A 56301-nucleotide genomic window follows, 5' to 3' on the forward strand; every position below is an offset into this window, starting at 1 on the left:
CTCATCTGTGACCACAGATTGCAAGAGGCCTCCGCACTGACGATATGTAACGGCTCGGCAACCGCCACATCGGCCCAATCTATAGAATTTCCGCGACGTACCGTTTTATCGGGAGTTCATCATGAAACAGAAATTCGCTTCGATTCTGCTTGTGGGCGCATTGAGCGCCAGCGCGACCCTGGCCATGGCGCAACCTGGTCCTGGACGCGGCCCTGACGGCGGCTCCGGAAACCAAGGCCCGGGGCGCAGTCCCGAGGGCGGCCCGGAACGCCAGGGCCCCGGCTGAAGCCCCAATGCTGCCCCCAATGGCGGCGGGCGCCCGGACCACTCTGCCGGCCGGCCGAGTGCGACTCCCGGACAACAAGGACCGGGCCGGCCAGGAGGGCCAGGCGCCCATGCCGACCCTTCGCCTTCACGTTGGCAGAAGGGACAGCGCGTGCCCGCCCCCTATCGCGGTCAGCAGTACATCATCGAAGATTGGCGCGGCTACCAACTGCAACAGCCGCCGCGTGGTTACCAGTGGATCGGCGTTGGGGCGGATTATTTTCTCATCGGAGTGGCCACCGGCATCGTGCTGGAAAGTGTTTTCGGTCGTTAGCAAATCCGCAGGCGGGCGCCCAACCAGCGCCCACCAAAGACCAGAACGCCTGCTTGCACGCAAGCGGGAGCCTTGTTGTCGGCACCCACGGCAAGCAAGCTAGCGCGCCAACACCAGCGGGATGGAAGAAGCCAGCAACGCCACACCGGACGCTGTCAGCAAACCCAGCACAAGTTGACGAAACCGCACCTCGCTAATACCAATGTAGAGTTTTGTCCCGATCAAGGTCGGCACCAGCATGGCAGGCGCCACGATCGCGAACATCGGCAGCATATCGCTCGTGACCAGCCCCGCTGCCAGATAGCTCCCCATCGTCACAGTGAGCATGGACAAATTGAAGTTTTGGATCACAGTGCGTTGAGTATCCTTGGGATAGCCGCGCACCGTGCACCATAACGTCGGCAAAACGCCTGTAAATCCACCCAAACCTCCCATTACGCCACCGGCCATGCCCACCAATGCGTCGGCCAATCGCCCACCCGCCGACACCTGGGGCAAATGCCGAGCCATCAACATGGCCGGGCACCACAACACCAATAGGCAACCCAGGATCAGTTTGAACCAAGTCATGTCCAAACTGGGCAGCAACAAAGACCAGGAGAAACCGCGCCTGACTGTCACCGCCGCCACGACCTGCCCCATCATGGCACCGAAAACGGCCAGCACTGCGGCCAACCGCGGCTCGAGCACCCAGACCCAAACCGACATCGACACCATGCCAAATGCAAAGCCGGACAGCCCCTGCACAAAACCAGCCAAAACAGCCCCTAAGGCTACGACCACATACACCTACTCCATTGCTCTCCTCCTTGCCTCGCACCGGACGATTATGCGACACCCTTAGGCAGCGGCAATCGATAGTTCTGATCGACGCATAGCAACTGGCTTATGGCAAGGGCCGCGCATGACCCGGAATCGAGCGATATAAGGCTGCTAGCGCATCGAACCGCGCCTGAAACCTTGCCAAGGGCGCTCCGCACGATGCGGGTCGTACGGGCACGAGGTGCGCGAGATATGACCGAGCGCGTGACGAGTGCGATCGGCTCCGTACTCCGTTGTGCCGCTGGCACCGGCCGCATCACAGCCAACATCACGCCCTGCCTGCTCTGGCCCACATAAGGTGCGTCTGACCTGCTCCCCGTGATTAGTACGAAATCGATGTAGAGTCCGTTCCCAAAGGAATGGCAATGAAGAAACGATTTACGGAAGAGCAAATCATCGGCGTGCTCAAGGAAGCCGATGCAGGTGCCAAGCCCGCAGAGTTGTGCCGCAAGCACGGAATCTCCGAGGCAACGTACTACAACTGGAAGGCGAAGTTCGGTGGCATGACGGTGTCGGACGCTCAGAGGCTCAAGGAGCTGGAGCAGGAGAACAACAAGCTCAAGAAGCTGTTGGCCGAGTCGATGCTGGACAAGGCGGCGCTTCAGGATCTGCTAAGCCGAAAGTAGTCAGCCCGCAGGCCAAACGCGAGGCGGTCAGGACATTAATGACCGAGCGCAGCATGGGTGTTACCCGGGCCTGTGGGCTGGTAGGAATTTCGCGGTCGCTGTTTGCCTACGAGAGCACACGCTCAGGCGATGCTGCGCTGACCGAGCGCATGAAAGAGATGGCAGTGGCGAAACGACGCTACGGCTATCGGAGGATCCATGTGCTCTTACGTCGCGAAGGCTGGCAAGCAAATCACAAGCGAATCTGGCGGCTGTACAGTCTGGCAGGGTTAAGCGTGCGAAAACGAAAGCGTAAGCGAATCGCGGCGACCGAGCGCGTGGTTCGCCCAGCGGCAATCGCGCCGAATCAGAGTTGGTCAATGGACTTTGTGGCCGACGGCCATAGCCTATGGCCGCCGATTCCGCTGTTTGACTATCGTCGATGACTACACTCGCGAATGCCTGGCCATCGAGGTCGATACGTCGTTGCCGGGACTGCGTGTTGCCATGGTGCTGCAACGGCTGGCGGAGATGCGTGGCCTGCCGCGATCTATTACCGTGGACAACGGGCCAGAGTTCGCCGGAAGAGCCTTGGACGCCTGGGCCTACCAAGCAGGCGTAAAGCTGTCGTTTATTCGGCCGGGTAAGCCGGTGGAGAACGCTTATATCGAAAGTTTCAACGGCAAGTTCCGCGACGAATGCCTTAACGAGCACTGGTTCTTTGAATCGCCCCGGGTTTCCTAGACACCTAGTTGCCTCACAATTAAGGCGATATGGAGGTGTGTATGGAAGGCAAGACATCGCGGCAGCGATTCTCAGAAGAGTTCAAGGTACAGGCGGTAAAGCAAGTCACCGAAGGGGGACACAAGGTCGGCGATGTCGCGACACGATTAGGCGTGAGTCCCCACAGCCTTTATGCATGGCTCAAGCGGTATTCGGGCAGTCCTGAGCAGCGGACGCATCAAGATAGCCAGAGCGCGGAGGTCCGTCGGCTTAAGGCTGAGCTCAAGCGGGTGAGCGAGGAGCGCGACATCCTAAAAAAGGCCGCCGCGTACTTTGCCAAGCAGTCCGGGTGAAGTACGCGTTTATCAAGGCCCATGAGGAGCAATACGCTGTGCGTCGCCTATGCGCAGTTTTGGGGGTACATCCCAGCGGCTATTACGCTTGGAAGGTGCAGCCTGTGAGTGCGCGCGGGGCACAGGATAAGCGCGTCGGCGCGCTCATCGAGCAGTGCTGGGAAGACAGTGGCCGGATCTACGGTTATCGTAAGATCAGCAGTGACTTGAACGATATGGGAGAGCGGTGTGGCAAGCACCGCGTGGCCCGCTTGATGCGCCAAGCTGGCTTGCGATCACACACAGGATACGGCCGTCGTCCGGGAGGCCGAGGTACTCGTCCCAGCGTTGTTGCTCCGAACCATCTACAACGCCAGTTCCGGGTCGATGCCCCCAACCAGGTCTGGGTGACCGACATTACCTACATCCGAACACACGAAGGTTGGCTCTATCTTGCCGCGGTATTGGATCTGTTCTCGCGGCAGATCGTGGGCTGGTCCATGAGCGATCGGATGACCCGAGAACTTGCCATCAACGCATTGCTGGCTGCGGTCTGGCGTCGTAAACCAGAGGCCGAAGTACTCGTGCATTCAGACCAAGGGAGTCAGTTCAGCAGTCATGACTGGCAAGACTTCCTGAAAGCCCATCGGTTGCGCCCCAGCATGAGCAGACGAGGAAACTGCTATGACAACGCCGTTGCTGAGAGCTTCTTTCAGTTGCTCAAGCGTGAAAGAATCCGACGCAAGATCTATTCCACTCGCGACCAGGCACGCGCCGATGTGTTTGACTATATCGAGTTGTTCTACAACCCACGACGGCGCCACAGCTATATCGGCCAGGTTTCTCCGGTAGAGTTCGAACGGCGCTACTTTTTGATGAACGGGACTGTCTAAGAAACCCGGGGCGATTCACTTGTCCCTGCGACAGGCTAAAAGCTTGATCGAAAACTGGCGAGTCGAGTACAACACCGATCGGCCTCACAGCGCGCTCGGATATTTAACGCCGGCGCAATTCGTGCAGGCTCATCAGAAAGAAGGTCTTTTACCCCTGGGCTCTATGTCGGTGCCGTACTAAATCTGGGGGCAGGTCACGTCGGGCGAACATCCTTGCCGTATCTGGACGAGCGCCAGCAGCTGATGCAATGGTGGTCGGATTATCAAGATCGGTGCGCAGCCCATGTGGGCAAATGATGAGGCGGACCCAACCCTCATTCCTACCCTTAAAACCTCTTGGCGCTACTTGGCAGCATTTGGCTGCCAAGAAAACAAAAAAGCCGCGAAGTCGAAGACTCACGCGGCTTTTGCGGCAGTGCTTGGCACTACTTTGCAGGTATTTGGTAGGCGGTATTGGAATCGAACCAACGACCTCCACGATGTCAACGTGGCGCTCTAACCATCTGAGCTAACCGCCTAAATTCGGACTTAACTACGTTGCCAACTCACTTAAATTGGCGCTTCGCACTCGATCTGTAGCAACGTTTTTTGCGTTTCTGCGTTCGTGCAGCGAAGAAAAAGAATTATATAGATGTTTTTCTAGCCGTGCAAGTCATCGTCCACTTTTTTTATCGCCTGCAGAAACGCACTGACTTTGCTCGCGTCCTTCACGCCCGGGCTTTCTTCTACACCGCTGCTGACATCGACCGCCCAAGGCTGCACGAGCCTCAACACGTTGCCGATGTTCTCAGGCCTGAGGCCACCGGCCAATATGATGGGACGACTTTGCGCATCAGCCCGTACACCGCCAAGCAGCGTGTGATCGAAGGTCAGGCCGCTGCCACCAAAGCCGGCACTATAGCTATCGAACAACCAGCCGGCCGCGCTGCGGTAATGACTGCACGTTGCAGCGACGGCCGCGGGATCATCAAGGCCGGGGCCGCCGACGCGAAAGGCACGCAGATACCGATGCCCATAACGGGAGCAATCCTCTGGACTTTCGTCGCCATGAAATTGCAGCAGATCGGGTCCGACCTCATCGATGACCGAACGAACCTGATCAACGGTGGGGTTAACGAAAAGCGTGACCACGCTGACGAACGCCGGCACCTCACGGCGCAATTGCGCGGCACGTTTTACGTCGACATACCGTTTGCTACCTGCATAGCAAACGAAGCCGATCGCATCCGCGCCGGCATCGACGGCATGAGCAACGTCGGCTTCGCGGGTCAAACCGCAGATCTTCACGCGCGTTCGCATGGACGCAACCTGTATTGGAGAAGGACGATGGCTGAAGCTTACCTGATGAGGCTAACGCGAGCTCCGGGAGCTCATGGCGCCATCAAAACTTCCTTCGGCCAGACGTAACCAGGGGATCGTTAGTTCGCGAAAGGCAACCATGCTGTCGTAGAGCTGGCTGAACGCCGCATCCTGCGCCGCCAGGGTATTGCACAACTTGGCAGATTCGGCCTGGCAGACCTGAAGGACGGATGCCAGAAAAGCCTTGAGCGTAGCCCCTGCACCTACCAATCGCCGCAGTGCGGCAGGGTTGGCGGCGTCGTAGCGGGCGATCATTTCTTGCCCAGCCAAAGCGCTGGCCTGTGCAATAACGGCCTGGTAGTTGAGGGGCAAGGCTTCGTAGGCATCCAGGTTGACGTACAGGGACGTCTGCAGCGTGCCCTCCCACCAGCCCGGAAAATAGTAATTGGGCGCTGACGTGTGCAGCCCCAACGCCTCGTCCTCGCAGGGCCCTATCCATTTGGCCGCGTCAATGCGGCCCGTAGCGAGCGCAGCGCGCAGTTGGGCGCCATCAATCTGTTGAGGCTGCGCTCCAAGTCGCGCCAACACGGCAGCTGCGAAAGGGCTGGCGCGCAACCTCAAACCGTTGAAATCCCCCACGCTCTTGATTTCGTGGCGAAACCATCCGCCCATCTGCGCACCGGTATAACCGCAAGGGAAGTTGATGATGCGATGCTGACGAAACCGCCCACGTAGCAGATCGAGGCCCCCGCCCTGCCGCATCCAGGCGTTCATCTGGCGCGTATTGAGACCAAACGGCACGGCGCCGTCAAAGCAAAGCGAAGGGTCCAGATCGTAGTAATAGCACGAGGCGGTGTGGCCGCACTCGACGTTAGCATCGCCCACCGCGCTTAAAACATCCTGTTCCACAGGAACGATGTCGATGGAAAACCGGCCGTCCGTTGCCTGGTGGACGTATCGCGCAAAATCGCCTGCTGCGGCATAGATGATCGAACTCTGCGACGGGAAACTGGACGCCAGCCGCCATAGTAAAACCGGAGCATCCTGCGCGAACACCGGCGCAGCGACGACCGCGCCCCCTGCTCCCAAAGCAGCTTTCTTAAGGAAGGAACGGCGCTGCATGGCAGGTTCTCAGACTAAGGTTGAGAGGCAGAAGTGAACGGCGCTAGAAAGGTGCCTGCGCCATCGAGCTGCGGCAGATCGAATGCCCGCGGATAATCGACAGCAGATAGATACAGGCCATCTGGAGAAAATGTGGGCGCACCAAGGCGTCGGTCACGCACTGCGAGCAGGTGGCCCATCCACGCCACCGGCTCACGCCCCTGCCCTATCTGGAGCAGCGCCCCCATGATGTTACGTACCATATGATGCAAGAAAGCATTCGCCTGCAGCGTAAATACCAGGAAGTCACCGCACTCGGCGATGTCCAGCCGGCTCATGGTGCGCACCGGGTGTCTCGCTTGGCATTGTGAAGAACGAAAACTGGAGTAGTCGTGTTCGCCCAGCAGGGTTTGCGCGGCCTGACGCATGGCGGCAACATCCAGAGGTTGGAAGCACCACCCTGCACGGCCCGCCCATAACGCTGGACGAACCCTACCGCGCCACAGCAGATAGACGTAGCTGCGCGAACGAGCAGAAAACCGCGCATGAAAATCCTCGGGTACTTCCAGCGCCCAGTGCACGGATATGCTGGAAGGCAGAAAGGCATTTACCCCCCGAACCCAAGACTCGGCTCGCCGGTTCAGGTCGGTATCGAGGTGAATCACCTGCATGGCAGCATGTACACCGGTATCGGTGCGGCCCGCACAGACTGTGCGCAAGGCGGCTCCGATGCCGGAGAACCGGCCCAATGCCATCTCCAGGGTATCTTGCACGGTCTGGCCGTGCGGCTGGGTTTGCCAACCCTGCCAACTGGAGCCGTCATATGACAGCCCCAATGCAATGCGAGTCATGAAAAATCAGGTCCTGCTTGTAGGTGGAGGCTCGTCCGACGGAGGCGGGTCCAGATCCAGACTGATGGAGTCCAGGCGTTTGTTCAAAGCCTCCTGATCCAGCCGGGGGGCTTCCGAATAGGGGGTTTCCTCATTGTCCTCGTCACGGCGCGCGCCTGCCCGCCGCAGCGCCCAGGCGATGGCCAGCACGAGTAGGGCCAGAATGGCAGTCACGATAACCAACAGGTTGTTGGCCAACCAGGCAGGCAATCCGCTCTTAGCCGCATCGTTGCCGGCGACAGCCTTGCTTGCTGCGCCGTCAGGCGCGGCGGTGTTTTTCGTCTCTGGCGAGACGATGCCTGAAGCGCCCTGGCCTTTGGGGGCCACGCTGGAAGCCCCGGCGGCACCTGCAGCAGGGCTGGGCTCTGCAGCCGTAGATCCCAAGGCGGCCGGCGCCGACAGCCCCGCAGCTCCACCCTTGTCGGAAGCGCCAGCCGGGACCAAGGACGATGCAGACATATCCTCTGCCGCAGTGTCATTGGCCGATGGGCGCGCGCCCGCTAACGCGGCTGCCGCTGCACCAGCGGCCATGCCTGCCGCGCCCACGGTGCCGTCGCTGGCGCTATCGCGTCCTGCTCCAGCATGTTTGAGGGCATCGACGTTGGATTGCAAGGTATCGACCCGCTCACGCGCATCGGCCAGCGCACGCGCGTCAGAGCTGCTGCGATCCCCGCCGGCATCGGAGGTGCTGTTGGCCGTGGCCCCAGACAGCCGCAAACGATCCTGGCCCGATTCGGTACGGGCGCCCGCCGGCATGTCCGAACGGCTCACCACCCCTGAGCTGGCCGAGCCCGAACTCACGCGCGCGCCTGTTGCGGCCTTCCCCAAACCCGCACGGTAGCGGGCATAGCTATCAACCTGATCGACATAATGGCGCCGAGCCTCCTCAGGATCGATGCTGCGCACCGTCTGGGCGTCAGGCAGGCTTAGCGTCGCGCCTGCCTTGATGCGGTTCATGTTGCCATCGATAAAGGCATCGGGATTCGTACGCCACAAGGCCACCAGCATCTGGTGCAAGTTGGCACCTGAGACCTTGTTGCGCCGGGCAATGTTGTAGAGCGTATCGCCCTGGCGCACCTTGACGGAGCCGGCCTGCGGCGCTTGCGCTGCGGGCGACACCGAACCCAATTGCGCGGATTGAACGCGCAGAGCCCCCTTGGGCACCAACACTGTCACCTGCACCAGACGCTGCCCGGCACCAGTGCGCAGGTCCAGCAGAATATCAACGGCCTCGCCTTGCAGAGACTGTGGCGACGCAAGCAGCAAATCGCGGCGCGTACGGTCAGTGACCGGTTGCGTCTGCAGATGGAGGGTCGCCAGGGAGGCGGGCGGCGTCAGACCAGACTGCTCCCACGCGGCTGCATCGGCCAACGACACCTGAAGACTCTGCGCCTCTTCGGCGGAGAGGTCGACCAGCGGCACCGAGACGCGCAGCGGCTCACCCGGCGCAGAGATCACTCTCGCATGTCCCAAACGCGCGGCCTGAGCGCTGCCTCCCCACGTGACACCCAGGGTCATGGCCAAAGCCAGAGCCAGGCCATGCTTGCGGAAACTCTGCTGGAAACGGTGGTGCTGCGTGTGGCGCGAACTCATAGGGTATTTTTTCCGTGTTCTGGACCAGGGCAATGCAGGGGAAAAGTGTAATGGATCACACCGGATTCATAAACTGAACATATTCGTTCGGCCTCGAAGATAGCTAGCACCCGTCTCGTCAGTAAAACAAAGGGCACCTACCAGGTGCCCTTTGGATACGACATGCGCCCTTGCGCGCCGCGACGCTCAGGCTTCGGACAGTGCGATGCGCAGCATGCGACGCAGGGGCTCGGCAGCGCCCCACAGCAGCTGATCGCCGACCGTGAAGGCGCCCAGGTACTGCGGCCCCATGGAAAGCTTACGCAGACGGCCCACCGGAATATCCAGCGTGCCGGTGACGGCCACCGGCGTCAACTGCTCGACCGTCGCTTCCCTGGTGTTGGGCACAACCTTGGCCCATTGCGTACCCGCAGCAATCATGTCTTCGATCTCATCGAGGGGTACGTCGCGTTTGAGCTTGATGGTCAGTGCCTGGCTATGGCAGCGCATCGCGCCTATGCGCACACACAACCCGTCGATCGGCGTGGCCGGCGTACCGAAAGCTTCGCCGCGACCCAGAATCTTGTTGGTCTCCGCTTCGCCTTTCCATTCTTCGCGCGACATACCATTGCCCAGATCCTTGTCAATCCAGGGAATGAGGTTGCCACCCAGAGGAACACCGAAGTGCTCGCGAGGAAGGTTGGCGTCTTTCTGTGTGGCCAGAACACCTCGGTCGATGTCCAGAATGGCTGCGGCTGGATCGTCCAACAACGGCTTGACCGCCTGATTCAGGATGCCGAACTGATTGAGCAGCTCGCGCATGTGCTGGGCGCCACCGCCCGAAGCAGCCTGATAGGTCATGGAAGTCATCCATTCGACCAGGTCGTTGTTGAACAGGCCGGCCAAACCCATGAGCATGCAGCTGACCGTGCAGTTGCCGCCCACGAAGTTACGCACCCCACGCTTGAGCGCTGCGTCTATGACGGGGCGGTTGACCGGGTCCAGCACAATGATGGCGTCGTCGGCCATGCGCAGCGTGCTGGCCGCATCGATCCATATGCCCGTCCAGCCGGCAGCGCGCAGCTTGGGATATACCTCGCTGGTGTAATCGCCACCCTGCGCAGTCACGATAATCGGCAGCTTTTTTAGGGCCTCGATATCGTTTGCGTCTTGCAGCGGACCGGCGCCTTCGGCCCATTTGGGCGCGGCGCCACCGGCATTGCTGGTGGAGAAGAACACGGGGTCGATAAGGGCGAAGTCGTTCTCCTCACGCATGCGCTGCATGAGAACCGAGCCGACCATACCGCGCCAACCGACGAGGCCTACTGCTTGCTTCATTTCTGGGCTCTTTATGGGTCTGGAATGAAAAATGGGAAGAATCACTGCAATTTATCAGAATGCGCGGTGCAATGCTGCGCCGCACCCACGCAATCCTGGGCCTTGTCGTGCCGCAGCGACGGCTGCCCAGCGCTGCGGCATGCGTCTCAGCCCAGTGCCTTCAGGACCGCATCGCCCATCTGAGCGGTGCTGACCTTGGTGGTGCCGGGCTCATGAATATCCGCCGTGCGCAAGCCCTCTGCCAACACCTTACGCACTGCGGCTTCGATGCGATCGGCCTGCCCGGCCTGCTCCAGCGAGTAGCGCAGCAGCATCGCCGCCGACAGAATAGTCGCCAGCGGGTTGGCCACACCCTTGCCAGCGATATCGGGAGCCGAACCATGACTGGGCTCGTACAGGCCCTGGCCGCTCGCGTTCAGCGAGGCCGAGGGCAACATGCCAATCGAGCCGGTCAGCATGGCCGCTTCATCGGACAGGATGTCGCCAAACAGGTTACCGGTGACGATGACGTCGAACTGGCGTGGATTGCGCACCAACTGCATGGCCGCGTTGTCCACGTACATGTGTGAGAGCTCGACGTCGGGATAATCGCGTGCAGTCTCAATGACGACGTCGCGCCAGAATTGCGAGGTCTCCAGCACATTGGCCTTGTCGACGCTGCACAGCTTCTTGTTGCGCTTGCGAGCAGTCTCGAAACCGACGCGGGCGATGCGCCGCACCTCCGATTCGGCATAGCGCATGGTGTCATAACCTTCGCGCTCACCGGTAAACTGCCCATCCACAGCGCTGCGCACGCCGCGCGGAGTTCCGAAATAAATGTCCCCGGTCAGTTCGCGAATGATCACGATATCCAGGCCGGCAACGATTTCCGGCTTCAGCGAGGACGCACTGGCCAGTTCGGGGTACAGAATCGCGGGTCGCAGATTGGCAAACAACCCCAAGGCTTTGCGCAAGCCCAGAATCGCCTGCTCCGGGCGGAACTCGCGCGGCAGACTGTCGTACTTCCAGTCACCCACGGCGCCAAACAGCACTGCACGCGAAGACTTGGCCAACTCCAGTGTGGCCGGCGGCAGAGGGTGCTCGAACTCATCGAAGGCCGCGCCGCCGACTTTTGCCTGATTCAGCTCCAGTGGCAGATCAAGCGCGCGAAGTACGCGCACCGCTTGCTCAACGATCTCTGGGCCTATCCCGTCGCCGGGCAGGACTGCGATTTTCTGGGTCATGGGACTTCCTTTTTAGGGCAAAAAAATGGTTCATCGAGGAATACCGGGGAATGCAGACCGGATCTTGAGGAAGAAGTACTCCTGATCGCGGTAGCCGTAGGCGCGGCGCTTGATGACTTTGATGGTGTTGTTGATGCCCTCGACGATGCTGGTGTTGAGCCGGTGGCGACAGCGAGACAGAATCCCGTGCAGATAGGCTTTTAGCTTGAGCGCGAAGTGAGCCAAGGCGGCGATGCCGCTGCCCTGAGCCTGTTGCAGCCAGTGATCCCATGCCTGGCGGGCGTAGCCGGGGTGTTGGTAGAACCACAGCTGTTTGAGCTCATCGCGCATCAGATAAGCGGTGAGCAAGGGCTGGTTGGCCTGGAGCAACTCGTCCAACTTTACCGATTGGCACGGATCGAGGTTTTTGCGATTGCGCAGCAGTAGCCAGCGACTGGACTTGATCACCCGGCGGGCCGGCTTGTCGTGCCGCAACTGGTTCGCTTGGTCTACACGCACCCGGTCTATCACTTCACGGCCGTACTTGGCCACGACGTGGAACAGGTCGTAGACGATCTCGGCGTTGGGGCAGTTGGCCTGGATCTCCAGCTCATAGGCCGTCGTCATGTCGATCGCTACGGCCCGGATCTGCTGGGCAACCCCAGTTGGCAGTTGTTCGAAGAAGGCTCTGGCCGTCTCGCGCGAGCGGCCATCACCGATCCATAGCACCTGACGGCGGATCGGATCGACAACGACCGTGGCATAACGATGGCCCTTGTGTAGAGCGAACTCGTCCATCGCTAGGTAGTGGATCTGGCTCCAGTCCGGCTCTTGGATCGCCCGTCGCAGCAGGGCCTTGTCCAGCGCCTTGACCGTGTGCCAACCCAGTTGGAAGAAGCGCGCCACGGCCAGAATGTTGCTGGACTCAAGCAACTGGCTGACCGCCTCGGCCAGCCGGTCGGTCACTCGCTGGTAACGGCCCAGCCAGCTCAGCCTCTCCAGATGCGGTCCACCGCACTGCTCGCACCAGACCCGCCGACGCGGCACTACCAGCGTCACTCGCAGCGCCATTAGCGGCAGATCCCGCACCCGGCGCGTGGTCGTCTCATGCACCTGCCGACATCGGTTGCCGCAGTGCTCGCAGTGCATCGTTCGCGCTGAAGGCTTCAGGTAAATCGTGACCGTCCGGCTCTCACCTTCAGGCCACACGACCCGCTCCACCCGATAACCCTCCCACCCACCCAACCTCTCGATCGTCTTGCGGTCCAGCATGATCCCGGCCTTGATCCTTGAAAAATCAAGGATCAAGCGTAACGGCAATCAAGCACGGCTCCACGCTATTCCGCGATGAACCAAAAAAATGCCGGGCATCCACCGAGATGCCCGGTTTGCGTAGTTCAGGCGGATTGAAGGTCAGGCGACAGGCCGACTCTCCAGCCAGGGGTGACGTGCCAGGCGCTCGGCCTCAAACGCACGGATCTTGTCCGACTGGCGCAGCGTCAGACCAATATCGTCGAAGCCATTGAGCAGGCAGTATTTGCGGAAGGCATCGATCTCAAAAGCCATTTCACGGCCGTCGGCGCCGATGACGACCTGACGCTCCAGATCGATCTTCAACTTGTAGCCGGGAAACGCCCTGACCTCATCAAAAAGACGAGCGACTTCCAGCTCGGTGAGAACGATTGGCAACAACCCGTTCTTGAAGCTGTTGTTGAAGAAAATATCCGCATAGGACGGCGCAATGATGGCGCGAAAACCAAATTGCTGCAGAGCCCAAGGCGCATGCTCACGGCTGGAGCCGCAGCCGAAATTCTTGCGGCCCAGCAATACCGATGCCCCCTGATAACGCGGCTGGTTCAGCACGAAGTCCGGATTGAGAGGACGCTTGCTATTGTCCATGCCCGGTTCGCCGTGATCCAGATAACGCAATTCGTCAAACAGGTTGGGCCCGAACCCTGTCCGTTTGATGGACTTCAGAAACTGCTTAGGAATGATGAGGTCGGTATCAACGTTTTCGCGATCCAGAGGCGCGACCAAACCTTCGTGAAAAGTAAATGCTTGCATGTCTGTCCCCGCTCAGCGATAGCTGCGCACGTCAACGAAATGGCCCGCCACTGCCGCAGCCGCGGCCATGGCCGGGCTGACGAGATGGGTGCGACCGCCCTGCCCTTGGCGTCCCTCGAAATTTCGGTTCGAGGTCGACGCGCAACGCTCGCCAGGCTCCAGGCGGTCAGCGTTCATGGCCAGGCACATCGAGCACCCCGGTTCGCGCCACTCGAAGCCTGCCTCCACGAAAATCTTGTCCAGCCCTTCGCGCTCGGCCTGCTGTTTGACCAGGCCCGAGCCCGGTACCACCATCGCCTGCCTTACGTTGGCGGCCACGCGCTTGCCACGGGCGACCGCGGCGGCAGCGCGCAAATCTTCGATACGCGAATTCGTGCAGGATCCGATGAAGACCCGATCGACACGGATATCGACCAACGGCGTATTGGGCGTCAGGCCCATGTAATGCAGCGCGCGCTCCATGCCGCTGCGCTTGACTTCGTCTTTTTCGCGATCCGGATCGGGCACGCGTCCATCGACCGGCAGCACCATCTCTGGCGACGTGCCCCAAGTCACCTGCGGTTTGATTTCTTTTGCGTTGACGCGCACGACGGTGTCGAACTTCGCGCCCTCGTCGGAGTGCAGCGTACGCCAATAATTGACGGCCTGATCCCAGAGCACGCCGACCGGCGAAAAAGGACGATTGCGGAAATATTCGATCGTTTTGTCGTCGACGGCCACCATACCCGAGCGCGCCCCGGCTTCGATAGCCATATTACAAACCGTCATGCGGCCCTCCATGGACAGACCACGGATCGCACTTCCGGCAAACTCGATGGCGTGTCCCGTGCCACCCGCGGTACCGATGATGCCGATGATGTGCAGTACGACGTCCTTGGCTGTACAGCCGAAAGGCAACTCGCCGTCGACACTGATCAGCATGCTCTTGGCTTTTTTCATCAAGAGCGTCTGCGTGGCGAGCACATGTTCGACCTCGGACGTCCCTATACCAAAGGCCAGAGCGCCCATCGCGCCATGGGTACTGGTATGGGAGTCCCCACAAACCACGGTCATACCGGGCAAGGTGGCGCCCTGCTCCGGTCCAATCACATGAACGATGCCCTGGCGCAGGTCATTCATGCGGAATTCGGTAATGCCGTACTTATCGCAATTGCTGTCCAGCGTATCGACCTGCAATCGCGAAATCGGATCCTCGATGCCCTGCGCGCGGTTGAGTGTGGGCACGTTGTGATCGGCGACCGCCAGGTTGGCGCTAATACGCCAGGGCTTGCGCCCTGCAATCGTCAGGCCCTCGAACGCCTGAGGACTGGTCACCTCATGCAAAAGGTGACGATCGATATAGAGCAGACAGGTACCGTCTGATTCCTGATGGACTACGTGGGCGTCCCAAAGTTTGTCGTAAAGGGTTTGGGCCATGGATACGCTCTGATGTTGGGCAAACCGCGCTCGGTCGTCACGACCGTGCGGCATCCTGCGATTATGCCCAGGGTACCAAGCTAGTACAATTCAACCATTAATACTAGTACGAGCACTACCCCCTTCCCTACGTGGCCAAGCCGGCGCCGAACCGCCGGCACCTTAAGCATCACGGACGTCAATATCCCAGTGATTAACTCAGGGATCGCCATTGATGAAGCATTTGGCAAGATATACTTACGCAACATGATTTCAGCAATCGGCGACTATCCGGCAATCATAATCCGTGACTATGCGAAATATTCTTTCAAATCGGTCAGGACATTATGTGCGGGCGGCGAGCCCGGGTCCCGCACTGCCTTTGAGTTTCCTGCCCGCACAAATGTCACGCCCGCGACCGACACGCATCGAAACGGCAGGGCTGATCGGCAGGCGATTAACAAACACGTCGCTAAATAGTGCCATCCCGGGGCGGCGCATTCGCTACTCACGCAATCGGTCGCATGCTGTCGAAGTATCACGCGCATGACGACCCGAGTCTGCGCTGACGCCCAGCCATCTCAGGCGCCATGAAACCAACGCCCGTTCTGCTCCTGACGCAGGATGACCAGTTATGGCAGCATTGGCGCCAGTTGGACAAGCGCTGGTTGCCCGCCAGGGGAAACCAGGCGAACGACCTCGTCCGCTGGCGAGAACAAGGCCGGTCTGTAGCGATGATGGACGCTGACTTGCCTCGACGGCCTGGGTGGCAGGACGCTCGGTGGGCCCACATCACGCAAGATCTGGCATTGGTCGTAGCCAGCCGGCACCCCAGCGACGAACAGGGCACGCAAGCCTTGGGCGCGGGGGCCAGAGGCTACTGCCATTGACCTGCTCCCCGTGATTAGTACGAAATCGATGTAGAGTCCGTTCCCAAAGGAATGGCAATGAAGAAACGATTTACGGAAGAGCAAATCATCGGCGTGCTCAAGGAAGCCGATGCAGGTGCCAAGCCCGCAGAGTTGTGCCGCAAGCACGGAATCTCCGAGGCAACGTACTACAACTGGAAGGCGAAGTTCGGTGGCATGACGGTGTCGGACGCTCAGAGGCTCAAGGAGCTGGAGCAGGAGAACAACAAGCTCAAGAAGCTGTTGGCCGAGTCGATGCTGGACAAGGCGGCGCTTCAGGATCTGCTAAGCCGAAAGTAGTCAGCCCGCAGGCCAAACGCGAGGCGGTCAGGACATTAATGACCGAGCGCAGCATGGGTGTTACCCGGGCCTGTGGGCTGGTAGGAATTTCGCGGTCGCTGTTTGCCTACGAGAGCACACGCTCAGGCGATGCTGCGCTGACCGAGCGCATGAAAGAGATGGCAGTGGCGAAACGACGCTACGGCTATCGGAGGATCCATGTGCTCTTACGTCGCGAAGGCTGGCAAGCAAATCACAAGCGAATCTGGCGGCTGTACAGTCTGGCAGGGTTAAGCGTGCGAAAACGAAAGCGTAAGCGAATCGCGGCGACCGAGCGCGTGGTTCGCCCAGCGGCAATCGCGCCGAATCAGAGTTGGTCAATGGACTTTGTGGCCGACGGCCTAGCCTATGGCCGCCGATTCCGCTGTTTGACTATCGTCGATGACTACACTCGCGAATGCCTGGCCATCGAGGTCGATACGTCGTTGCCGGGACTGCGTGTTGCCATGGTGCTGCAACGGCTGGCGGAGATGCGTGGCCTGCCGCGATCTATTACCGTGGACAACGGGCCAGAGTTCGCCGGAAGAGCCTTGGACGCCTGGGGGCCTACCAAGCAGGCGTAAAGCTGTCGTTTATTCGGCCGGGTAAGCCGGTGGAGAACGCTTATATCGAAAGTTTCAACGGCAAGTTCCGCGACGAATGCCTTAACTAGCACTGGTTCTTGTCCCTGCGACAGGCTAAAAGCTTGATCGAAAACTGGCGAGTCGAGTACAACACCGATCGGCCTCACAGCGCGCTCGGATATTTAACGCCGGCGCAATTCGTGCAGGCTCATCAGAAAGAAGGTCTTTTACCCCTGGGCTCTATGTCGGTGCCGTACTAAATCTGGGGGCAGGTCACCATGGTTACGCCGGCCCAACAGAGCTCGGCCAGGCGCTCGGCGTGGTGGCCCAAGGCGGCATGTGGATGGGTCGATCTCTGGTAGGCCGCCTGTTACGCACGGCCCGAAATCGCGCCGGCACACCCGCGGATTGGGGCCACGCTCTGTTGACCGCACGGGAAGACACCGTCGCGCGCCACGCCTCTGCCGGTCAATCCAACGCGCAGATCGCCGAACAGCTCGGCATTACCGAACGCACCGTCAAAGCGCATCTGTCCGCGGTCTTTGAGAAAGTCGGCGTGGCAGATCGCCTGCAGTTAGCGCTATTGGTCCATGGCGTCACACCCGCCAAAACCGGCCATTGACTCAACGGCACCGCACCTCAATCGCCTGCCGGATCCATCAACGGCGGGCCTGCTCGTACAAGGGCAAAACCCGCTCTGACGCCTGCTTCAGATCCGCGATGCGTGTGCTGGCCGAGGGATGCGTGGAGAGAAACTCCGGCGAGGCCTGTCCAGTCTGGGCCGCTGCCATTTTTTGCCACAATGTCACGGCTGCGCGCGGGTCATACCCTGCGCGGGCGGCAAGCTCCATGCCCATCAAGTCGGCCTCACTCTCATGCGTGCGGCTGTTGGGCAGCGTGAACATCACTTCGCTCAAGCGCGTGCCAAGGTCGGCTGCCTGCTGGGATCCCGTGGCGATCGAAAGGACTGACAGGCCGATGTTGGTCGCCATTTGCTGCGACACCCGCTCACGAGCATGCTCGCGCAGCGCGTGGGCAATCTCATGTCCGAGCACGGCCGCCAGTTCTGCGTCGCTGGGCTTGATCCGGTTCAACAAGCCCGTATATACCGCGATTTTGCCGCCGGGCATGCACCAGGCGTTGATCTCATCGGAGGCGATGACGTGCACCTCCCATGGCCACTGCGCGGCATCGGGCCGAAACACTCCCGTCTGAGCGATCAGTCTCTGCGAGATGGATTTGATCCGGGTCAGTTGGGCCGCGTCCTTATCCAACTGGCCCTGGGCCTTGGCTTTGGCGAGGGTGTCGCCATACTGTTTGACGGCCTCCTGCTCCAGTTGGGCTGCAGGCACTAGGCTTGACATGTATTGCGTACGATTGACGCCAATGGCTCCAGACTGAGTGGTGCTCATGCTGGAGCAGGCCCCCAGCGCCATCAATCCTGCCAAGGCGCTCACGCGGTACAGAGCGGTCTTCATCGGTCAACCCCGGGTAAAGGCCAAAAATCAACCGCACTGGCCCCTGTGGCGCAGCGCGTGGTCGATCAGCACGAGTGCCAGCAGCGCCTCGGCGATGGGCGTGGCGCGGATGCCCACGCAAGGATCATGGCGGCCTAGCGTCTGCACGACCACCGGCTCGCCTGCCCGATTGACCGAGCGGCGCTCGACACGAATGCTGGAAGTCGGCTTGATGGCCAGGGATACCGTCACCGGCTGTCCAGTTGAAATCCCACCGAGTACGCCACCGGCATGGTTGGACACAAAGCCATCCGGCGTGATCTCGTCGCCATGCTCGGAACCGCGCTGAGTAACACTGGCGAAACCGGCGCCGATCGCCACGCCCTTGACGGCATTGAGCCCCATCATGGCATGTGCGATGTCGGCGTCCAGGCGATCGTAGATAGGCTCACCCCAACCAGCGGGCAGGTTTTCAGCCACGACTTCGATACGCGCGCCGATGGAGTCACCGTCGCGACGCAACTGGTCCATATAGGCTTCCAAGTCCGCTACGACCGCCGCATTAGGCGCATAAAAAGGGTTCTCTCGCACGTCATCCCAGGATGCAAACGGGATCTCGATCGGGCCGAGCTGGCTCATGTAACCACGCACCTGCGTGCCAAACTCGCGAGCCAGCCATTTTTTGGCGATGGCTCCGGCAGCGACCGTGGGCGCGGTCAACCGGGCCGATGAGCGCCCGCCGCCTCGCGGGTCGCGCTGGCCGAACTTCTTCCAATAGGCATAATCCGCATGCCCGGGACGGAAGGTATCGGCAATATTCGAGTAGTCCTTGCTGCGTGCATCCGTATTGCGGATGAGCAGGCCGATGGGCGTGCCCGTGGTTACGCCCTCGTAGACGCCAGAGAGAATCTCGACCTGGTCGGCTTCCTGGCGCTGAGTGACGTGGCGCGACGTGCCGGGACGCCGACGATCCAGTTCTGATTGAATGTCAGCCGCATCGAGCGGCAATCCCGGGGGACAGCCGTCGACGACGCAACCGATGGCGGGGCCGTGAGACTCACCAAAATTGGTGACGCGAAACAGAGAACCAAGGGTATTGCCAGACATAGCGGATCTGCGAGGTACGGTATTTGAGGGCAGGCTCGATTATGACACCGAAGAAGCAAGAACCCGCATCTGGTGCGCCGGTGCCGGGCGTCCCAGCAAAAAGCCCTGCATGAAATGGCAGCCCAACCGGCTCAGAATATCGCGCTGGGCCTCAGTTTCGATGCCTTCGGCCACCACCATCAAGCCTAACGCACGGCACATCCCTAATAGCGCCGAGACCAACTCCTGGCTGACCGTATCCGATTCAAGTTCGGCGATGAAACCGCGATCGACCTTGACCCAATCGATAGGCAGGCGGCGCAAATGGGTCAAACTGGAATAGCCTGCGCCGAAATCGTCCAGCGCGACCTGCACACCGCGGGCGCGCAAGCCGTTGAGTGTGGCCACATGCCTTTCGTACTGCAGGATGAACAGCGACTCGGTGATCTCCAGCACAAGCCTGTGTGGCGCCAGGCGAGTGTTGGCCAGCGTCTGCGCCACCTGCAAAGGTAGTTCTTCAGCATACATCTGACGGACGGAGACGTTCACGTGCAAACGCCAGTGCGCCGGCCAAGTCGCCGCACGCGCACAGGCCGTATCCAGAACCCAAGCCCCCAGGCCCACGATCAAACCGGTACGCTCGGCCAACTCGATCGCAATGCCGGGCGACACGTTGCCGTGCACCGGATGCTGCCAGCGCAGCAGCGCCTCGCAGCCCTCGATATTGCCGGTACGCGTATCGAAGACCGGCTGGTAATGGATATCGAATTGATCCATCGACGATGACGCCAGCGCGACACGCAGATCGTGCTCCAGGCCTTGATAATGACGTTGGCGTTCAAGCATGGCCGGCTCAAACACATTCCAGTGCGGCCCGTCCACATCCATCTGCATGAACGAAATCTGCACCCCGCGCTCCAGCTCATCGAAGCTGTCGCCATGATCAGGGTAAGCTGCGGCCGCAACCCGGAAATCTACGATCAGCGGCTGCCCACGCAACTCATAAGGCCAGGAAAGCTGCTCCAGAATATGAGGAGCGAACTCAGGAATTTCCTGGGCCTGCACGGCGGGCGCCCAGATCAGAAAGGAATCGCTGGCGTAACGGGCCACCAGGAAATCATCAGACTGTTGCTCCAGACGTGCTGCCACCATTGCAAGCAAAGCCCGGTTGTCCTCGACTGCCAACATGGCGCTCAAGGCGGGATGATGAATAAGCTTGACGAGAAAGATGGCCCCATGGCCGACGCGCTGCATGGAGGCTTGCGCGCGGTGGCGCAAGCTGTCAGGCGTCAGTGCCTGCGTGGAAGAGTCCCGAGACAGACGGCGCCTTAGCCGATGCTCGCGAATAACGAAAAACAAAACGCAAATGGCAAACAGCACCACTCCCGGCAGCAGACACTGTCTCACCAGGTCATCCAAGCCCACGGAGCCCCCTCGTTTCAGCGAGCACAGCGTCCGTTTCTGTGGCACGGACCCATCCCTAGGGTGACCCCTAGGACCCCCAACTCAGGGATCAGCGGAATTATGCATGAAATGGCTGAAATACGACTGGGTATTTGTCCCTAAATCCCCAATCTTTCTTCGCCGAAAAGGACATTTGCCAATACAATCAGTAATGTTTTGATTCTTGCCGCCGAGATGGTGACGGCGAGCCATGGACCCTCTCGCGGCAACCTATGCGCCTTTCACTGCATCTTCTGTTGAGCATTGTCCTGCTGATGGGACTGCTGCTGTTTGGCGTCTTGCTCACCAGCCTGTGGTCCGCAACGCGAGATGCCGAAGCGTATCAGGCAAGCCGAGCACGCGAGGCTGCCAGCAGCCTCGCATGGGCGATCGGGCGCTTCGATGGCGACTCACAGAACTGGCTGACCAGACTGCCTGCCGCGAATGCCGAAGGGCCACGCCTGCGTATCGATGAAGCCTCACTGGGACGCAGCATACCGTTATGGCCCGCCTCCGCCGAACCGCCGCCGGACCTCGCCGTCCTGGCTCGCAGCCCCTACCAAAGCGCAGATGGAGCTAGCGAAGGGCATGTCGTCGCTTACGCGGCCCCCTCGGATGCGGCGCCTGCAGCGTACTTGGCGGGTATGGCAGCACAGGCCCTGCTCTTCGTGCTGGCCACGCTCGGCTGGTGCCTGTATGTGCGCCACCTCATGCGCTGGATGCGGCAAGGGCCGCTGCAGTCCCTGGCGCGCGCCGCGCACGGGCAAGACGACGGCCAAAGCGCGGAGCTCAGCGATCTGCTTCCTGTCCGTGAAGCGCTGGCCAACAATCGGCGCGAACAGGAGCATGTGGTGGCGAGGTTGCAGCAGCGCATCGCCATGCTCGAGAACGAAGCCACCCGCGAAGCCGTCACCCGTCTGCCCAACCGCAAGACTTTTTTCGAGCGATTCCGGGAGATTCTGCGCGGCCAAGCCACTCTGGCGAGCGGGCATGTCCTCATCTTCCGTCAACGCGACATGGCAGAAATCAATCGTCGCATGCATCACGAGGCGACCGACCAGTGGTTGCGCCTGAGCGCCACCCAGCTGCAGCAAACCATCCGCGAGCATGCCGGGCCGCAAGCAATGCTGGCTCGCCTCAATGGCTCCGACTTCGTAGCCTTGTTGCCGGGCCTGGCTGCCCAGCCGGCTTTGGCGCTGAGCGAAAGAGTACGCCGGGAATTACGTCTGCGTCGCCTTCCATTGCGCCAGCACGAGTGGTGCCGGTGGGCCATTGCTCTGGGCCGCTACGAAGCTGGCGAAGAAGTCGGTGCCGTCATGGCGCGCCTGGACAATGCGCTCATGTGCGCGGAAACCGCCAACGACGATGTCTTGCAAATGGCGGAGTTCGCCGGAGAGCGCCGCATGGACGGGGAATACCGCTGGCAGGATCTGATCACCCAGGCGCTGGACGAGCATCGTTTCTATCTCGAGGTGCATCCCCGCAGCGATAGCGCAGGCCATCTGTTGCACGAAGAAGCTCGCATGATGTTGCGCGGAGCCGACGCATTGCCTGCATCGGTTTTCATGCCCGCCGCCTCGCGCCTGGGCCTGGCCGCAGACTGCGACATCCAAGCCATACGCCTGGCACTGGATACCCGCTCCCGGCAGGCTGGTCCCCTTGCTCTGCCGCTGGCCCAGGCGTCTCTCGCCCAGCCCAACTTCCTTGCACGCCTGAAGTCCCTGCTCGATGACCGGCCGGCACAAAGCCGCCATTTGATCCTGGAGATCGACGCACACAGCGTGGTCGACTATTACGATACGGTGCGTTCACTATGCGAAATATGCGCTACGTTAGGCACACGGATCGGTGTGCAACGCCTGAGCGAGCAACTCTCGGCCATTGAGAAGCTGCACCAGCTACCCCTGGTTTATCTGAAGATCGGCGGCGGATTTGTGCGCAGTCTGGCCAGCAGCCCGGGAAATCGCCAACTCGCCTCGACCATCGTGCGCACCGCGATTGCACTGAATATTCCTGCTTACGCCTGCGACGCGCAAGACGAAAGCCAGACCGCATTACTCTGCTCGCTCGGTTTTATCGTTCTCAAACGTCTGACCAACGAGGACGCTCCCCTGGACGAGGCCATCTCCCACGCAGGCCTGCATCTGGAGCCCATCGCCGCGCCAGAGCCCAGCCTTCTCATGAAACGCCAGGAACACAGCGAAAAACGGCTCAGCGAGATGGCCGGGGCCCTCCAGTCTCACCGTCAGTTGCAGGCCCTGCTGTCACATGAGTTGCGCACGCCTGCGGCGACCATCAGCGCGGCGGCGCAATCACTCGAAACCATATTGGCCGGCAGCGGCCAGGAAGTCGACAGCCGCCTGGCGCGCATCCGTCGTGCGGTGGGCCGCATGATAGACATCATCGACCAAATGCTCAGCCCCGAGAGGCGTGACGATCAAGTCATGGCGCCGCGCCTGGAGATCGTCGACCTCGGAGAGTTGGCTCATAACGTCTGCGCCAGCATGCAAGCCGATAGTGCGCACCCTCTCATCGTGCGCAACAACACGCCTGCAGCGGCACGTTGCGACCCGCTGCTGACGGCGCTGGTTCTGCGCAATCTGGTACAAAACGCGATCAAGTATTCGCCTGCGGATCAACCGGTTGTCATCGACGCCGGCGTAGCAACGGCGCAAGATCAGCAGGCCATGGCCTGGCTCGCAGTCTCAGACAATGGCCCGGGGCTGGACGAAGCGGAAATCGACGCCATTTTCGAACCGCACTTTCGCAGTACTGCGCACCGCGAAACGCCGGGCGTGGGATTGGGCTTGCACTTGGCACGCGAGATATGCATCAGCCAGGAAGGAAACCTGACGGCGCAGGCGCGCCCCGGCCTGGGGACACGCTTCCTCATCGCCTTGCCAGCCAGCGGGCAAGCAGACCAGCCGGCGCCGGCCGAACTATTATGACGGCCGGCGGCACTCAAGCTACGAAGACATAACCTTGCCCGCGCACGGACAACACGGGCAGCTTGAAACCGGCCGATTGCGCTTTGGAGCGCAGGCGGCTGACCATGACATCGACGCGGCGCGGCTCGAACTTGGCAGGATTTTCAGGCTGAATCATTTCAGCCATGACCTGACGCGTCACCGCCTCACCAGCGCTTTGCATCAACGTCATGAGAAAGACACGCTCCTGCGCATTCAGATGCAGCGAACCGCCGTCTGGGCCAGCCAAAACCCAGCCGCCATCCATCAGTGACCAGGGCAGACCCGGCTGACGGCTGTTGGATGCCTGAACCGGGGCGGGCTCCTCCTGCGCTCCGGCTCGCGCCAGACGCATGCGGCGCGCCAGGCTACGAATCACGGAACTCAACTCGAGCAAATCGACGGGCTTGGTCAGATAGGCATCGGCCCCTCCCTCCAGTCCTCGCACTCTGTCTTCCAGAGCGCCGCGTCCTGTCAACATCACAATGCCAAGGTGGCCTTGGGCGCGCAGGCGCGTAGCCACGGCAAAACCATCTTCGCCAGGGACATTTGCATCGAGGATGACGATATCGCAGGACTGCGCCTGAACCGCCTCGTGAAAAGAGACAGAATCCCCACAGCCAAATACCACCTTGAAGCCGTAGCCCTCCAGCCCGAGCCGCAACTCCTCGCGGAAATCCTCATCGTCTTCGAGAAGACCGATACGCAACAGACCATCCATTGACAGCATGCCTTCCCCCAACTCCGATAAATGGCAGGGTGCCGGAACGCATAACCGGCATCACCTTATGACATAGTGTTTCTAAATTCTACTCGGCACCGAGGGATTTTCCCAACAAGAATGATGGGGACGTTGTGATATGGACGCACGCCGAGTCAGGATGAGCAACTGACGGACAGGTCAGAGGCCCAATCGGGAGGCAAGGCGGCATAGCCGCCCGCATCGGCGCGGGCGCGAAATGGGTCGCGCAGCAACCCCATCAATCGCTCGATTTCACTGGCATCGCCCTGCACGGCAGCACGGATAGCTTGCTCGGCCAAATGATTTCGCAACACATAAAGCGGATTGACGGCATCCATGGCTTCGGCCCGCACCTGCGCCGCCCGTCCGTCGACAGCGTGGCGCGCCACCTGTCGCTCCCACCACGCCTGTGTGGCCTGACGGTCAATAAAGAAGTCCAGCAACTGGCCAGGCTCGCCGCGCACGGCCTGCGCCAGCGCGCGAAACGTCAGCGTGAAATCGGCGCGACTATCGTGCATCAGGCGCAGCAGATCATCCAGCAGCATCTCGTCCGCAGCCTGCCAGCCCGACACTCCCATCTTGGCCGCCATGCGCGCGTGGAAAGCCTGCGTGAAGATGGACTCATACTGGCCCAGAACGGCCCGCAAGGCCTCCGCATCCGGCACCAGCATGTGCAGGCTACCGGCCAGGCGATACAAATTCCACAACGCCACCGAGGGTTGTCGATTCCAGGCATACCGGCCCTGGGTGTCGGAGTGGTTACATACATGGTCAAGTTGGAACCCGTCCATGAAGCCGAAGGGGCCGTAATCCAGCGTCAACCCGAGAATGGACATATTGTCCGTGTTCATCACGCCATGGCAGAACCCCACCGATTGCCAGTCGGCCATCAGATTCGCGGTGCGCCGACTGACTTCGCCCAAGAACGCCAGCACGGCGCCATGCTCGCCATCCGCATCCCGGCAGCCGGGGTAGAACTTGTCGATCACGTAGTCGAGCAGCAACTGCAGGTGCGCCGGATCGCGATGCGAGGACCAATGTTCGAACGATCCGAAACGCACGAAACTGGGCGACATGCGGGTGACGATGGCTGCGGTTTCCCGCGTCTCGCGCATGACCGGATCGTCCGAGACCACCAGCGCCAGCGCTCGCGTGGTTGGAATACCCAGACCATGCATGGCCTCACTGGCCAAGTACTCGCGCACCGAAGACCGCAACACGGCACGCCCGTCACCCATGCGTGAGTACGGCGTCAGGCCGGCACCTTTTAACTGCAACTCCCAACTGCCGTTGGGGCCAGCCACCTCACCCAGGAGATGAGCCCGGCCGTCCCCCAATTGTCCCGCCCACACACCGAACTGGTGGCCGCTATACACCGCAGCCAGGGTGTCACCTCCCGGCAAGGGCATCTGACCGGAGGCAACCGCCAGAAAATCAGGGGTTGTCAACGCTTCGGGATCGAGCCCGATCAAAGCGGCCGCATCGGCATTGGCATGCAACAGACGCGGATTACCCGGGGCTTGGGGCAGCACCCGGGTATAGAAAGCGCCGGGCAATGCGGCGAAGCTGTTGATCAGGGTGAGCTCGTTCAAATCGCGGTGCATCAGGTGCGCTCCCGGCGAGCGGCGCGTTTGGCCGGCCGCACATAGAAAATGGCCGCCAGAAAGAATGTGGCCGCCAGCGCGGCCTCCAGCATCCCCAAACCGGCCGACAGCGGCGCCGGGTCGGACATCGCACGCACAACCCCTTCCATGAGGTAGAGCAGCGACAGCATGCTAGCCCATTGATAGGTGTAGACATTGCCCCGCATGACGCCGCGCAACGGAAACGCCAGCGGCAGGGCCTTGAGCAACAGCCAGGATCCGCCCGGACGCACCGGCGCCAACCAGGTTTCCCACGCCAGGCAGAGAACGATCAAGGCGAGCAAACTGCCCGTGGCCAGATAGCGCAGATTCGGATTGAGTTCGGAGCTCATGCTGCTATTATCGCCTGATGTACCCGACCGCCGATCCTGCTGAAGGGGACTCCTCGCCCCAACCGCGCCGCCGATCCTGGCTGCGCCGCGTAGGGCATGCGCTTCGTTTCGCTGCCCATCGGGCAGACGAAGAGCGCCTGCTACAAGTCGCCTCCAGCCTGACCTTCACCACTGTCTTGGCCATCGTCCCGATGCTGGCCGTGGTGCTATCGTTATTTACGGCCTTTCCTGTGTTCCAGGACTTTCGGGTGGCGCTCGAAGATTTTTTGGCCAACAACCTGATGCCGCCGGCCGTCTCCGACAACATCATGGAGTACCTCAATCAATTCGCCCGCCAGGCCACGCGCCTGACGACGATCGGCGGGGCGTTCCTGATCGTGACCTCGCTCTTGCTCATCATGACGATAGACAAGACATTCAACGACATCTGGCATGTGGGCCGTCAACGCCCCTGGCCGCAACGTGCGCTGGTGTATTGGGCCGTTATCACGCTGGGGCCCCTGGCGACCGGCGCCAGTCTCTGGGCCACCTCCTTCGTGGCGCGCGAATCGCTGGGCCTGATTCATGATGTCCCGGAGATCATCAGCCTGGCGATTTCTTTCATCCCGCTCGTGCTGACTGGGCTGGGATTTGCGGCACTGTTCGTCGTCGTGCCCAACTGCCGCGTCTACTGGCGCGATGCGCTGACGGGCGGCTTTTGCACGGCAATCGCGCTCGAGGTCATGAAATCCGGTTTTGCGTTCTACCTGACCCGTTTTCCGGCTTACACCATAATCTATGGCACCTTTGCCACCCTGCCAATCTTCTTACTCTGGATCTACCTTTCGTGGCTGGCCGTGCTGTTTGGCGCCAGCATTGCCGCCAGCGCCCCCATGATCCGGCTAGGCCGTTGGGAGATCAACCGCGCCGCAGGCGCGCAGTTCGTCGACGCGGTCGGCGTACTGCGCCAGTTATTGGCCGCACGCGGCCAACTGCCTCCAGGCTGCAGCAGCCAGACGCTGTCCAGACAACTGAACCTGCACCACGATGAACTCAATAGTGTCCTGGAGTCTCTGCGGCGTATTGGCATGGTCGCCCCGACCACGGATGATCACTGGATTCTCGCTGCCGATCCGCAATCGACGACTCTGGCTCCGCTTTATGATCAGTTTTTACTCGACAGGCAACAGCGGCGCGTGCGGCGTGACCCGTCCTTGAGCGAACTGGCCAGCCGACTGGCCGACGCAACGTCCCCCCCAACACTGGAAGAACTGGCCAGCCTGTCGCACAATAGCGACATCGATCCTACGCCAGACGATGACACGGACCTCAAAACGCTCCCAATCACCGTGCTGCCGCTGGAAAATGTACAAAAACCCAGGTGATATTCGACCTGGCCGCTATAGACAAAAATACGGTTTGCATTGGGGGTGGGCTATTCGCCCCAGGAGGAACATCATGTTGAAAGTCAGCGAAATACTGCGAGTCAAGGGCGACACCCTGTATACGGCCACGCCGGACACGCTCGTGTCGGTAGCCATCCGCACCATGAGTGAACAGGATATCGGCTCCCTGGTCATCATGGAGTCGGGCATGCTCAGCGGGATGCTGACTTTCCGTGAAATCATGCGCCACCTGGAAAGTAGCGATGGCCGTGTCGGCGAAACGACGATTCGCGCCATCATGGATGACGCACCGGTCAGCGTATCCCCGAACACCAGCGCCGACGAAGTCCAGCGGCTCATGCTCGACAAGCATGCACGTTACATCCCTGTCATGGATGGCCCCACGCTCATGGGCGTGATCTCCTTCTACGACATGGCACAAGCCATCGTGGCCGCTCAGCAATTCGAAAATAATATGCTCAAGGCCTATATTCGCGACTGGCCCTCCGACAGCGCCGCCACGGCAGCCTGAGCGCCGGCATCGCTTCTGCAAAAAGCCACCGATGGGCCTTTTGCAGTGAGACAGCGTTCAAACCGCCGGTTGATCCGCGTCAACGGGCGGACGGGCTGCCGCCTGCAAATTACGCCAGGCCTCATAAATGAGGCCTGGGTCATTTTGAGCCAGACGGCCGGGATCGGAAAGCAGGCGTCGCCAACTGCGGGCCCCACTCTGGTTGTTGACCAGACCCAGCATGGGGCGAAGCATCACCCGCAACGGAACGCCCCGTGCAATTTGCCGCGCGGTGTACTCCACCATGGCATCGACCACTTGGGCATCGCTGGGCAGACGGGTAGACGGCCATAGACGCAATGACACCTCGGACAGCACACGCGGGGTATGCCAGGCAGCCCGACCGAGCATGACACCATCGAAACGGGCGAAGGCTTGCACCGCCTGCCCGGCGTCGGCCAGGCCGCCGTTGAGCACGATCACGCAATCCGGAAAGTCCCGTCTCAACTGCTCGGCCACGTCGTAGCGCAGAGGCGGAATCTCGCGATTGTCCTTGGGCGACAGACCTTTGAGCACGGCATTGCGTGCATGCACGACGAAGACCCTGCACCCGGTGGCATGCAGCTTGCCCACGAAGTCACGTACAAAGGCGTATGAGTCGTCATAGTCGAGCCCCAGCCTGTGCTTGACCGTCACAGGAATGCCGACGGCATCCTGCATGGCTTTGATGCAATCGGCCACCAGATCGGGCTCGGCCATCAGGCACGCCCCGAAAGCCCCCCGCTGCACGCGTTCCGAAGGACAGCCACAATTCAAGTTGATTTCGTCATAGCCCCATTGCTGGCCCAGCCTGGCCGCCGCCGCCAGGGCCGCGGGTTCACTGCCGCCCAACTGCAGGGCAACGGGATGCTCGGCGTCATCGAAATCAAGGTGGCGCTCGACATTGCCATGCAGCAAGGCTCCGGTGGTAATCATCTCGGTATACAAACGAGCGTGCGGCGCCAGCAGCCGATGAAAAAAGCGGCAATGGCGATCTGTCACATCGATCATGGGCGCGACACAAAGTCGCCAGTCAGGCGCAGTCAAGACCAAATCTTCCGGGCTTAAGGTAAGAGAAGCCATTATTTTACGGCCCCGGGCCCCATCCGCCCGAAATCTACCGGGGGCGTGGTCTAAAATTACTTTGCCTGAAGCATCTGGCAGCCGTCGCCCCTTCCTCCATCCCGCATCCAACGCTCATCAATGGCCGTTTTCACTCCTGTATCCGACCAAGACGCCCGCGCCCTGCTCGAGACCTATGACATTGGAGAACTCATCTCCTTGCGAGGCATTACCGCCGGTATTGAAAACACCAATTTCTTTCTGCACACGACGCAGGGAGAGTACGTGCTGACGTTGTTCGAAGTGCTGACTCAACAACAACTGCCGTTTTACATCGAACTGATGCATTACCTGGCAGAGCGCGGCATACCCGTGCCACAGCCCCAGACCCTCAAAAACGGCAGTCGCCTGACCGCCCTGCACGGAAAACCCGCTGCCATCGTCAGCCGCCTGCCTGGCGGCTACGAACCGGCCCCCGGCGCCCTGCACTGTGCCCTGACGGGAGCAACGCTGGCGCGCGCACACAAGGCAGGAGCGGATTTTCCGCTGCGCCAACCCAATCTGCGCGGCTTGACCTGGTGGCAGGAAACCGCCCCGAAAGTCATGCCCTTCCTGACTCCCGAGCAAACCTGCCTGCTCAACGAAGAGTTGCAAGCACAACGCACCGCTGCTGCTGAGCCCGAACGCTCCGAGCTGCCTGGCGGCCCTGCGCACTGTGACTTGTTTCGGGACAACGTACTATTTGCCGGCACCTTCGACAGCCCCCTGATGGGCGGATTTATCGATTTTTACTTTGCGGGCTGCGACACCTGGCTCTTTGATGTGGCGGTTGCTGTCAACGACTGGTGTATCGATCGGGACAGTGGAGAATTCATCCCCGAGCTAGTGCATGCCTGGCTGGCCGCTTATGCCCAGGAGCGGCCCTTTACCGACGCCGAGCGACGGGCATGGCCCCTTATGCTACGGGCGGCGGCCTTGCGGTTCTGGCTCTCTCGCCTGTACGACTACTTTTTGCCCCGGCCCGCACAGACGCTCAAACCTCACGATCCCCGCCATTTCGAAAGAGTGTTGCAAGCGCGCCACCGCGGCGTGCTGCCGCCCTTGCCCTGACAGCTACGACACACATAATTGGTATTGAACAAGCCATCCGTCCCCTGCGAATCTACGAGACCTATGCAAGCAGCAACCCTACCCGCGTCCTCTGGCTGGCAATGGGTAAGAGACGGGCTGAGGATTTTCTCCAAGCAGCCCCTGCCCATGTTTTTCTGGGCCATGACGCTCAGCCTGTTTGTGCTGTTCGCGACTCTGACCCCTCCTGTCGGGCCGTTATTGTTCGTCGCGCTGATGCCAGTTTTCACGCTGATGACGCTGTCGGCCTGCAAGCACATTGAGGCCGGCAGGGTCATGCTACCTTCAATGTGGCCCAAGCCGCTACTGCGTCCCGGGGTTTTTCGCAAACTTTTTCTCATGGGGCTGCTCTACGCCGGTCTGAGCCTTGCCGGAGGCTTGCTGGCCTTTCTACCTTTCTGGTCAGACCTGGCCGAAGGGCTGCGCGCCGTGCAGATCGAGCAAAACATCATGCCCTTCGTGGCCGCTGTCCGCATCCCGCTGTTTTTGTTCACTATTATCTATGTAACCATCGCTGCGCTGTTCTGGCATGCTCCGGTTCTGGTGGGGTGGCATGGCCTGCGCCTGGTGCAGGCACTGTTCTTCTCCGGCGTGGCATGCTGGCGCAACAAATGGGCCTTCCTGGTCTACTGCGCTGTCTGGATAATGATCTTTCTGTTTATCGACCTATGTGCCGGCCTGCTGGTGTCCCTGGGAGTGCCCGCCTCGGTCGCCAACATTGTCCAGATTCCCATTAATGTAGCTGCCGCAGCAGTGCTCTACAGCAGCTTCTACCCGGCATATACCTCCGTCTTCGGCATCGAGGAGACCCACACTGGTCTCGACCACGGCGACAGCGCCGCGGCATAAGGCCCAGCGCCAGGGGTTGAGCCGCCGTGCCTTCAACACCTGGCCCTCGCGGCCGATAAACCATACCGCCACAGGATAAGCCATGCCTAAGCTGTGCACGGCATGGCAGGGCCGGATCAACAGGCCGCTGCGTGCGCCTAGCGCACGTCGACGGCCCAGCAAACCCAGCAGTCGGCGCGGCCAGGTGCATGCGAGGACCAGACGTAAGCGGTCAGCGGAGAGCCTTTGGCCAGTCGCGCGGCGCTCCGGAATCACATGGCATCCTGCGGCAACACACCCATGAACAATGGAAAGCCGAGGATGAGAAATGTGCAGGGAAACATGCAGCTAACCAACGGCAACAGCATTTTGACCGGTGCACGCATGGCTGCCTCTTCGGCGCGCTGAAAGGCTTCCTCGCGCAATTGGCTGGCCAGCGAACGCAGCATCGCGCCAGTACCGCTACCCAGGCGCTCGGCCTGAACCAAGGCGGCCACCCACGCATGCACCCCATCGACGTCCAGCTTGGTCGCCAAGGCCTCCAACGCCTCGCGTTGCGAGCGCCCGGCACGGACTTCGTTAAGCGCCAAGGACAATGCCCGCGTCAGGGGCCCCGGCGGACAATAGCGCGCAGCCAGATACATGGCCTGCGTCATGCCCTGCCCCGCCTCCAGGCACAAGGTCATCACATCAAGAAGAAAAGGCAGATCCAGCGCGATGCTGCGCCGGTTCGCGCACACCTTGCCACGCAGGGCCAATATCGGCAGGCTGGCGCTGATCAAGGCCGCAAAGGTGATGCCTGCGGCTAACGCAGCACGGCTAATGCCTGACGGCATCAGGCCAATGACCAGCCCACCGGCAATCAGGCCCACACCGCCTCCGAGGGCCATTCGCGCGGGCAACCAACCCGCCGGCAATTGCGCAGGCAACCCTGCCATCAGGTTCAGCCGCGCAAGGCGTTCCCGGGTACGCCACCCCAGCAGCCCTTCCAGCCGACGCGCCAAATGCCAAGACAACGCCCAGGCCCATCGCTGAGTTCGCGCCAGTTCAGGAAAGGGCAGCGGCACCTCCTCTTTCGTAGGAAAAAGCCCACGTAAGGCCAGCACGCAACAAACCGTCCCGGCAGCGGCCAACCAACTTGCTGCGTTCATGCGGCCGCCCCCAGAATGCGCCGAATCAACAGCCACCCAAGCGCCTGCAGGCCGACGATGACGGCCAACACAACCCATCCGGTTTCCGATTGTCACAACAACGCCATTTGCTGCGGGCGCAGCAGATAAAGTACCAACCCCAGCACCACGGGCAGCGCACTGAGCACCCAGGCTTGCATGCGCCCTTGCGCCGTGAGCGCGCGCAGCCGGCCCTGGGCCAGCAATTGCCCCCGCAACGCGTGGGCAATTCCTTCGAGCGCTTGGGCCAGGTTACCGCCTGAGGTGCCGGCGACCCGGAAGGCAGCAGCCAGCAAATGTACTGCAGGCAGGTCGGCACGTTGCTCCAAGCGCCGCAGGGCGTCGTCAAAAGCCACACCTATACGTTGTTCGCGCAGCATCAGGCCGAGCTCCTGCGATAAAGGTGCCTGGCTCAGGTTCGCCAACTGACGCAAGGCGATCGGCAAGCTCGCTCCTGCTTTCAAGGCCGCCGCCAGACTGAGCAATGCGGCTGGAAGCTGAGCTTGCAAGCGTTGCAATCGCCGCTTGCGCAAACGTTCCAACAGTAATGCCGGCAAACGCCAACCGAGACCGGCACCCAACCCAACCATCGCCAACGGTGCCCCCGCCAGCAGCAGCAAGCCGGATGCCAGGCATGCGCAAGCCATTGCCATGCCCCAGAGCTGCTGCGGATCGAAGAACAGAAACACCTCCTGCAGCCCAAGACGAGCGTCATGCATGTAGGTATCCCGATAGCGCTGCCAGGCGGGTTCGACGTTGCGCTGAATCTGCCACGCCAACAATCCCGCGGAAACCATCGCCAACAACAGGGCAAGCAATGGCGTCATCATGAAAAGCCCTGCTCCGCCTGCCAGCATGCCCACTCTGCCGCCGCAAAGCCACTCTGCGGCTCATAGCGAAAATGCTCCTGCAGTTGAATCGTGCCACTTTCTATGCCGCACACCTCGGCAATGGCGACGATGCGCCGGACCCCGTCAGCGCCTCTGGCCTGCTGCACGATGAGATCGATGCAAGCGGCGACATACTCGCGCAGCGCCAGCATGGGCAACTCCAGCCCCGCCATGAGCACCATGGACTCCAAACGGGCAAGCGCATCGCGCGGCGAATTGGCGTGGAGCGTAGTGAGCGAACCCTCGTGGCCGGTATTCATCGCCGTCAACATATCGAAGGCCTCCTTGCCTCGGCACTCTCCGACGACGATACGGTCGGGGCGCATCCGCAGCGCATTGCGTACGAGGTCGCGGATCTCGATCGTTCCCCTACCCTCCAGATTGACCGGTCTGGCCTCGAGCGCAACCAGATGCTCATGCGACAAACGCAACTCTGCGGCGTCCTCTATCGTCACGATGCGTTCCTGCTCCGGAATGGCGCTAGACAGCACGTTGAGCAACGTGGTTTTGCCGGAACCGGTGCCCCCAGCGATCAGGATGTTGCGCCGCCGCCTGACGGCCTCCTGCAGGAAATGTGACCTGCCCCCAGATTTAGTACGGCACCGACATAGAGCCCAGGGGTAAAAGACCTTCTTTCTGATGAGCCTGCACGAATTGCGCCGGCGTTAAATATCCGAGCGCGCTGTGAGGCCGATCGGTGTTGTACTCGACTCGCCAGTTTTCGATCAAGCTTTTAGCCTGTCGCAGGGACAAGAACCAGTGCTCGTTAAGGCATTCGTCGCGGAACTTGCCGTTGAAACTTTCGATATAAGCGTTCTCCACCGGCTTACCCGGCCGAATAAACGACAGCTTTACGCCTGCTTGGTAGGCCCAGGCGTCCAAGGCTCTTCCGGCGAACTCTGGCCCGTTGTCCACGGTAATAGATCGCGGCAGGCCACGCATCTCCGCCAGCCGTTGCAGCACCATGGCAACACGCAGTCCCGGCAACGACGTATCGACCTCGATGGCCAGGCATTCGCGAGTGTAGTCATCGACGATAGTCAAACAGCGGAATCGGCGGCCATAGGCTAGGCCGTCGGCCACAAAGTCCATTGACCAACTCTGATTCGGCGCGATTGCCGCTGGGCGAACCACGCGCTCGGTCGCCGCGATTCGCTTACGCTTTCGTTTTCGCACGCTTAACCCTGCCAGACTGTACAGCCGCCAGATTCGCTTGTGATTTGCTTGCCAGCCTTCGCGACGTAAGAGCACATGGATCCTCCGATAGCCGTAGCGTCGTTTCGCCACTGCCATCTCTTTCATGCGCTCGGTCAGCGCAGCATCGCCTGAGCGTGTGCTCTCGTAGGCAAACAGCGACCGCGAAATTCCTACCAGCCCACAGGCCCGGGTAACACCCATGCTGCGCTCGGTCATTAATGTCCTGACCGCCTCGCGTTTGGCCTGCGGGCTGACTACTTTCGGCTTAGCAGATCCTGAAGCGCCGCCTTGTCCAGCATCGACTCGGCCAACAGCTTCTTGAGCTTGTTGTTCTCCTGCTCCAGCTCCTTGAGCCTCTGAGCGTCCGACACCGTCATGCCACCGAACTTCGCCTTCCAGTTGTAGTACGTTGCCTCGGAGATTCCGTGCTTGCGGCACAACTCTGCGGGCTTGGCACCTGCATCGGCTTCCTTGAGCACGCCGATGATTTGCTCTTCCGTAAATCGTTTCTTCATTGCCATTCCTTTGGGAACGGACTCTACATCGATTTCGTACTAATCACGGGGAGCAGGTCACGTTGACCATGATCTCAGAGATGGAGGAGTCCTCCAGCAAAGGCTCCAGAGCGCCGAGCCCGACCGCCTCATCAAGCACACTTTTGCAAAGGGAGACTCGGTCAACCGTTTCAGGAACAGCCACCGCACTCTCTTTCAGCAATCTGGCCAACAAGCCAGAGGCCTCCTGCCTTAGCGCGCCGTCCGACATCGAGGCCACATCGCGTCGGCGCAGATCAAGAGCCTGGATCAGCGCTTCGTGCAACGCAGCCCGGCAGGCCTGCCACGTTTCCGACGCGTCATCGATCTGAACAGAGCCTGCCGCGACATCTGCCGGCGTCGGAGGCGGCGGTGAAAGACGCAACCGGCAAGGGCCGATCACGATGGTGTCGGCGGCGACCAGCGGGCCGTGCATCGCCACCCGCGCGCCGTTGACGAAGGTCCCGGCCAAGCCGCCGAGATCCTCGATGATCCAGCCGTCCGGACCTTGAAGCAGCCGAGCATGCTCACGCGCAACACGCCAATTGGCTATACGCAAATCACAGTGCGCGGCGCGTCCGATCAAAACTGGCGCTGATAAGGTGAGGCGTTCAGCCCGGCCGTCTTCGTACTGCAACTCCAACATCATGGCGATACCCCTTCTCGAGATCCGGCCCGTGAACGTGCGTTCGGGTCACTCCACTGCGAGTTCGCCCACGCCGGTCGCGGCCCGTCGGGCGACGGTGCAGGGCTATCCGACAATATCTCCGCAGGTTCGGTAAACACACGCCGCAGCAACTGATTGCCACGCGCAGCCTCCTGGGCAAGAGCGGGATCGTCTGGCTTGACTATAGTGGGCGTGACGAAGATAGCCAGCTCGGTATCACGGGCCTGCTCGCGGCGAGTCCCGAATAGCGCCCCCACTATAGGCAATTCACTCAGCCAAGGCAGGCCACCTGTCTGCTGGGTGCGTTCGCGGCTCAGAAAGCCGCCAAGCACCAACGTCTGCCCCGATGGCAGGTTGAATTCTGTCGTGGCACGACGGGTACGCATGGCGGGTCCGGCCGGTACAGTGATGGTCGGGTCGATGGAACTGGCTTCGACCTCGATGCGTGAGCGTATCGTCCCGCGCGGATCAATCCTCGGAGTGATCGTCAGAGCTACCCCATAGGGTTTGAACACGGTAGCACCTTTGCCCTCGCCATCGGCACTGGGATAAGGTATCTCCCCTCCCGCCAGAAACGATGCCGCAGAACCACTTCTAGCCAGCAGCCTGGGACGGGCCAGAAACACTGCCTCACCGCGCTGGGCCAACGCCTGCAGGCGCGCACCAAGCGAAGCATGCAGCCCCGTCCACTGGAGGCTGCCCCAAGGACCGTTGGCCGCCGAGCCAGCTGACTGTGGCGAGGTGGACTCCCAGACCAAACCAAGCTCCGACAGCCGGGTGCGCGGGAGTTCCACCACCTGAACGTCCAGCAGCACCATTTGCTCCCAGCCGACGTCGCCGGTGAGATCCAGAACCTCCGGATAGCGTGCCGCCAGCGCCGTGAGTCGTTGTTTGTGCTCATCGGACAGGCCTGCCCCCTCGATGACAATCTGATGTCCCACGACACTGAATCGTAGTTGCGGCATACTGGCCAACAGACTTTCGACCTCTGCACGCATCTGCCCGAATCCGGCAGGCATGACCCGCACGTCATATGCCCTGACGTTTTGCTTGTCCGTCCATACATGGACCGACGAGACACCCTCCTTGCGAGCAAAGAGAATGACCTCCCGTGCGTCGACCGCTTGCGCCTGAATCACTTGACCGCTGCCCACGGCAATACGAGTCAGACCTGGTGCCGGCAGGACATGGGTTTGACCGACCTCCATGAGAATTGGCTCGGCAGCCGAAACTCGCGCCGGCATCACCATCAGGTTGACCGCCAACACCAAGATGGCTGGCAGGCCGGCAGATGCCGCTGACAAATGAGTGCGGATGCGGCACAGAACTCGATGTAGCATCACGGCCCCTCCGGCATGAGGATGGGGAGGTTTTGATGGCCATCCCCATAGAGAACCGGAATTGCCCCGTTGGCTTGACGCTGTAGGCCGAGAATATCGCTCAGTTCTCCTGCCGGCAGTGCCGGAGCCGTCATATCTTCGGGCGCGCGAAGCGCCAGTGTCAGTGCCCCCACCTGGCGCGCTGCGATGATACGCACAGCATCCGCGGAGCTAACCTCCAGAACAACCTGGCCACCCTGAAGTCCGGGAGCAGCGAGCACGCGACTGTTTTGCAACAGCGGCAATGTCAGCCGTTTGTCGTCGTGCGTAAGCGAGACATAGATATCCAGATGATCGCCTTCGCGCATGTCTGGAGGAGCCTCGGCCAATTCGCGCAATGGTAGGGTCAGCGCCCGTTTGCCGGCTGCCAGACGCGCAGAGGTAGCCGGTTGTTCGTCCTCCAGATCAGCGCGAAGAATAGGCTGCCCAGCAGGCACGGCTATTCTCAGCCGCGAGCCGATCACATCCTCCAGGTCGTCCGGACCCAACGATTGAACCGATGCCCAGGCAGTTGGAATGTCACGTTGGGCCAGGTCCTCGACCTGCAGCACATGGCCGGCGGGTAAATCAGCCCAGGCGACCACCCTGGCCACGGTGGGAACCTGGTTGCGGCGTTGCAGGTCACGCTCTTTACTTTCGATGTGTGCCTGCACGGCCCACGCTGCCCCGGCCCCGCATATCACCGCCAAGACCCACACGCCCCGCCCCGACCACATCAAGGACTGGTATCTGCCAATCAGGCGCCAGGGGAATCCACCAGCTGCTCTGGTTTGAGAGGACTCAGTCGTCATGACGTACCAGAACAACACCGCTGGCCAGTCCAGAATCGCCATCCAGGGCGGTCAAGAAACTCTCCAATCTTGATCCCGAACGGGTCCACGCCTCTTGAGTCGGAGCCGATTGCCATCCAGAGGCGTCGAGCGCCGAGTGCAACCATCGACGTGCGTCGGCCAGCACCATCGGCAACTTCCATACGGACAGCGTTACGTGATCTTCCGCGTGAACGTGCAGGAGTTCGGCCGGCGCGCGCAAAGACTCGATGTTAGGGACATCGGCCGTTTGCCGTGCACACAAGCGCGACTGGCTACCCGTCGTGCCACCCGAGTCACGCTCACGCAAGCTCAGCATCACCTGGCAGGGGCCCTCTTCGTGAACCACCAGAGTATGGCCGGGCCACACTGCCATCACTGGAGTGTGCTCAGGCGAAACAGGGATCTGCTCCAATACGGCAGTGATGTCTTGGGACGAGTCGAAGTGTCGCCACTCCAGGCGACTACCGGTCGAAAGCGTCAGAGACATCGCCGGCCGAGCAGATAAGTGAGGCAACGCGGGCGGCGTTGGCATAGAACGTGCCGCAGACGCGAATAAGACAAGCATAGCGAGAACACCAGCACGAGGTGGGGCTGCCATCAGTGCTTACCCAAGGCACGCGTTCCAGCCACGGTTACGTCCGCCCATGGCGATAGCCAATCCGTGCTGATCCGCCGCTGCCCCCACGGATGATCAAGACCCGCCAGGGCTTTATCCAATCTACTAGCCTGGCGCAAGGAAACCGCCGCGCTGCCGCGCCAACCAAGTGTCGAACGTTGTAGACGTTGTTGCGTGGATGTCGCCCCGCTGGAATGGCCGGCACCCGCTGACACGACGGTGTACCGCTCAGGGTTTCCTTGGCCGGCCCAGGCGCGCACGGCAGCCCATCGTCCGGGCAAGTCCAACCAATCACGAGCCAGTGTACGAGCGTCCGCAGAAATTGCACTGTCGTGGGCCTGTGCCACCTCGAGCACGGCCAGATGCATGCCCTCATCCTTGGCCGGAGGTGTGTGGGCACGCGCCAACGCAAAGGCCCAGTGCCGGCTGGACTGCGCGGCCTCCAGAACGGCCATGCGCATAGAGGACAACTCCTGTACACCTATCCACAAGAGTGCCATCGCGCCGGCCACCACCAGCATTTCAGGTAACGCCTGGCCACGCTGCCGGTAGCGTTGCTGCCAAGACCGGCAACTGCGCCTGGGCCATGACCTCGTTGCCGCGCAACCCAATTCGGGTTGGGGCATATCCGCATCAATCAGGAGCAACTGCTGTTTGTCCGAGGGTTTGATCAATCGCAATTTGCGCGATCGAGATGGGCGCGGCACGCAAGGACGCCGGTGGTAAGAGGGTCGCTTGAGCATTACGGTGTGGCTCCGGTACGCAGGGCAGGATCCGCAGCCAGACGGGCCTGCCAGTATGGACGAAACAAAGAGGGCAGCTCCGGCGTGCCCATGGCAGACGGAGGTGGGGCGAAATAGGTCTCTGCAACGCTACTGCGCACCAGAGGACGCGTCCGCCACCAGGCGTCGTCGCGGCCCAACCAGGAAAGGCGCCATTGCTGCCCCAGGTCGGACACCGCCAACGACGTCCGCAAGTTCAAGCGGAATCGGGATTTGGCCTGTTGCAAGCCCTGTGGCGACAGGCCCAGAACGTCCGGCAGGCCGGCACCGGCGGCGGGAGCGTAGCGATCGCGTACAGCGTAGGAACTGGCCAATGGATTATTGCGCCAGGCGCGGGCATGCAGACCGGAGTGTTGGCTATACCAGCGCCAGAAATCCTGAGAAGAGAACTCAGTCAGCGGCCGCTCGACGTAATGCCGCCCACGCTGCCAACGAGTGGATCCCGTCGTGGCCCAGCCCATCGGGTACTCACGGAAGTAGCACCCTATCCATCGGTTGCTGCGCAGCGCGTGAAACGACAAGGTATCGCTTGCTCCCCAGCGACCCTGCGCATCCAGAAAGGTGTGGCCCCGACGGCGCAGTTGGTGCCGAGTATTGGGACATCGCAGTTGGACGATCCAGGCACTGGCCCAGGTCAGATCACGAGGACGCAGAAAAGCAAACCGCCGGGTGACGACGTGAGTCAGGGCCTCGATCCCTTGGCCATCGGAAGGAGACTGCCATGACAGAAGACGTGGGAAAGTGTCGTCGCGCACCTGCATGGCAGGAACTCCTGAATGGCTTGACGTTGATGACACATAGTTGGCCTGAAGCACGCGCTGCATATGAGCGTCTCGTAGCGACGTCATCTGACGCCATTGCTCGCGAGCCACTTGGGCCAAAATGCGGTGAACGACTGCATCATGCCGTTGCAAAGAGGCCTGTAATGCACCGGGTCCGTAGGAATAGGGCGCCGCCCTCGACGGGAAAACCCCATAGGACCGAGCGAAACGCGGACCAAACAGTTTGGCGATCAGAAACGCCGGCGGGTTACCTATTGCCCGCCGAGTTGACTGCGTCTGTCCCAGCTGATGCCAGGAAACCAAGGTGACCAGATGCGCCATGGCCACCTGATGCGCCAACTGCGCACGATGGATATAGGCCAGCAGATTGAGCTGGCGTGCCTGCATCAGTGCTCCGCTGTAAGCCACGGCATCGGCGACATGCGTCAGCCGCGCGCTAGCTGTGAACTGTCAATAGGTTGTATTCGTCCAGGTTGAGTCTGGAGATGGGTACAGCGCGCCCGATGCCTTGGTGGGGTCGATGCCAGTTGTAGTGGTGTAGCCAGGATTTCATGGCATCGGCTCGGTGTTGGGAGTTCTGGTAGGTGTGAGCGTAAGCCCACTCACGCAAGGCCGACTGGATGAAGCGTTCGGCCTTGCCATTGGTCTGTGGGCGGTAAGGTCGGGTAAAGCGGTGCTTGATGCCCAGCTCATGGCACAGCGCGGCGAAGGCGCGGCTGCGAAAGGCCGAGCCATTGTCGGTGAGCAAGCGCTGGATGGTCACGCCCAGGCGCTGGTAGTAGGCCACTGCGTCCTTGAGGAACTGGACGGCGCTGGGGAAGCGCTCGTCGGGGTGGATGTCGGTGAAGGCCACGCGGGCGTGGTCATCGATGGCCACGAAGACGAAGTCCCAGCCGGCCCCCTCAACGGTATCGCGTCGGTTGCCCGTGACCCGGTGGCCAGGGCGCTGGATACGTCCCAGCTTCTTGATGTCGATGTGCAGCAGATCGCCGGGGGCCTGATGCTCGTAGCGCACCACCGGCTCGGCCGGCTCCAGGTCGGCCAGGTGCGACAGACCGGCGCGGGCCAGGACGCGGCTGACGGTGCTGGCTGACACGCCCAGCGCCTGGGCGATGCGCGCTTGGGTCAGCCGCTTGCGGCGCAGCTCCACGATAGCCAGCGCCTTGGCCGGCGCAATCGCTCGGGGCGAGACCGTCGGGCGCGAGGACGCATCGGCCAAACCCGCCTGGCCCTGAGCCAGGAAGCGGCCCAGCCATTTGCGCACAGTCGGCGCGGTGACCCCATAGGCGCGGGCCGCTTCAGGCACACAAACTTGATGGGCGATCAATTGCTGGACCATTTCGAGGCGACGTAGGAAGGTCAATCGGGCATGCTTATGGGTGTTCATCCGGCCGGGCTCCTTGAGTGAACTGGGGGGTTGGCGATTTCCAGTTTCTCAAATCCGGTTCGGATGAACCATGCATACAACCTATTGAATCTTCACAGCTAGCGCTGGCCATGCGTGCAGTCCAATGTGCCGCTATCCAAGCACCCAGCAATAGGCCGAGGATCAGTATGCCCAGAATCAAGGCCTGCCCGCGCTGGGCACCATGCATGGCAGAGGTACGTTTCACTTGCTGCCCGCGTTACCCGTGAAGGATTTCAGCGTGCGCGCTTTGGCCTGCGTGGCGGCTTTACCGGCTGCCCCCTGCGCCTGCTTGACCTGGGCGGTGCCGTCTTCGCCGGAGAGCTCGCGCGCCATGGCGGCCGTCTGGGCCCGCAAGACCTGCCCGAAGTATTGGTAAACCGCGATGGCTGCAACGGCGACCAGCGCGACAACGATGATGTATTCAGTCATGGCCTGACCGGCCTGACGTCGTTTGGGCTGCATGTGGCACCTCGTACTCAAGTTTCACGAGATGCCAGTCTGAATATGTCCGCAGGCAGCAACAATTCGCATAAACCGAGGAGCATATAAGCATCCTGCCGTCAGGCTTATGGCCGCGCTCGAGTGGAGTATATTGGTCTGGACGGTCGACCTGCCGGCCGTCGATCGAGTGCTTGACCCCGCACGATGTCCGGCTCGCCGGACAGTAGCATCCGAATCAGCCGCGGCGGTGCCCGGCAGAACCTCTTGGGGGCTGGGAGTTCAATGAAATCGCGCGATTTTTCATCCTGGATATGGGGCGATGCCCTAGCGCTGATGCACCATGCCGAAAGAATGCAGCGGCAGGTCCTGCAGTCCGTCCAGGCCGCTGCGCACGCCTGGGAGCCGCCCGTGGACATCGTCGAGAGCGACTCGGCGGTACTGGTCATCGTGGCGCTGCCCGGTGTCAGCGCCGATGACGTCGTGGTGAGGTTCGACCCGGAAGGCATCACCGTGACGGGCCTGCGCCCGATTCCTACCAATTACACGCATCGTATCCATCAACTGGAAATACCTTACGGTCAGTTCCAGCGTCGCATCCGCCTGCCCTTGCATGCCCTCGAGCCGGTCACACCGCGCCTGGCCGATGGCTGCCTGTTTCTCACCCTGAACAAGCTTAGGGAGATCCCATGACCGACCCGCGCACGTTGCCCGAAGATGCGCGCATCATCATTCCGCTGCGCGATGCGGTGCTTTTTCCCGGGGTACTGACGCCTGTGACCGTCGGCAGACAAATCTCCGTCGCCGCCGCTCAAGAGGCAGTCAAGACCGAACGCCCCGTGGGATTTCTCTTGCAGCGCGACCCGCAAAAGGATGAGGTGCAGCCCGCAGACCTGTATTGGGTCGGCACGCAGGGCCCCATCGCGCGTTACATCACTGGACAGGATGGAGCGCATCACCTGCTCGTTCAGGGGCAGAGCCGGTTTCGGGTGCTGGAGTTCCTGGAGGGTTGGCCCTTCATGGTGGCGAGGGTCGCTCTGGTCGAAGAGGCCACGGCCGACAATAGCCAAGTCGAGGCGAGATTTCTCCAGTTAAAACAGCAAGCGCTGGAGGCCATCACCTTGCTGCCCAATGTGCCCGACGAGCTTGGCGGTGTCGTGCAGGGCATAGAGTCGCCCACTCTGCTGGCCGACATGGTGACCAATCTAGTGGACGTCAAGCCCGCGGAAAAACAGGCGGTGCTCGAGACGTTCGATCTGGCCCAGCGCTTAGATAAAGTCATCGGCCTGCTGGCCGCCCGCATCGAGGTGCTCCGTCTGTCCAAGGAAATCGGCGAGCGAACCCGTGCTCAGTTCGATGAACGGCAGCGAGAGACCCTGCTGCGAGAGCAATTGCGCCAAATCCAGAAGGAGCTCGGCGATACCGAAGACACCGCGGCCGAACTCGAACAACTGAAAACAGCCATCGAAGCTGCAGGGATGCCGCAAGACGTATTGCGCCATGCGCGCAAAGAGTTCGGCCGTCTGCAGCGCATGGGAGAGGCCAGCGGCGAGAACGCCATGCTGCGCACCTATCTGGAGTGGCTTACCGAACTGCCCTGGAAACAGGAGCCCCAGCAGCCGATCGACCTGAACGACGCACGCAAGATCCTGGACGACGATCATTTTGGTCTGGACAAGATCAAGCGCCGCATCCTCGAGTATCTGGCAGTGCGCAAGCTCAACCCTGATGGACGCAGCCCCATATTGTGCTTTGCTGGTCCTCCCGGGGTGGGCAAGACGTCGCTGGGGCAATCCATCGCGCGGGCAACCGACCGCGCCTTCCAGCGCGTCGCCTTGGGCGGCGTGCATGACGAGGCAGAAATCCGTGGCCATCGCCGTACGTATCTCGGCGCGTTGCCGGGAAATATCATTCAGGCCATGCGCCGCGCCGGCACAAATAACGTGGTGCTGATGCTCGACGAGATCGACAAACTGGGTGCGGGCGGATTTCATGGTGATCCGGGCAGTGCCTTGCTCGAAGTGCTAGATCCTGAGCAAAACCATAAATTTCGCGACAACTACCTGGGCGTGGACTTCGACCTGTCGCATGTCATGTTCATCTGCACTGCCAACGCGCTGGATACGATTCCAGGGCCATTGCGCGACCGGATGGAGATCATCCAACTGCCAGGCTATACCGCGGAGGAAAAAGTCCAGATCGCACGGCGTTATCTGGTCGAAGGCCAACTGCAAGCCAATGGGCTGCAGCCCGCGCAGGTGGACATCAGCGACGCGGCACTGACCGAGATCGTAAGCAATTACACACGCGAGGCCGGCGTACGCAACCTGGAACGCGAAATCGGCTCGACACTGCGACACGCTGCCATGCAGATTGCCGAAGGCAAGGCAGAACACGTATCTATCGGGACCTCGGACCTGCCAGCCATTCTTGGCCCTCAACGTTTCGAAAACGAGGTGGCACTACGCACCAGCGTGGCCGGTGTAGCCACTGGCCTGGCCTGGACACCCGTGGGCGGGGACATACTCTTTATCGAGGCAAGCAAGGTACCGGGCAGCGGGCGGCTCATTCTTACAGGGCAGTTGGGTGACGTCATGAAAGAGTCGGCACAGACGGCGCTGACGTTGGCCAAAACCTGGAGCGGCGAATCACTGGACAAGTTCGACATCCATATCCACGTGCCTGCCGGCGCCACTCCCAAGGATGGCCCCAGCGCCGGCGTGGCGATGTTCGTGGCGCTCGCGTCATTGCTAAGCGACAAACCCATCAGCGCCGAGGTAGCCATGACAGGTGAAGTCAGTCTGCGCGGGCTGGTACTGCCCATCGGTGGAGTCAAGGAAAAGACACTTGCCGCGCTGCGCGCAGGTATCAAGGTGGTGATGCTCCCCCGGCGCAATGAGCGCGATCTGGAGGACGTCCCCCCCGAAGCCCGCCGCAAGCTGCGTTTTGTTCTGCTGGATCGGGTCGAGGACGCGCTCAAGTGCGCCATCGAGGGCCCCGGTCAAGCTGACAGCATGCCGCAGACCTGAGCGGACTACGCCGCCAGCCTGGCCAGCTCGGTCTTGAGCTGAATCAGGCTTGGCGTGACAATGGGCAGGAACGCCGCTTCGCGCCATCGACGAGCAAACCCATTGCCGTCGCCGTGCAGATAGGCCTTGCCTCCACTGGTCTGCAACTCGAGCTCGACGGCCTGCTGAGCAGTTTCGGCAAGTGCAATGCGCAGTGCGAACAGACGCGCAGGGTCTGTGATGAACCGCTCCTGTCTGACGCCTTGTACCAAGTCCGCCGTCAGTCCCTGCACGCGAGCGCTCAGCGCTTCCCGGGCGTCGGTCAACACGCCTCGGTGACCCATTGCGGCACCGAGGCTGGCTCGGGCTATGCCGATCGCGAACCCGCATTGCAACCCGACCAGTACCGGACGCAACCCTGGCAGGATCTGGCGAGCGTCTGGATGGATGAGATCGCCTGGCATCAGGGGCAGGTCGGCCAAAGCAAGGGCGCACGTGCTGCTGGCGCGCAACCCTAACAGCGGTAGATCGTCATGCCGGGTAAGGCCCTGCACATTGGAATGCAAAGCCACGATGGCCATCCCACCTCCCGGGACTGCTGTCGCGGCCGTAGCCAGAAAACCTCCGGCACGGGCATTGGTAATCCAGTCGACCTGTCCGGAGAGCGCCCAACCCTCGGCGGTGTCCTCGGCCTGGATACGCACGCTGTCAAAACCGCTCAGGGATTTGATCGCGTTGGACAGGCCCGAGGCGCCAGCCAGCCTGCCTGAAAACAGCTCCGGCAGACTCATGGCAGCCAATTGATCATTGGTGCCACGCAACAACGTTTCAATGACGACTCGTTGTGCCCAAGCGACAAAGGCCGCCGTCAACGAGTACGAGGCCAGTTCGGCGATGGCTTCGATAGCATGCCCGATGTCACTGTGGGCACGGCCGCCTTTGTCTGCCGGCACACCCAGGCCGAAAATGCCCTCGGCAGCCAACCGCGGCAGCAGTTGCGCTCCGAGCGCAGCGTCGCTATCCAGCGCTTCGGCATACTGGCTCAACCAGCCTGCCAGCTCAGGCTTCACGAAGCGATCGCACGCACGCATAAACGCTCCTTCACTAAACACCACGCCCTGGTTTTCGGTCAAATCCGCCCCTGAGAACATGGCAAGCTGCAACCCTCCGCGTGCGGAAGGTTGCGGCGAAAGCCAGTTTATTTCTCGGCGGCGTGGGTGATGGCGTTGCCCGCCCGTGACATATCCTTGCCCATGCCGGCGACGGTATTGCAGCCTTGCAGCACAAAGCCGAACGCCACGAAGGCGGTCAGCACGATCTTGCTTCGCATGGTCGCTTCCTAGCTCAGGCGATGCGCAAGCGCAGCTCGCCCAGGCCATCGATGCCGCCCACGATCTCATCACCCTGGACCACGGCGCCGACTCCTTCGGGAGTGCCGGTGAAAATGATGTCGCCGGGTTGCAGTTCGAACAAGGTGGACAGGAAGGCGATGCTTTCGGGGATATTCCAGATCATCTGGGAGATGTCGCTGGATTGCTTGCGCTCGCCGTTGAGGTCGAGCCAGATGGCGCCGCTGTTGAGCGTGCCGACCACGCTGCGAGGATGGATCGGACCTATAGGCGCGGAGAAATCAAAACCTTTGCCCACTTCCCATGGTCGGCCCTGCTTCTTGGCTTCACCCTGCAGGTCGCGACGCGTCATATCCAGGCCCAGGGCATACCCCCAGACACATTCATTGGCCTGATCGACCGGAATGTCCTTGCCTCCTTTGGCCAGAACCACAACCAGCTCCATCTCATAATGCAGATTGGTGGTGCGCGGCGGATAGGGTATGGAGCCGATATCGCCGTCGGGAACGAAAACAATGGCGTCAGCCGGCTTATTGAAGAAAAAAGGCTCTTCACGTCCGGTGAAACCCATTTCTTTGGCGTGTTCGGCGTAGTTGCGCCCCACGCAATAAACACGGCGCACCGGAAAGCTGGCATTGCTTCCGGCCACGGGCACCGCCACAGCCGGCGTGGGGGGAATGACATATTCCATGATCATTAAACCTCTGTGAACGCATGGCCGGCTGTGCCGGCTAACACTGACAATGCGCGAGTTTATCCGGTTTTGCAGGAGCTTCATGCTTCAACCAGCTGTCAACTGGCAAGAGCCTGACTCCGGTACTGTCGCATAAATTACTAGCAAGCCTAACAAAAACGCGGCGGCGATCGGTTGGGTACCGTCGCGGCCGCGTCCTGGTCGCAAGCGCCCGGCATCTGCCGCGCGCTGCGCGGTAGCTTAGTCGCCCTTGCCGTAGCGTTCTGCGCTGCGCAGGATCTCTGCATGCGCAGCATCCACGCCCTTCCAGACCTTGACCTTGACCCACTTACCTTTTTCGAGGTCTTTGTAGTGCTCGAAAAAGTGCTGGATCCGGGCAACGTCCTCGGCCGGCAGATCCTCATAGGACTTGATATTGCGGTACGGCGGATAGAGCTTGTCCACCGGCACGGCCAGCAGCTTGGCATCGCCACCGGACTCGTCATCCATTTCAAGTACACCGAGGGCGCGGCAACGTACCACGGCGCCAATCTGGATGGGGAAAGGCGTGATCACCAATACGTCCGCGGGATCACCGTCTTCTGAAAGCGTCTGCGGGATATAGCCATAGTTGCAGGGATAGTGCATGGCAGTAAGCATGAAGCGATCCACGAAGATAGCGTCGCTTTCCTTGTCGACCTCATACTTGACCGGATCGGCGTTCATCGGGATCTCGATGATGACGTTGAAATCATCCGGCAAGCTCTTGCCGGCGGGGACGCGTTCGAAACTCATATTGGAACCTTGCTGAGTAGTAACTGAAAAGGAAATCAGACCTTGCCGGCGGGCTTGTCTTCGGGCACGGAGGTTTCGACTTGGAAACTACTGACCGGCGCCTCGAAGGCGGCCTGCGGAATGGGCGCGCTGTCGAAGTACTCTTCGATATCCACCGCAGAGCGCAACGGCACGATGGCCTGGGGCGCTGGCGGCTCTGCACGGCCGGCCTGCTGGGCATCGGGATCGAGCACGTAATCGGCAGCCACCGCGGGCGTTTGCAGCGCAGGATCCGCCGCAGACGCCGCATAGACCATCTCTTCACCTTCGACATATCCCCCCTCGGCATCAAGATGATGCGGATCCGATTGGGTGTCAGCAGGTGGCAAGGCAGCGTCGGTGGCCAGGATGGGCAACGCCATGCTTGCGGATGTTGCCAGACGCCAATGACGTGCTGCCTCCGACGGCCGGTTCAAGCGGTCATAGAGGCTACCGAGCAGAGCATGCGTCTGCGCATCGTTGCGACGAGCAACGCTGCGCTGCAGATAACGTTCGGCCTGCCCCCAAAGCTGGCCGTTGAGGCACAGCAAGCCCAAGGCCGTCAGAAAGCCGGCATCGGCGGGCCGCTGCTGCAACCAGATTTCAGCCTTAGCCAGCCGACGCGGGACTTGCTCTGCATCGCACCGCGCATAGGCGGCCACGAGCGCAGGATTGAATTTCACTGCGATGGCCGACTCCAGAATGCGGGCGGCCTCGGTATGATCGCCGGCCGCTTCAAAAGCAGCGGCCCCTGCCAACGCGATGGAGGGCAGCATACGCTCTTCGGCCTTGAGGTCTTTCCAGACTGCGCGCCATTGGTCGCTGCCGATACCCGCGCGTAGGCGGGCAGCCCCGGAACTATCGATCAGTTGCTCGGCCTCGGCCTTCGCCAGCGCGTTGCGCCGCGACAGCCCTCGAGCCAGCACGAATACACGCTCTTGGTGTCCCAAAGCTGTCTCGGCGCGCAGCAACAGGCGCATGGTGTGCAGATGGCGGGCCCCGCCGTCTTGCAAGGGAGCGAGAACCTCCAGAGCCTGGGCTGGCAGTCCCTGATCCAGAAGCATATCGGCCGCCACCGTGGCGGTGGCTTTGATGAGACCGGCGTCGGCACCCGCCTCTTCACGGGCACGCTCAAGCATCTGATCACGCCGCGCAAACTCACCCAATCCGTGTTCAGCCCGTGCCGCTGACAAGGCGGCCAGCACGCGACGGCCGCTTACCTTGGTCTGCTCAAGCAGTTTGACCAAGTCTTTTTCCGCGTGTGAGAAACGCCCTTCCAGCAGGCTGATCCAGCCACGCTCGAGGAGTTCGTGGTCACGAGCCTGGGCACGACGGCCACGCCACGCACGAACGCGATCAGGAATGGCGACCAGCCAGGCCAGCAGCCGCAGCCCGATATACAGCGCGGCAAAAAGCGCCACGAGCAACAGTACGGCCAAGGTCAACGACATTTCGAATCGCCACGGCCACACCAAGATCAGCACATTGCCCGGATGAGCACGCAGCACCACGGCGATCGCAACAGCCACGCAGGCCAGCAGGAGAGTCCAGAACCAGGTACGCATGTGTTCAGTCCTGCTCGTCGGACTTGAAACCCGCCGCGCGCAGCGCGGCGATCCCGTTGAGGCTATCGGCAACATCGGGCACGCGCACCGCGATATCGGTCTGCGCCAGATCACGCGTCAGGCTGAGTGCGGCCTGAGTTTCGGGCGACCGGGGATCGAAGTATTTGGTCAGCGTGTCGCTGATATTGTCCAATTCGCTCTTCCAGACGGCAGGTTGACGCATCAGCATCGCCAACTGCAAGGACAGCAGGCGCTGATGAAGAACCGACCGCAGATCCGCTGCCTGGTCCGTCGACAGCAACAGCGCGGCAGGCTGATCAACGCGCTGCACACGGATCAGATCACCGAGCTCGTTGGTCAACGCAGCACCGGCACGCCCGGGCCAGGAACCCAATTCCGCACGCCAACGTTGCCACCACGGCGCATCGGCTGGCAGGGGCTCGGTAGCAGGCGCGGGCATCATCGAGCGCGCGCGGGTGGCAGACTGCGGGGTGAGATCAGGCGCAGCGGTGTCGGGCACGATCAAAGGTGCACGCCCTACCAGGGTGACCAGGCGCTCAATACGGCCGGACACCGCCGGAATATCAACCGTGCTTACGGCGCGCAGGCGGTCCAGATCGCCGTTGATGGCCTGCTGCAGACTGGCAAACCGCGGGCGGTCGGCACGGGCCAAGCGCGCCTGAGCGGACTCCAGCGCCACCACGGCATTGTTGACGTTGCCGGCTAAGCGCAGTTGCTGGCTGGCCACGGTGATCATCCGATCGACGTCATTGGCGAGCATTTCATCGCTGGTGCCGTCGTTGAGATTCTGCATTGCCTGTTGCAACGCACTGTACTGGCTTTGCGTCTCGCGGACCTTGCCTTCCAGATCGGCGACGCGCCCGCTTTGCGCCTGCGCCAGGGACAGCGCCTCACGTACATCGTTGCGCGCCTGAAGCAGATCGCCAGACAGACGATCCAGGCGTGCTGCGACTTCCCGGCCGTTTTTGGCGGACTGCTGGCGCAGGTTCCAGAGGGCCGCCCCCAGACCTATGGCAAGCAACAGGACGATGATGAGCGCCGTGGACAGCGCGCTGCCCTTGCGGGCGGGTTTGATCGGCTTGGCGGTTTCCGGGGGACGCTCGGCAGGACCGCCCGTCGAGGGGCTCGGCGGAAGAGAAGAGGTATTGTCTGTCATGACGCGATTGTATTCGTTGATGGCATTAAACGACGACTCAAGCAGCAGCAAAGGCCTCGAATATCGCCTCATCAGCAGGCATGCATTCTTTTACCATTGCTGCCGCACCCTCGCCAGCAAGCGGCAGGCACCGCCTCAATACAGGATGTGTGATGACGTAACGGCACTGCGGCCACCACGTCTGCAAGCCGGCGCGCGTCAATTGCGCGCCAATGGCATCGATGCCTTCGGCACTCGTCATCAGCCAGGTCACTTGCCGGCCCTGAGCGGCCCACAAACGTACCGACTCAAGTTGGGCAGCATCCCATTGCGCGGGTAAACGGCGGTAAATGGCATGGACGGTGACCTCTGCGCCAGCTTGACGCAGTTGATCAGCCAGCCAGTCGCGACCCCGTGTGCCACGCAACAGCAAGACTTTGCGCGGCATGACTGCACGCGCCCTGATGACGCGCCACAAGGCCTCCGAGTCGTGCGTCGGAGCTGCTTTATCGGGGTATAAAACTGTTGTATTTGCGCCAAACAAACCCGAACTCAACAAAGAGCGCGCGCTACTCGGGCCGACCGTGGCGGCCATCGTGGCAGCAGGCCAGTCTCCGTGCGCCGGATAAACCTGACCCAGATAGATACGCGCCGCATTACCCGAGACAAAGATCACCAAATCGAAGTCTTCCGGGCGCGGATGGCCTGCAGCGGGCGCCGGCAGGGTATCGAGCAAAAGTGCCGGCCACAGGCGCACGTCCCAGCCGGCATTGCGCAGACGCGCAGCCAGAGCCTCATTGCGACCAGCGGGCCGGGTCAAAATGGCCAAAGGTGACATCAAAGCCCCCTGCAGGATACGTCGTCTAGGCTATTGAGGATCTTGCAGCAGCTCGGCGAGGATGTCACCAGCACCGTTATCGAGCAGGTCTTGGGCGACGGCTTGCCCCAGTTGTTCGGCTTGGCCGCTGGGCCCGACGCGTTCGCTGCGCACCCTGCGCACGCCGTCGATCGACGAAACCAGGGCCTGTATCCGCAGATCCGGGCCGTGCAGCTCGGCGTAAGCAGCCAGAGGCACCTGACACGACCCGCCCAGCATGCGCGAGACCGCGCGCTCGGCGCTCACGCAGGCAGCCGTACCAGGGCTTGCCAACGGGGCGAGCCAAGCCCGCAAGTCATCCCGGTCATCCCGGATCTCAATGCCCAGCGCACCCTGCCCGGCGGCCGGCAGGCTTTGTTCAGGAGATAGCCTGGCACGTATGCGATTGCCGTACCCGATGCGCTCCAGCCCGGCTGCCGCCAAAATAATGGCGTCGTACTCGCCCTGATCGAGTTTGCCCAGGCGGGTGTCCAGATTGCCCCGTAACGGTTTGACCACGAGATCGGGACGCGCCGCGCGTATCTGCGCTTCACGCCGTAGACTGGAAGTCCCCACGATGGCGGCGCTGGGCAAGGTTGCCAGCGACTCGTGTTGATTGGACACGAAAGCATCTCGGGGATCGGCCCGCTCCAGTACGGCCGACAAGACGAACGGCGAAAGCAGTTCGACGGGCACGTCTTTCAGGGAGTGCACTGCCAGGTCGGCACGACCGTCGAGCAATGCGTTTTCGAGTTCTTTGACAAAGAGGCCTTTGCCCCCGACCTTTGAGAGCGTGCGATCAAGGATCTGATCGCCGCGCGTGGTCAAGGTCAGCAATTCGACCGCGCAGGCCGGATACAGCGCACGCAGCCTGTCTCGCACGTGCTCGGCTTGCCAGATGGCAAGCCGGCTCGCGCGGGTGGCGATTACCAAACGTTGCGGCAACGACACGTCGCAGCGTCAGTTGAATGACGACACGATGACCGTGGTCACCACGCCGATAATTGCCAGGATAAACAGGCCTTGCAGCAGGCTGAGGCCCGATTCGGATTGTTGCAGATTTTCAGTCTTACGCAGACTCATGCGAGGATTCCTTGGAGGCGTTTTTTTTGCGGCTTGCCAGCCAACGTCCCAGGACTATGACCAACAGCGCACCGACAACTTCGACGGTAATTTTAACCGCCTGCAGCTGTTCGCCAATTTGATTAACCACAAACACGTCAGTGACCAGCATTCCACCGGCTATCCAGCCCAACAAGGCGGCGCCGAACAGCACCACCGTCGGAAAGCGGTCGATCAACTTCAGGACCAGAGTGCTACCCCAGATGATGATAGGCACACTGACGATCAGACCGAAAACGACCAGGCCGATCTGGTGATCGGCATGCGCGTTCTGCGCAGCGCCGGCAATGGCGATGACGTTATCCAGGCTCATGACGAAGTCAGCCACGATAATGGTCTTGACCACTGCCCAAACCGACACGCTGCCCTTGATATTGCCGTGACCGTCATCTTCAGGAATCAGCAATTTGACGCCGATCCAAAGCAACAGTACGCCGCCGACGATCTTCAGGAAGGGGATATTCAACAGCGTCAGGGCGAAGGCAATCAGCACAACGCGCAGCAAGATGGCGCCCGCCGTGCCCCACAGGATCCCTTGCATTCGTTGCTTGGGGGGCAGGTTGCGACAAGCCAGGGCGATAACGACGGCATTATCGCCACCCAGCAAAATGTCGATCAGGATGATCTGAAAGACAGCAGCCCAACTGAGGGTCTGAAAAAACTCAAGCACTTGAAGCTCCCTATGGCGTTCTTAGAGGTATTTCACCGCCTGCCGCCCCGGGCAATTCAAGCCTCAAACGCAACAGGGGCGGCCGCCTCCCTTTCCGCGCAGCGGAAGACAGCGGCACAACCCCCGATTGTAGTTCAGCTTTCAGTCAGCTTTCTGACGATTCGACAAAAACTTTCCGATTGCCAAGACCAGCAACGCGCCAATCGCTCCGCTAAGCAGCGCAAATTGATGTTGCGTCACCCCCAGCATGGTGTCGACTCGCTGGATGGAATCCTGCAAGGCGGGGTCCCCCACCAGCAGCTCCCCGGCGATGAAACCGAGCAAAGCCGCACCCACCCATACGATGAGTGGAAAGCGTTCGATGACCTTGAGCAGCAGGGTACTGCCAAAAATCACCAGCGGGATACTGATCGCCAGGCCCAGCACCAGCAAAGTGGTGTCACCCATGGCAGCCGCCGCCACAGCCACTACGTTATCCAAACTCATGACCAGGTCGGCAATCATGATGGTGCGAATGGCCGCGAACAGCCCACCATTTTGCTTGCCATCACCCTCATCCTCCCCTTCGGGCAGCAGCAGGGTGACGCCGATGTAGACCAGCAAGACGGCACCGATCAACTTGAGCCAGGGCAACATCAACAGCTTGGCCGCCACGAGGGTCAGCAAGATCCGCATGATGATGGCCGCGGCCGAACCTACCGTGATGGCCTTCTTTTGCTGATGCGGGGGCAGCGACCGAGCCGCCAGTGCAATCACCACGGCGTTATCGCCCGACAACAGAATATTGACCCAAATGATCTGGAGCAGCGCGATCCAGAATGCAGCAGAACTGAGTTCCATGCCTCTCTTTCCTAGAATGATCCCCTAGGTGGGGTTATGTATACAAGAGCGAAAGCGCACCTGCCGTCTCTTTCGATTGCGAGCCGGGACGGCTGTTTTTTTCGTGCGCGGATTTGCGGAGAAGGACTCCCCTCACCTTTCATTATAGTTTCTAAGCCCTGTCCACTGACTTTCCAGACGTTTCAGGTACATAAAAAAGCTGTCTGGAAGTTTAAAGAACAGGGACGCAGACAGGCCAAGGCAAAAAAAATCCGCCCTCGAAGGGCGGATTTTTTCGGGACGGAAGGTTAAGCGGCTTACAGCACCGACTTAAGCAACTTGCCCATTTCGGAAGGATTGCGGGTAGTCTTGATGCCGCATGCTTCCATGACTTCAAGCTTGGCGTCGGCCGTATCGGCGCCGCCGGAGATCAGCGCACCAGCGTGACCCATGCGCTTTCCAGGAGGAGCGGTGACGCCGGCGATGAAGCCGACCACGGGCTTTTTCATGTTGTCCTTGGCCCACTCGGCCGCGGCAACTTCGTCCGGACCGCCAATTTCGCCAATCATGATGACGGCATCGGTGTCGGAATCGTCGTTGAAGAGCTTCAGGACATCGACGTGCTTCAAGCCATTGATGGGGTCACCACCGATGCCGACGGCACTGGATTGGCCCAGCCCCAGTTCGGTGACCTGTGCGACGGCTTCGTACGTCAGGGTGCCGGAGCGGCTGACCACGCCGATGCGGCCCTTGCGATGAATGTGACCTGGCATGATGCCGATCTTGATTTCATCAGGGGTGATCAGGCCGGGGCAGTTCGGGCCCAGCAGCAGCGTCTTGCTGCCCTTGTCGCGCATGCGGTTCTTCAGTTCGAGCATGTCACGCACCGGAATGCCTTCGGTGATGCAGATGACCAGGTCCAGATCGGCCTCGACGGCCTCCCAGATGGCAGCCGCAGCGCCGGCCGGCGGCACATAGATCACCGAAACGGTAGCGCCGGTGCCGTCCTTGGCATCCTTGACCGATGCGTAGATGGGAATGCCTTCGAAGTCTTCACCAGCCCGCTTGGGGTTCACGCCGGCCACGAAGGCGGCTTTCCCATTGGCATACTCACGGCACATACGGGTGTGGAACTGGCCCGTCTTGCCCGTGATGCCCTGGGTGATGACTTTGGTGTCCTTGTTGATCAGAATCGACATTTGTGAATCCTTGGCAATTTTTTACTTGGCAGCGGCGACGACCTTGGTCGCGGCTTCGGCCATGGTGTCGGCGCTGATGATGGGCAGGCCGGATTCGGCAAGCATCTTCTTGCCGAGTTCTTCGTTGGTGCCCTTCATACGTACAACCAGAGGCACGCTGAGGTTGACGGCACGGCAAGCAGTGATCACGCCTTCGGCGATGACATCGCAACGCATGATGCCGCCGAAAATGTTGACCAGAATGGCCTTGACACCCTTGTTCTTGAGCATGATCTTGAAGGCTTCCGTGACCTTCTCGGCAGTGGCGCCACCGCCGACGTCCAGGAAGTTCGCCGGCTCGCCGCCGAACAGCTTGATGGTGTCCATCGTGGCCATGGCCAGACCGGCGCCGTTAACCAGGCAGCCGATATTGCCGTCGAGCTGGATGTAGGCGAGGTCAAACTTGGAGGCCTCGACTTCGGCCGGATCTTCTTCGTCCAGGTCGCGGTAGGCAACGATTTCCGGATGACGGAACAGGGCGTTGGAGTCGAAGTTGAACTTGGCGTCCAGGGCGATGATGTTGCCCTTGCTGTCGCGGTTCAGGGGGTTGATTTCGACCAGGGAAGCGTCAGTGTCCATGTAGCACTGGTACAGCTTCTTGAAGACGTCGACGGCCTGAGCGGTCGAATCTGCCGGCAGGCCGATGGAGTCAGCCACCTTCTTGGCCTGAACGTCGGTCAGGCCAACGATCGGGTCGATGTACTCGGTGATGATTTTTTCGGGCGTGGAATGGGCAACCTCTTCGATGTCCATGCCGCCTTCGCTCGAAGCGATCAAGGCTACCTTCTGGGTGGCGCGGTCGGTAACCAGCGACACATAGTATTCCTTCTGGATGTCCGCGCCGTCTTCGATGTACAGACGGTTGACCTTCTGGCCTTGGGGGCCGGTCTGATGCGTGATCAGTTGCATGCCCAGGATCTGCGAGGCCAGTTGGCGGACTTCGTCCAGCGAGCGGGCCAGCTTGACGCCACCGCCCTTGCCACGGCCACCCGCATGAATCTGCGCCTTGACGACCCAGACCGGGCCGCCCAGCTTCTCGGCAGCCGCGACGGCCTCATCTACGGAAAAAGCGGGAATACCGCGCGGCACGGGTACGCCAAATTGCTTCAGCAGT

At 61.1% G+C, this 56301-nt stretch carries 55 protein-coding genes, 1 tRNA gene and 4 pseudogenes (1 of these 60 running past the window's edge); 16 read left to right on the top strand and 44 right to left on the bottom strand.

Going from position 1 to position 56301, the window contains the following annotated elements; translation table 11 throughout:
- Positions 1–121 precede the first annotated feature (121 nt).
- Complete coding sequence (locus LK440_RS08400) at positions 122–286, top strand: hypothetical protein (RefSeq protein WP_017685992.1); 165 nt, start codon at positions 122–124, stop codon at positions 284–286.
- Positions 287–436: 150 nt separating this feature from the next.
- Positions 437–598, top strand: a complete 162-nt coding sequence (locus LK440_RS08405) for an RcnB family protein (RefSeq protein ID WP_005013626.1) — start codon at positions 437–439, stop codon at positions 596–598.
- A 99-nt stretch (positions 599–697) separates the two neighbouring features.
- On the opposite strand, the gene LK440_RS08410 is transcribed toward LK440_RS08405, so the two are convergent.
- Positions 698–1387: a sulfite exporter TauE/SafE family protein gene (locus tag LK440_RS08410; RefSeq protein WP_005013625.1), complete on the bottom strand. Its 690-nt coding sequence runs from the start codon at positions 1385–1387 to the stop codon at positions 698–700.
- A gap of 392 nt (positions 1388–1779) precedes the next feature.
- On the opposite strand from LK440_RS08410, the gene LK440_RS08415 reads away from it, so the two are divergent.
- From LK440_RS08415 to LK440_RS08435, 4 genes and pseudogenes are all read left to right on the top strand, one after another.
- The gene (locus LK440_RS08415; protein ID WP_101557809.1) at positions 1780–2046 is read left to right on the top strand and encodes a transposase; all 267 of its coding nucleotides are present in this window, start codon (positions 1780–1782) and stop codon (positions 2044–2046) included.
- A gap of 176 nt (positions 2047–2222) precedes the next feature.
- Positions 2223–2745: pseudogene (locus LK440_RS18095) on the top strand (IS3 family transposase); the annotation flags it as partial.
- Positions 2746–2810: 65 nt separating this feature from the next.
- Positions 2811–3973, top strand: a protein-coding gene (locus tag LK440_RS08430) for an IS3 family transposase (RefSeq protein WP_370510753.1) whose coding sequence is annotated in 2 segments (ribosomal slippage) — positions 2811–3066 and positions 3066–3973 — 1164 coding nt in all. Because the reading frame shifts where the segments join, the coding sequence is not laid out codon by codon here.
- 19 nt (positions 3974–3992) lie between these two features.
- Complete coding sequence (locus LK440_RS08435) at positions 3993–4154, top strand: integrase core domain-containing protein (protein ID WP_080698364.1); 162 nt, start codon at positions 3993–3995, stop codon at positions 4152–4154.
- Positions 4155–4414: 260 nt separating this feature from the next.
- Here LK440_RS08435 and LK440_RS08440 read toward each other — a convergent pair.
- The 10 genes from LK440_RS08440 to leuC all read right to left on the bottom strand — a co-directional run bounded on the left by LK440_RS08440 (position 4415) and on the right by leuC (position 14855).
- Positions 4415–4491 (bottom strand) — tRNA-Val (locus LK440_RS08440).
- 121 nt (positions 4492–4612) lie between these two features.
- Positions 4613–5272 (bottom strand): phosphoribosylanthranilate isomerase, encoded by a 660-nt coding sequence (locus tag LK440_RS08445; RefSeq protein ID WP_005013621.1) that lies wholly within the window; start codon positions 5270–5272, stop codon positions 4613–4615.
- A 51-nt stretch (positions 5273–5323) separates the two neighbouring features.
- Positions 5324–6394, bottom strand: coding sequence for a TRAP transporter substrate-binding protein (locus LK440_RS08450; protein ID WP_110097765.1), 1071 nt, complete (start codon positions 6392–6394; stop codon positions 5324–5326).
- A 14-nt stretch (positions 6395–6408) separates the two neighbouring features.
- A complete protein-coding gene (gene truA, locus LK440_RS08455; protein ID WP_005019353.1) occupies positions 6409–7224 on the bottom strand; it encodes a tRNA pseudouridine(38-40) synthase TruA in 816 nt (271 codons plus the stop codon).
- A 6-nt stretch (positions 7225–7230) separates the two neighbouring features.
- Positions 7231–8856, bottom strand: coding sequence for a type IV pilus assembly protein FimV (locus LK440_RS08460; RefSeq protein ID WP_005013619.1), 1626 nt, complete (start codon positions 8854–8856; stop codon positions 7231–7233).
- 186 nt (positions 8857–9042) lie between these two features.
- Positions 9043–10173, bottom strand: coding sequence for an aspartate-semialdehyde dehydrogenase (gene asd, locus LK440_RS08465; RefSeq protein WP_005013618.1), 1131 nt, complete (start codon positions 10171–10173; stop codon positions 9043–9045).
- Positions 10174–10319: 146 nt separating this feature from the next.
- Positions 10320–11396, bottom strand: coding sequence for a 3-isopropylmalate dehydrogenase (gene leuB, locus LK440_RS08470; protein ID WP_005013617.1), 1077 nt, complete (start codon positions 11394–11396; stop codon positions 10320–10322).
- Positions 11397–11426: 30 nt separating this feature from the next.
- Positions 11427–12647: an ISL3 family transposase gene (locus tag LK440_RS08475; RefSeq protein WP_005011985.1), complete on the bottom strand. Its 1221-nt coding sequence runs from the start codon at positions 12645–12647 to the stop codon at positions 11427–11429.
- Between the two features lie 141 nt (positions 12648–12788).
- A complete protein-coding gene (gene leuD, locus LK440_RS08480; protein ID WP_005013616.1) occupies positions 12789–13439 on the bottom strand; it encodes a 3-isopropylmalate dehydratase small subunit in 651 nt (216 codons plus the stop codon).
- A gap of 12 nt (positions 13440–13451) precedes the next feature.
- The gene (leuC, locus tag LK440_RS08485) at positions 13452–14855 is read right to left on the bottom strand and encodes a 3-isopropylmalate dehydratase large subunit (protein ID WP_005013615.1); all 1404 of its coding nucleotides are present in this window, start codon (positions 14853–14855) and stop codon (positions 13452–13454) included.
- Positions 14856–15424: 569 nt separating this feature from the next.
- Here leuC and LK440_RS08490 point away from each other — a divergent pair.
- The 3 genes and pseudogenes from LK440_RS08490 (at position 15425) to LK440_RS08500 (ending at position 17266) form a co-directional block, all read left to right on the top strand.
- Positions 15425–15724, top strand: coding sequence for a response regulator (locus LK440_RS08490; protein WP_005013614.1), 300 nt, complete (start codon positions 15425–15427; stop codon positions 15722–15724).
- Positions 15725–15781: 57 nt separating this feature from the next.
- Positions 15782–16904 (top strand): annotated as a pseudogene (locus tag LK440_RS08495) (IS3 family transposase).
- 59 nt (positions 16905–16963) lie between these two features.
- Entirely contained in the window at positions 16964–17266 is a 303-nt protein-coding gene (locus LK440_RS08500; protein WP_017685696.1) for a response regulator transcription factor, read from the top strand.
- A gap of 37 nt (positions 17267–17303) precedes the next feature.
- Here the strand turns inward: LK440_RS08500 and LK440_RS08505 are convergent, their stop codons facing one another.
- Genes LK440_RS08505 through LK440_RS08515 form a run of 3 tightly spaced genes read right to left on the bottom strand, consistent with a single transcriptional unit; the run spans position 17304 to position 20612 of the window.
- Complete coding sequence (locus LK440_RS08505) at positions 17304–18122, bottom strand: M48 family metallopeptidase (protein ID WP_005013611.1); 819 nt, start codon at positions 18120–18122, stop codon at positions 17304–17306.
- Positions 18123–18149: 27 nt separating this feature from the next.
- On the bottom strand, positions 18150–19208 hold the full coding sequence (aroC, locus tag LK440_RS08510) for a chorismate synthase (protein ID WP_005013610.1): 1059 nt from the start codon (positions 19206–19208) through the stop codon (positions 18150–18152).
- Between the two features lie 39 nt (positions 19209–19247).
- A complete protein-coding gene (locus LK440_RS08515) occupies positions 19248–20612 on the bottom strand; it encodes a putative bifunctional diguanylate cyclase/phosphodiesterase (RefSeq protein ID WP_005013609.1) in 1365 nt (454 codons plus the stop codon).
- Between the two features lie 251 nt (positions 20613–20863).
- Between LK440_RS08515 and LK440_RS08520 the strand changes: the two genes are divergently transcribed.
- Positions 20864–23578 (top strand): EAL domain-containing protein, encoded by a 2715-nt coding sequence (locus LK440_RS08520; protein WP_005013608.1) that lies wholly within the window; start codon positions 20864–20866, stop codon positions 23576–23578.
- Between the two features lie 13 nt (positions 23579–23591).
- On the opposite strand, the gene LK440_RS08525 is transcribed toward LK440_RS08520, so the two are convergent.
- The 3 genes from LK440_RS08525 to LK440_RS08535 form a co-directional block, all read right to left on the bottom strand.
- On the bottom strand, positions 23592–24326 hold the full coding sequence (locus LK440_RS08525; protein WP_025341430.1) for a response regulator transcription factor: 735 nt from the start codon (positions 24324–24326) through the stop codon (positions 23592–23594).
- A 146-nt stretch (positions 24327–24472) separates the two neighbouring features.
- Entirely contained in the window at positions 24473–25942 is a 1470-nt protein-coding gene (locus tag LK440_RS08530; protein WP_005013604.1) for a protein adenylyltransferase SelO, read from the bottom strand.
- Complete coding sequence (locus LK440_RS08535) at positions 25942–26313, bottom strand: DUF2069 domain-containing protein (protein WP_005013602.1); 372 nt, start codon at positions 26311–26313, stop codon at positions 25942–25944. Before LK440_RS08535 ends, LK440_RS08530 begins: the two co-directional genes overlap by 1 nt.
- Before the next feature lie 17 nt (positions 26314–26330).
- On the opposite strand from LK440_RS08535, the gene LK440_RS08540 reads away from it, so the two are divergent.
- The gene (locus tag LK440_RS08540) at positions 26331–27677 is read left to right on the top strand and encodes a YihY family inner membrane protein (RefSeq protein ID WP_005013601.1); all 1347 of its coding nucleotides are present in this window, start codon (positions 26331–26333) and stop codon (positions 27675–27677) included.
- Between the two features lie 73 nt (positions 27678–27750).
- Positions 27751–28209, top strand: coding sequence for a CBS domain-containing protein (locus LK440_RS08545; protein ID WP_017685693.1), 459 nt, complete (start codon positions 27751–27753; stop codon positions 28207–28209).
- Positions 28210–28266: 57 nt separating this feature from the next.
- Here the strand turns inward: LK440_RS08545 and dusA are convergent, their stop codons facing one another.
- A complete protein-coding gene (gene dusA / locus LK440_RS08550; RefSeq protein ID WP_005013599.1) occupies positions 28267–29238 on the bottom strand; it encodes a tRNA dihydrouridine(20/20a) synthase DusA in 972 nt (323 codons plus the stop codon).
- Between the two features lie 192 nt (positions 29239–29430).
- Between dusA and LK440_RS08555 the strand changes: the two genes are divergently transcribed.
- Both LK440_RS08555 and LK440_RS08560 read left to right on the top strand, forming a co-directional pair.
- On the top strand, positions 29431–30399 hold the full coding sequence (locus tag LK440_RS08555) for a homoserine kinase (protein ID WP_005013598.1): 969 nt from the start codon (positions 29431–29433) through the stop codon (positions 30397–30399).
- A gap of 63 nt (positions 30400–30462) precedes the next feature.
- Positions 30463–31266: a BPSS1780 family membrane protein gene (locus LK440_RS08560; RefSeq protein WP_025341428.1), complete on the top strand. Its 804-nt coding sequence runs from the start codon at positions 30463–30465 to the stop codon at positions 31264–31266.
- A 9-nt stretch (positions 31267–31275) separates the two neighbouring features.
- On the opposite strand, the pseudogene LK440_RS08565 reads toward LK440_RS08560, so the two are convergent.
- The 13 genes and pseudogenes from LK440_RS08565 to LK440_RS08625 all read right to left on the bottom strand — a co-directional run.
- Positions 31276–31521: pseudogene (locus LK440_RS08565) on the bottom strand (DUF192 domain-containing protein); the annotation flags it as partial.
- On the bottom strand, positions 31518–32396 hold the full coding sequence (locus tag LK440_RS08570) for a type II secretion system F family protein (RefSeq protein WP_227944804.1): 879 nt from the start codon (positions 32394–32396) through the stop codon (positions 31518–31520). The gene LK440_RS08570 and the pseudogene LK440_RS08565, both read right to left, overlap by 4 nt.
- A gap of 92 nt (positions 32397–32488) precedes the next feature.
- On the bottom strand, positions 32489–33244 hold the full coding sequence (locus LK440_RS08575; RefSeq protein WP_005013595.1) for a type II secretion system F family protein: 756 nt from the start codon (positions 33242–33244) through the stop codon (positions 32489–32491).
- Positions 33241–33882 (bottom strand): annotated as a pseudogene (locus tag LK440_RS08580) (CpaF family protein); the annotation flags it as partial. The gene LK440_RS08575 and the pseudogene LK440_RS08580, both read right to left, overlap by 4 nt.
- A 13-nt stretch (positions 33883–33895) precedes the next feature.
- Positions 33896–35016, bottom strand: a protein-coding gene (locus LK440_RS08585) for an IS3 family transposase (protein WP_101557886.1) whose coding sequence is annotated in 2 segments (ribosomal slippage) — positions 33896–34764 and positions 34764–35016 — 1122 coding nt in all. Because the reading frame shifts where the segments join, the coding sequence is not laid out codon by codon here.
- Positions 35017–35059: 43 nt separating this feature from the next.
- A complete protein-coding gene (locus LK440_RS08590) occupies positions 35060–35683 on the bottom strand; it encodes an FHA domain-containing protein (protein ID WP_005013592.1) in 624 nt (207 codons plus the stop codon).
- Positions 35680–37041, bottom strand: a complete 1362-nt coding sequence (locus tag LK440_RS08595; protein WP_005013591.1) for a type II and III secretion system protein family protein — start codon at positions 37039–37041, stop codon at positions 35680–35682. The genes LK440_RS08590 and LK440_RS08595 overlap by 4 nt, the downstream gene beginning before the upstream one ends.
- Positions 37041–37733 (bottom strand): Flp pilus assembly protein CpaB, encoded by a 693-nt coding sequence (gene cpaB, locus LK440_RS08600; protein WP_230580931.1) that lies wholly within the window; start codon positions 37731–37733, stop codon positions 37041–37043. Before cpaB ends, LK440_RS08595 begins: the two co-directional genes overlap by 1 nt.
- A gap of 127 nt (positions 37734–37860) precedes the next feature.
- On the bottom strand, positions 37861–38379 hold the full coding sequence (locus tag LK440_RS08605) for a pilus assembly protein (RefSeq protein ID WP_227944805.1): 519 nt from the start codon (positions 38377–38379) through the stop codon (positions 37861–37863).
- Between the two features lie 110 nt (positions 38380–38489).
- Complete coding sequence (locus LK440_RS08610; RefSeq protein WP_227944806.1) at positions 38490–39182, bottom strand: pilus assembly protein; 693 nt, start codon at positions 39180–39182, stop codon at positions 38490–38492.
- Positions 39183–39250: 68 nt separating this feature from the next.
- Positions 39251–40459: a hypothetical protein gene (locus LK440_RS08615; RefSeq protein ID WP_005013587.1), complete on the bottom strand. Its 1209-nt coding sequence runs from the start codon at positions 40457–40459 to the stop codon at positions 39251–39253.
- A gap of 49 nt (positions 40460–40508) precedes the next feature.
- A complete protein-coding gene (locus LK440_RS08620; RefSeq protein ID WP_005012067.1) occupies positions 40509–41459 on the bottom strand; it encodes an IS481-like element IS481 family transposase in 951 nt (316 codons plus the stop codon).
- Between the two features lie 222 nt (positions 41460–41681).
- Entirely contained in the window at positions 41682–41942 is a 261-nt protein-coding gene (locus LK440_RS08625) for a hypothetical protein (RefSeq protein ID WP_005013586.1), read from the bottom strand.
- Between the two features lie 261 nt (positions 41943–42203).
- Here LK440_RS08625 and LK440_RS08630 point away from each other — a divergent pair, with 261 nt between their 5' ends.
- Both LK440_RS08630 and lon read left to right on the top strand, forming a co-directional pair.
- On the top strand, positions 42204–42611 hold the full coding sequence (locus tag LK440_RS08630; RefSeq protein ID WP_005013585.1) for an Hsp20/alpha crystallin family protein: 408 nt from the start codon (positions 42204–42206) through the stop codon (positions 42609–42611).
- Entirely contained in the window at positions 42608–44947 is a 2340-nt protein-coding gene (lon, locus tag LK440_RS08635; protein WP_005013584.1) for an endopeptidase La, read from the top strand. Before LK440_RS08630 ends, lon begins: the two co-directional genes overlap by 4 nt.
- Before the next feature lie 5 nt (positions 44948–44952).
- Here the strand turns inward: lon and LK440_RS08640 are convergent, their stop codons facing one another.
- The 13 genes from LK440_RS08640 to sucC all read right to left on the bottom strand — a co-directional run.
- Positions 44953–46077, bottom strand: coding sequence for an acyl-CoA dehydrogenase family protein (locus LK440_RS08640; protein ID WP_005013583.1), 1125 nt, complete (start codon positions 46075–46077; stop codon positions 44953–44955).
- 47 nt (positions 46078–46124) lie between these two features.
- The gene (locus LK440_RS08645; protein WP_005013582.1) at positions 46125–46256 is read right to left on the bottom strand and encodes an entericidin A/B family lipoprotein; all 132 of its coding nucleotides are present in this window, start codon (positions 46254–46256) and stop codon (positions 46125–46127) included.
- A gap of 14 nt (positions 46257–46270) precedes the next feature.
- Positions 46271–46966, bottom strand: a complete 696-nt coding sequence (locus tag LK440_RS08650) for a fumarylacetoacetate hydrolase family protein (protein WP_005013581.1) — start codon at positions 46964–46966, stop codon at positions 46271–46273.
- A 243-nt stretch (positions 46967–47209) separates the two neighbouring features.
- Positions 47210–47743, bottom strand: coding sequence for an inorganic diphosphatase (ppa, locus tag LK440_RS08655; RefSeq protein WP_005013580.1), 534 nt, complete (start codon positions 47741–47743; stop codon positions 47210–47212).
- Positions 47744–47778: 35 nt separating this feature from the next.
- Positions 47779–49326 carry a heme biosynthesis HemY N-terminal domain-containing protein gene (locus LK440_RS08660; RefSeq protein ID WP_005013579.1) on the bottom strand — a complete coding sequence of 516 codons (1548 nt, stop codon included), beginning with the start codon at positions 49324–49326 and terminating at the stop codon, positions 47779–47781.
- A 4-nt stretch (positions 49327–49330) separates the two neighbouring features.
- Positions 49331–50503 (bottom strand): uroporphyrinogen-III C-methyltransferase, encoded by a 1173-nt coding sequence (locus tag LK440_RS08665; RefSeq protein ID WP_025341426.1) that lies wholly within the window; start codon positions 50501–50503, stop codon positions 49331–49333.
- 37 nt (positions 50504–50540) lie between these two features.
- Positions 50541–51320 carry a uroporphyrinogen-III synthase gene (locus tag LK440_RS08670; RefSeq protein ID WP_005013577.1) on the bottom strand — a complete coding sequence of 260 codons (780 nt, stop codon included), beginning with the start codon at positions 51318–51320 and terminating at the stop codon, positions 50541–50543.
- 30 nt (positions 51321–51350) lie between these two features.
- Positions 51351–52289: a hydroxymethylbilane synthase gene (gene hemC / locus LK440_RS08675; RefSeq protein ID WP_005013576.1), complete on the bottom strand. Its 939-nt coding sequence runs from the start codon at positions 52287–52289 to the stop codon at positions 51351–51353.
- A gap of 9 nt (positions 52290–52298) precedes the next feature.
- Complete coding sequence (locus LK440_RS17875) at positions 52299–52421, bottom strand: hypothetical protein (protein ID WP_005013575.1); 123 nt, start codon at positions 52419–52421, stop codon at positions 52299–52301.
- Positions 52408–53130: a TerC family protein gene (locus LK440_RS08680; protein ID WP_005013573.1), complete on the bottom strand. Its 723-nt coding sequence runs from the start codon at positions 53128–53130 to the stop codon at positions 52408–52410. Before LK440_RS08680 ends, LK440_RS17875 begins: the two co-directional genes overlap by 14 nt.
- A 141-nt stretch (positions 53131–53271) precedes the next feature.
- Positions 53272–53970: a TerC family protein gene (locus tag LK440_RS08685; protein ID WP_005013572.1), complete on the bottom strand. Its 699-nt coding sequence runs from the start codon at positions 53968–53970 to the stop codon at positions 53272–53274.
- Between the two features lie 296 nt (positions 53971–54266).
- Complete coding sequence (gene sucD, locus LK440_RS08690; protein WP_005013571.1) at positions 54267–55148, bottom strand: succinate--CoA ligase subunit alpha; 882 nt, start codon at positions 55146–55148, stop codon at positions 54267–54269.
- 21 nt (positions 55149–55169) lie between these two features.
- Positions 55170–56301, bottom strand: the 3' portion of a protein-coding gene (gene sucC, locus LK440_RS08695; protein WP_005013570.1) for an ADP-forming succinate--CoA ligase subunit beta. Its footprint extends 29 nt past the window's final position; 1132 of the gene's 1161 nt are visible here — the last part of the coding sequence; its start codon lies beyond the right edge, outside the window — the gene reads right to left on this strand; its stop codon occupies positions 55170–55172.

Source organism: Bordetella holmesii (assembly GCF_020735985.1).
GTDB classification, from domain to species: Bacteria; Pseudomonadota; Gammaproteobacteria; order Burkholderiales; family Burkholderiaceae_B; genus Bordetella; species Bordetella holmesii.

What these genes read in the sequence shown, in the direction of transcription:
- LK440_RS08400 (WP_017685992.1), top strand. Translation starts at nt 122, where the DNA reads ATGAAACAGAAATTCGCTTCGATTCTGCTTGTGGGCGCATTGAGCGCC.
- LK440_RS08415 (WP_101557809.1), top strand. Translation starts at nt 1,780, where the DNA reads ATGGCAATGAAGAAACGATTTACGGAAGAGCAAATCATCGGCGTGCTC.
- LK440_RS08445 (WP_005013621.1), bottom strand. Translation starts at nt 5,272, where the DNA reads ATGCGAACGCGCGTGAAGATCTGCGGTTTGACCCGCGAAGCCGACGTT.
- LK440_RS08450 (WP_110097765.1), bottom strand. Translation starts at nt 6,394, where the DNA reads ATGCAGCGCCGTTCCTTCCTTAAGAAAGCTGCTTTGGGAGCAGGGGGC.
- truA (WP_005019353.1), bottom strand. Translation starts at nt 7,224, where the DNA reads ATGACTCGCATTGCATTGGGGCTGTCATATGACGGCTCCAGTTGGCAG.
- LK440_RS08460 (WP_005013619.1), bottom strand. Translation starts at nt 8,856, where the DNA reads ATGAGTTCGCGCCACACGCAGCACCACCGTTTCCAGCAGAGTTTCCGC.
- asd (WP_005013618.1), bottom strand. Translation starts at nt 10,173, where the DNA reads ATGAAGCAAGCAGTAGGCCTCGTCGGTTGGCGCGGTATGGTCGGCTCG.
- leuB (WP_005013617.1), bottom strand. Translation starts at nt 11,396, where the DNA reads ATGACCCAGAAAATCGCAGTCCTGCCCGGCGACGGGATAGGCCCAGAG.
- LK440_RS08475 (WP_005011985.1), bottom strand. Translation starts at nt 12,647, where the DNA reads ATGCTGGACCGCAAGACGATCGAGAGGTTGGGTGGGTGGGAGGGTTAT.
- leuD (WP_005013616.1), bottom strand. Translation starts at nt 13,439, where the DNA reads ATGCAAGCATTTACTTTTCACGAAGGTTTGGTCGCGCCTCTGGATCGC.
- leuC (WP_005013615.1), bottom strand. Translation starts at nt 14,855, where the DNA reads ATGGCCCAAACCCTTTACGACAAACTTTGGGACGCCCACGTAGTCCAT.
- LK440_RS08490 (WP_005013614.1), top strand. Translation starts at nt 15,425, where the DNA reads ATGAAACCAACGCCCGTTCTGCTCCTGACGCAGGATGACCAGTTATGG.
- LK440_RS08505 (WP_005013611.1), bottom strand. Translation starts at nt 18,122, where the DNA reads ATGAAGACCGCTCTGTACCGCGTGAGCGCCTTGGCAGGATTGATGGCG.
- aroC (WP_005013610.1), bottom strand. Translation starts at nt 19,208, where the DNA reads ATGTCTGGCAATACCCTTGGTTCTCTGTTTCGCGTCACCAATTTTGGT.
- LK440_RS08520 (WP_005013608.1), top strand. Translation starts at nt 20,864, where the DNA reads ATGCGCCTTTCACTGCATCTTCTGTTGAGCATTGTCCTGCTGATGGGA.
- LK440_RS08525 (WP_025341430.1), bottom strand. Translation starts at nt 24,326, where the DNA reads ATGCTGTCAATGGATGGTCTGTTGCGTATCGGTCTTCTCGAAGACGAT.
- LK440_RS08530 (WP_005013604.1), bottom strand. Translation starts at nt 25,942, where the DNA reads ATGCACCGCGATTTGAACGAGCTCACCCTGATCAACAGCTTCGCCGCA.
- LK440_RS08535 (WP_005013602.1), bottom strand. Translation starts at nt 26,313, where the DNA reads ATGAGCTCCGAACTCAATCCGAATCTGCGCTATCTGGCCACGGGCAGT.
- LK440_RS08540 (WP_005013601.1), top strand. Translation starts at nt 26,331, where the DNA reads ATGTACCCGACCGCCGATCCTGCTGAAGGGGACTCCTCGCCCCAACCG.
- LK440_RS08545 (WP_017685693.1), top strand. Translation starts at nt 27,751, where the DNA reads ATGTTGAAAGTCAGCGAAATACTGCGAGTCAAGGGCGACACCCTGTAT.
- dusA (WP_005013599.1), bottom strand. Translation starts at nt 29,238, where the DNA reads ATGATCGATGTGACAGATCGCCATTGCCGCTTTTTTCATCGGCTGCTG.
- LK440_RS08555 (WP_005013598.1), top strand. Translation starts at nt 29,431, where the DNA reads ATGGCCGTTTTCACTCCTGTATCCGACCAAGACGCCCGCGCCCTGCTC.
- LK440_RS08560 (WP_025341428.1), top strand. Translation starts at nt 30,463, where the DNA reads ATGCAAGCAGCAACCCTACCCGCGTCCTCTGGCTGGCAATGGGTAAGA.
- LK440_RS08570 (WP_227944804.1), bottom strand. Translation starts at nt 32,396, where the DNA reads ATGAACGCAGCAAGTTGGTTGGCCGCTGCCGGGACGGTTTGTTGCGTG.
- LK440_RS08575 (WP_005013595.1), bottom strand. Translation starts at nt 33,244, where the DNA reads ATGATGACGCCATTGCTTGCCCTGTTGTTGGCGATGGTTTCCGCGGGA.
- LK440_RS08590 (WP_005013592.1), bottom strand. Translation starts at nt 35,683, where the DNA reads ATGATGTTGGAGTTGCAGTACGAAGACGGCCGGGCTGAACGCCTCACC.
- LK440_RS08595 (WP_005013591.1), bottom strand. Translation starts at nt 37,041, where the DNA reads ATGCTACATCGAGTTCTGTGCCGCATCCGCACTCATTTGTCAGCGGCA.
- LK440_RS08605 (WP_227944805.1), bottom strand. Translation starts at nt 38,379, where the DNA reads ATGTCTCTGACGCTTTCGACCGGTAGTCGCCTGGAGTGGCGACACTTC.
- LK440_RS08615 (WP_005013587.1), bottom strand. Translation starts at nt 40,459, where the DNA reads ATGCAGGCACGCCAGCTCAATCTGCTGGCCTATATCCATCGTGCGCAG.
- LK440_RS08620 (WP_005012067.1), bottom strand. Translation starts at nt 41,459, where the DNA reads ATGAACACCCATAAGCATGCCCGATTGACCTTCCTACGTCGCCTCGAA.
- LK440_RS08625 (WP_005013586.1), bottom strand. Translation starts at nt 41,942, where the DNA reads ATGCAGCCCAAACGACGTCAGGCCGGTCAGGCCATGACTGAATACATC.
- LK440_RS08630 (WP_005013585.1), top strand. Translation starts at nt 42,204, where the DNA reads ATGAAATCGCGCGATTTTTCATCCTGGATATGGGGCGATGCCCTAGCG.
- lon (WP_005013584.1), top strand. Translation starts at nt 42,608, where the DNA reads ATGACCGACCCGCGCACGTTGCCCGAAGATGCGCGCATCATCATTCCG.
- LK440_RS08640 (WP_005013583.1), bottom strand. Translation starts at nt 46,077, where the DNA reads ATGTTCTCAGGGGCGGATTTGACCGAAAACCAGGGCGTGGTGTTTAGT.
- LK440_RS08645 (WP_005013582.1), bottom strand. Translation starts at nt 46,256, where the DNA reads ATGCGAAGCAAGATCGTGCTGACCGCCTTCGTGGCGTTCGGCTTTGTG.
- LK440_RS08650 (WP_005013581.1), bottom strand. Translation starts at nt 46,966, where the DNA reads ATGGAATATGTCATTCCCCCCACGCCGGCTGTGGCGGTGCCCGTGGCC.
- ppa (WP_005013580.1), bottom strand. Translation starts at nt 47,743, where the DNA reads ATGAGTTTCGAACGCGTCCCCGCCGGCAAGAGCTTGCCGGATGATTTC.
- LK440_RS08660 (WP_005013579.1), bottom strand. Translation starts at nt 49,326, where the DNA reads ATGCGTACCTGGTTCTGGACTCTCCTGCTGGCCTGCGTGGCTGTTGCG.
- LK440_RS08665 (WP_025341426.1), bottom strand. Translation starts at nt 50,503, where the DNA reads ATGACAGACAATACCTCTTCTCTTCCGCCGAGCCCCTCGACGGGCGGT.
- LK440_RS08670 (WP_005013577.1), bottom strand. Translation starts at nt 51,320, where the DNA reads ATGTCACCTTTGGCCATTTTGACCCGGCCCGCTGGTCGCAATGAGGCT.
- LK440_RS17875 (WP_005013575.1), bottom strand. Translation starts at nt 52,421, where the DNA reads ATGAGTCTGCGTAAGACTGAAAATCTGCAACAATCCGAATCGGGCCTC.
- LK440_RS08685 (WP_005013572.1), bottom strand. Translation starts at nt 53,970, where the DNA reads ATGGAACTCAGTTCTGCTGCATTCTGGATCGCGCTGCTCCAGATCATT.
- sucD (WP_005013571.1), bottom strand. Translation starts at nt 55,148, where the DNA reads ATGTCGATTCTGATCAACAAGGACACCAAAGTCATCACCCAGGGCATC.